This window comes from Sphingobium yanoikuyae (assembly GCF_034424525.1).
In the GTDB taxonomy this organism is placed as follows: Bacteria; Pseudomonadota; Alphaproteobacteria; order Sphingomonadales; family Sphingomonadaceae; genus Sphingobium; species Sphingobium yanoikuyae.
In genome coordinates, this window is the sequence record NZ_CP139980.1 from 170,232 (window position 1) to 226,778 (window position 56,547).

A 56,547-nucleotide genomic window follows, 5' to 3' on the forward strand; every position below is an offset into this window, starting at 1 on the left:
TGCCTGGCAAGACACGACGCACCGTATGCGAAAGTCGGACATCCGTCGCGGCCACAAGGGCAACGAACGAATTGTCGATATGCTTGAAGAGTTGCACAGAACGCTCTTCGCAGAGGATGACAAATCTTGGCGCGGCAAGCGCGCCACGAAGCGTTTCAACCTTATTCAGGCGTCTTGGGAAGAGGTCGAGGACAACGACAAGGAAACGGGCTGGATCGAGTGGCAGTTCACGCCTGACGCTCGCCGGCTTATCCAGGAGTCCGAAACCTATGCGGTGATGAACCGCCAGGCCGTGCTAGGGTTCAGGTCAGCCTATGCCCTGAAGCTGTACGAAGAGGGCGCTCTTCGCCTCCACAGACGGCAACCTGTGTGGAAAGTCGATATGGTGGGTTTGCGCGCGGCGCTGGGGATCGATCCCGACAAGTATGCCGACTTCGCTCAGCTACGCCGCAAGGTTCTGACGGTCGCCAAGGCAGAGATCGACCAGCTCGCCCACTTCACAGTCGAATGGCAAGAGATCCGGCGAGGCCGTGCCGTGATCGAGATCGAGTTCCGGTTCGTCTCGAAAGATGCGCCGGCGCAGATTGCAACGGTCGACGAACTCGAGCGTCATTCGAAGGGACGGAAAGCTAGGCGCGACGATACCGTCGAGAAGGTCGTGGCAAGCGATAGTCCCCTTCCCCACAGCCCGACCGTCGACGGCGTGGACGTGGCGAATGTCCTGAAGAAGGTAACTGCTGCGCTGGTAAGCTCGGACGCGGCGTCGTCGGGCGGAGTAGAATTGTGGGCAAGGTTCCCCCGGGGCCGGCTGCATTTCGGGGCTACCGAGGAGGCGGCTCGTGAGATTGGAGTTCGCTATGGCGGTGGCTGGGACGTCGACATGATCGCCGAGGCCTATCGCGACCATATGGGCGCTCGCTTGAACACCCTGTCCGGTACGAAACTCGAAAAGTCCTGGAAGGGCTGGTGCGAAGCCTTTTTCAATCGGCGAGGCCGGCCGTAACAGCACAAATTGCAGCCCTGCAATTTGTGCCACAAAGGGTCGTGCAGGCGGTCACACGCCCCTCACCGCATCGCCGAATATCACACGGTCCAATCCCAGCCACCGCGCCATTGACCGGAGGGCCTCGTCCAGCTCTTCGCCGGCATGAGCAGGCGCGTCGCTCTCGAACGTCTTTTGTTGAACGAGTAGCGCTTTCGCTTTCCGGTCTGCCTTCAGGTCGACCCGTGCGACGATCTGCTCATCAAGCAGGAACGGTAGAACATAATATCCATAGGTGCGCAGCGGAGCAGGGACGTATATTTCGATCCGATAGCGTATGCCAAAGAGGCGCTCGGCGCGGTCGCGTTCCCAGATCAATGGATCGAATGGCGCTAGCAAAGCGGCATGGCGTATTCGTCGTGGGCGCCTCGCCTCCCGGTGCAACCACGTTGACTGGTTCCACCCATCAATCTTCACGGGCTGAAGGACGCCCTCCTCCACGAGCTGCGCAATAGCTGGATGAGCCTCTGTTGGAGAAAGCCGGAAATAGTCACGCAGATCTTTTGCCGTTGCTACGCCAAGGGCGCGGGCGCTGTGCTCAATGAGTTGGCGTCTGGCTGCCGCAGGTTCCGGGGTGGGGAGAGCGAGGATCGTCTGTGGCAACACGCGCTCGGTGAGATCATACACTCGCTCGAAACTCGCACGTCGTGTCGCAGTGGTGATGTGGCCGGACCAGAAAAGCCACTCCAGCGCCATCTTGCTGTCGCCCCACTCCCACCAGCCTGCGCGTCGCTTCCCGCTTTCGATATCGGATGCAGCGAGGGGTCCGTCGTTGCGGATGCGCTCGAGGATCGAGATCGCGTCCGCCCGCCGATCGCGCGCGAATATGCGCAGACCCTTCCATCCAGTCTCGCCAGCGTCTGCCATTGCCTGTCGCCATCGCAGCAACGGCTGGAGGGGGAGGGGGATCAAAGACGCTTCGTGCGCCCAATATTCGAAGAGCCGACGCGATCGGAGTGGCCCCCAGGCGTCGGCCTCCAGCAACCTCGGATCATAAACACCAAGGCGCGAATAGGCCGGAAGGTAGTGAGCTCGCGTCAACACGTTGACGCTGTCGATCTGGTGGAGACCGAGCCGGGCGATAGTACGCCGCAAATGGTTAGCCCTGACAATAGAAGGCATGGCCTCACCAAAGCCTTGCGCGGCAAGGGCGATGCGTCGGGCAAGCGCGGGGTTGAGGCTCTCTGTCATGACGACACATATCAACGCGGTCACTTGCGACCCGCAAGGATGAACGTCGCGCTATCGTCAATCCTGTGCCCCCACCGAGTCAGGTTGCGAGCGGAAGGCGCGTCTGGCACAAATTGCAGGGCTGCAATTCCTGCCATGAAGGCGTCGATTAGCCCCCAAGAGGACAGGATAGAAGTACGGGCTGGCGATCCGACGGTCTCCATGGTCCAACTGTCAAATTTCGGGCGGATATTGACCAAAAAGTGAAAATCGAACATGGATGCTCCAGACTTTAACAGGAGCAGCTATGGCGTCCGCAATTGATGAAGTGCGGATGGGGGAAACACTCGATGTTGCGTCGCTCGCTGCTCGGTCTTCCTCTGTCCTTGAAAAGCTGCGCAACTCGGCCCGAAGCGCGCGCGCCGACGAGCGGCGAGAACCGACGTTTCAGATCGGAAAGGCCGCCGATCTGGTGGGGCGGACGACCGGAGCGATTCGCGAGGCCGAGAGCGATGGCCGTCTTGTGCCACCTCCGCGGACAGAAAGCGGTCGGCGCATGGGATACACGCTTGCTCAGTTGAATGACATGCGTGGCGCCTTTGGCACGCGCCCATGGCGCGATCCAAGCGACCCGTGTTCTGTCATCGCGGTCCAGAACTTCAAGGGTGGTGTCGGCAAGTCGACGGTGTCGGTCCATCTGGCGCAATATCTGGCGATCCGCGGCTATCGTGTCCTCCTGATTGATTGCGACAGCCAGGCGTCTGCTACGACCCTTTTCGGCTATGTGCCGGATCTCGATTTGAACGAGAACGACACGCTCTATCCGTACCTGCGAGAGGGTGAACGCAAGTCCCTCGATTATGCGATCCGCAAGACCCATTTCGATGGTCTTGACCTGATCCCGGCCAACCTGCGTCTCTTCCAGTCGGAATATGAACTCGCGGCGCGTATGGCGCGGGGGCAGGGGGCTCTGCTCGATCGAATGGCGCAGGGTATCGCCTCGGTGCAGGATCTCTACGATGTAGTGATCCTCGATCCGCCGCCAGCCTTGGGAGCAATCTCCCTATCCGTTCTCAGGGCAGCCAACGCACTGGTGGTGCCGGTTCCACCAACCGTGATGGACTTCTCCTCGACGGCTGCCTTTCTCGCCATGCTCGACGAGACCATTCAGGAACTCTCGACGCACGACCTCGCGCCGCAGCTGTCCTTCCTGCGCTTCGTGGCATCGAAGGTGGATGAGGGCAAATCGATGCAGAAGGGCCTGCTCGACCTGATGCGGCAGGTTTACGGAACCGCCATGGTACGCTCGCCGCTCAAGGACTCTGCCGAGATCGACAACGCTACCGCCCGTCTGATGACCGTTTACGAACTGGACGGCCCGATGACGAGCAAGACCGTGCGTGATCGCTGCCTGACCTATCTCGATGGCGTGAATGCCGAGATCGAGCTTGATATTCGTAAGACCTGGCCCAGCCATCTGAGCCGTTTGCGCAAGGATGGGCATGCGTGATGGACAAGAATTGCAGCCCTGCAATTTCGGCAAATAGGGGGGCAAAATGAGTTCGAAGAACAAGAGCTTTCTAGGCGATCTGGCGTCCTCTGTGGAGCCCAGCGCCGAAGGTCAGGAGCGTGGTCCGCGTTTGGGGGTAGGGGTCCTTGGCGGCCGTAACAATCGCTTGGCCGAACTAGCTTCCGGTGCGGTGGTGAATAACCCGCAGGAACTCGTTGATCCGGCGCGCTGCCGGATTTGGGAACGGCACAATCGGGACTACGGCGCACTGAGCCGTGAACGGTGTGACGATCTAATCGAGAGTATCCTCGCGCAGGGCAAGCAGGAGGTCCCCGCGATCGTTCGGCGCATTCATGAGCCGGACTATGATTTCGAGATCATCTGCGGGGCTCGCCGCCATTGGTCGGTATCTTGGCTACGGGCGAACAATCATCCCGAGGTGCGCTACCTCGTGGAAGTGCGCGATCTGACGGATGAGCAGGCGTTTCGCATTTCCGATCTGGAGAACCGGGCGCGCGAGGATCTCAGCGATCTGGAGCGAGCGCGAGACTATCTTAAGGCGCTCGATCTCTATTATGGCGGCAGCCAGAAGGAGATGGCGAGGCGGCTGAACCAGTCCGAGGCGTGGGTCAGCCGTTACCTTGATCTAGCCAGATTGCCTGAAGCCGTCGTCGCGGCTTTCCCAGATCCTTTCGAGCTGAAGATCTCGCATATCGGCAGTCTGAAGCCTGTGCTGAAATCCGACGATGATCGCTCGCGTGTGCTCGCCGAGGCGCGTCGTCTGTTTGAAGCGCGCGCGGCAGGCAATGAGGGGTTGCCCGCCAATGCTCCTGAGACGATTCGCGCCCTGTTAGCGGTGGTCGGGTCGGCCGCGCCGCGCAAGAAGGAGCCCAAGCCGGCAAAAGCCCCCAAGAGGACAGGATCGGATTCCGTGGTCGTGCATAGCCCCGGCGGCACGGCACTGCTTCGCGTCGACGGAAAGGACAGGCGTGGCGTGACGCTGACGCTCTTCCACAAAGGCGGCGGGAGTCGAGCGGAGGCCGAAGCAGCATTACGCGACCTTCTCGATTATCACTGGCCTCAATAAGGGTGGCCGCGTCTCTCTCTCGCCCGGCTGGCAAGCTTCGCCGCTCCTTGAGGAGAGATTTTAAGAAGCCGTGCGATCGCAGGGATGCGGATGCCCGGAAAGGCAGCCTCTAAGCGCATGAGGGCAGGGAGCTTACTGCGCCGGGTGACGCCGAGCTCCTTGGGAAGGTTGGCATCGAGCCTTTCAACGGCATCAAGTTCTTTCAGGCCAGTCAGCGCGGTGTCTCCAAGGCGCTTTTCGAGATCAACGGCAAGATCGCGCGCAGTGACGCCGAAGAACCTTGGAAGGCACACGAACGACGGGATGATCTGGGAGGTAAATCCTGCGGCGAGCAGCGCCATTGGAAGATGGCAGGCCAACAGCCAGATCGTGCCGAAGGTTCGGGGATCGACGGTGAGCTGGCGCCCGTCCAGCGTCGCTAGGGACCGACCGCCGACCGGCGCGATCTCGAGCTCCGCGTGGACCTCCAGGAGGCGCTCTGCGACCGCCAGAAGGGTAGGGGCTGGATATGGTTCGGCCAACCTCCGCTTGGCCGCTCGAAACGCCGATCCGAATAGAACGAGGTCGTGGCGGCCCCAGGTCTGCGCCTCCTCTCGATCGTCGAGCAGCAGGCGCAGCGCGTTGAGCGTCGCCTTGGCCACGGCATCACCTTCTGCTTCCTGTGCGAGCAGCACGAAGTGCGCGAGTGCTGCGACCGACATGGGGTCATTCAGGCCTTCACAGTGGCGAGGAGGAGGGCTCCGGCCTGTAATCCAGGCAAGCAGGTCGCTTGTGTCGACCGGTAGCCCCGCGAGCGCGGCAACTGTTGAGGTCGCTGACATTCGCGCTCTCCCAAGCCAAATGTCGCGTGCTGGACTACGAAAAAGACGACCGTCGAGCCGACCGATGAGCAGCAGTGGGGCAGGGGAGGGCGGCCTCGGCATCCGATATGGTTATCGGTGATCTCAACCAAAGTCACATGTTAGTTGAGGCAGCCGATACTGATGGGAAATCGACATGTGATAATTGCAGTTATCACATAAGCGGATTTGACCGTTCTTTATAAGGTGGGCTACAAGCGCGGCTGAGGAGCGAGGCGCGTCGTGAGCACCGAAACCGCCCGGGAAGGGCCAGAAATCCCCGTAGCGCCGCCTGAGGCTGTCCTGCCGGCCGTCAGGGCGCCGGCCGACCTTGCGTGGACGATCGTGCAGATGCGCGCCGGCGAGCGCATCACCGTCAACGAGGGCCTGATCGCCGCCTATCAGGCCGCTTCATCGCCCCATAGCATCCGTGCGCTCAAGTCCGACGTCGAGGCGTTCGATGCGTGGTGTAGGCGCAACAACCGGATTGCACTGCCGGCGACGGCCGAGACGGTGGCCGACTATCTCGACTCGCGGGCAGGCAAGGGGAGCCGCCCAGCCTCGCTATCCCGCTACAAGGCGTCGATCGCCAAGATCCATCAGTTGCTCGAACTCAAGGACCCAACCCCCGCGCCGCTGGTGAAGCTGCGGCTGCAAGCGGTGCGCCGTGAGAAGGGCGCAGCGCAGAAGCAGGCAAGGCCGCTGCGGTTCAAGGGGCCGGTGCGCGACGTGGAACGCGACAAGGCGCGTGGTCTCAACGTCCGGGCGCTGCTCGAGAGCTGCGGAAACGATCTGCCGGGGCTGCGCGATCGCGCGCTGCTGTCTGCCGCCTATGACACCGGCCTGCGTGCGTCCGAGTTGGTAGCCGTGGCCATCGAGCATATCGAAGAGGCGATCGATCCCGAGGCGCGGCTGCTGCAGATCCTGCGGAGCAAGGGCGATCAAGACGGGGAGGGGGCAACCGCCTATCTCAGCCCGCGTACCGTGTCGGCGATCGCGGCCTGGACCGAAGCGGCCGGGATCACGGCGGGGCCGCTGTTCCGGCGGGTGCAGGTGCGGCGCTACAAGGCGCGCGCCGCCGTGCGCGGTCGGCCGATCGACAGCATCTCGGGGCGGGAGACCTGGGATCTGCGCAAGACGCTGCCCAGGCCTGCGGTGAAGGCGCGGGTCGAATATGACATCGGCACCGTCGCGCTGCACCCGGGTTCGATCGGGCCGATCTTCCGCTCGATCATCCAGCGCGCGTTCGATCGTGGCGCTCTGCCCGACCTCACAGCCGAGGATCTGGCGCGGCTGCTCAAGGGCATCAGCGCGCACTCGACGCGGATCGGGCTGAACCAGGATCTGTTTGCGAGCGGAGAGGATCTGGCTGGGATCATGGATGCATTGCGGTGGAAGTCGCCGCGGATGCCGCTCGCTTATAATCGCAATCTCGCGGCAGAGCAGGGGGCGGCGGGGCGCCTTATGGCGAAGATTGGCTAGTCATGACGGCCTAAATAGGTCTTTGGATGATGCCGTGCGACCACACGACGGCGGCAGGTAGATCGAGGGATTTGCGCAGCGGCAAGAACCGGAGAAGGGAGGCTGAGCCCCCGGGGTCTTGAGCTACAACGTTAAGCCTAAGAAACGGGCAGGGGCCTGGTAGCGCGTAGTGTATGAGCGAAGCCACCATCGCTCAAACTCATCAGCACAGTCCAATTTCGAAGAGGAAACAAGAAAGTGGTTCCGGAAACGGTATGGATCTTATCCTGTGTAAACGCTCGCGCTAAATGGCGGCGTTCTGATCGCGCTATTTGTCAGTTGCCGGGTCCGATGACGAGGCAATCGCGCGCGGCCTGAACGATGTCAGCGGTGACCTCCTCGACGCGGTTGAGGGTCATGATCCGCCGCATCTGCGCGAACAGGCGCTCCATGAGCCGGAAGTTGCCGCGCGTGATGCGGATCACGGCTGCCTGCGCTTCGATCGCGTCGAGTTGGGCCGGGTCGAAGCTGATCCCGAAATCGCCGGCGTGGGTCGCGAGCAGCAGCCGCATTTCGGTCTCGGTAAGCGGTTTGAACTCGTGGACGAAGCCGATCCGCGAGTAGAGCTGGGCATAGCGGGCGAGGCGCTTCTCCAAGCCCGGCATACCCATCAGGATCAGCCCGAAGCCGTGGCGATCGGCCATGTCGCGGAGATGTTCGAGCGACTTTATGGTCAGGCGGTCGGCCTCGTCGACGATGACGAGGGGGCAGGCGATGCGGGCGGCGTCATGGGTGATTTCGTCCTGCGAGCCGCCCGCGACCGTCAGCCGGGCATAGCCCAGCTTAATGAGGTTGAGGCCCAACACCGCGTCGATCGTCTTGGGCGTGTTGCTGACCGACACGGTGTAGAAGACGGCGCGGCAGCGAGCGACCTTTTCGCCAAGGAGCGCGGCAATGGGACGGAGCGCGGCATATTCCCCCAGGTCGGGGAAGCTGGAAAACTCGCGCGCCGATCGCGTCTTTCCGACGCCCGGCCGGCCATGACACACGCCGATATAGCGGTAGTGCGCGCAGGCTTCGGCAAACTCGACGAACTGGGCATGTTCGCGGGTCGCCAGGAACGGCTGCTCGACCAGGAACTCAATCGTCAGCGGCGTAGAGCCGGAGCCCTCGGTAGGTGGTGGGCCGGGAAGCCGTATCCTCTTGGTCGCCATCGAAGGTCTCCGTGGGGGCAGGCACCTGCTTGTCGCGCTCCTTCGCGCCGCGCCGGGCGCGCTGGATCGCGCGCAACGACGGGTGCCCAGCGTGCTCGGAGCTGAGCGCACGGCAGACGAACCGGCCCTGGTGGTAGACGTGGATCTCGGTCAGGTCGCGGGGGTCATAGACCGCCTCGACCTGCTCGCCGACGAAGGCCGCGAGCGTGGGTTCGACATAGCGCCTGCCCATCAGACGGATGCCGTCGCGCAGCACTTTACGGGGCTTGGGCACGTGCACGAGCAGCATGTCGAGCTGTTCAAGGCTGTCGGGCATTGCGGGCAGGAACCCGCCCTTCTGCCAGCGCGTGATCGGCGGTTCGCCGGTGCTGCCATGCGGGCGACGATGATAGACGCCGCACACGAACGCCTCGAAGCGGGCGCGCAGCTCGTCGAGCGTGAGCACTGGCGCCGACAGCGGCTTGCCCGCGATCAGGTGGCCGGGCAGGTCGGGCAGGAACATGTCGTTGATGGTGCGGAACAGCCGCTCGATCTTGCCGCGCCCGCGAGGACGCCCCGGCAGCGAATGGATGAGGCGGATTTTGAGGGCGATGCACGCCTGCTCGATATGCTCGGAGATGAAATCCGAGCCGTTGTCGACGTAAAGCTGTTCGGGAATGCCGCTGACGATCCATTCGGGATTGGGCTTGCGCCAGATCGCCTGCCGCAAGGCGAGCGCCGTGTTGAGGGCACTGGGGGCATCGAGGCTGAGGAAGTAACCGGCGATGGCTCGGCTGTGATCGTCAACGATGACGGTCAGCCAAGGACGCACCGGGGTTCCGGCATCATCGAGCACGAGAATGTCGAGAACGGTATGATCGGCCTGCCACATCTCGTTCGAGGTCGCGGCTTCGCGCCGATGCACTAGCTCGTGCTGGTCGCGGTAGACGGCCGGATCGGAGGCTGCGGCGATCTGGCTTGCCGGTATCGCCCTGACGACACGCGCGACGGCCGCATAGCTGGGGGTTCGGTGTCCATGCGCGATGGCGAGTTCCTGCACCTTTCGGTGAATGGCGGCGACCGGGGGTCGCGGGCGCTTGGTGGCGAGAGTGCGGGTCAGTTCGACCAGATGTTCCGGCAGGTGCAGCCTGCCCCGATCGTTGCGCGGCAGACGCGCGAGACCGGCAAGTCCTTCGGCACGGTAGCGCCCGAGCCAGCGCTGCAACGTCCGCTCGCTCAGCGTGCCGGTGCGGGCGAGGTCCGCGAGCGGGATGCCATCGGCGAGGTGCGGTTCAAGGACGCGGTAGCGCTCGATCGCCAGCGGCGGGACAAGCGCCGGATGCGTCACCGCCGACGGTCCGTGTCGCAGGTAAGGAAAACGGAGATTTGCCTGCCCATCGCCATGCGAGTCCGCTCGCGTTGCCAAACCGGCCTGTTCGACGTAAATCTACCCGGTAAAGAAAACTAGGGCAACATAGACCTGCCGATGACGACTTTCTTCCCAAACCGCGCCCGATCGGGGCGCCACCGGCCCTACGCATGAAAATCGGTTACGCCCGCGTATCGACCGCCGAGCAGAACCTGGACCTCCAGCGTGATGCGCTGAAGGCTGCCGGCTGCGAGAAGGTCATCACCGACAAGGCCTCCGGGGCGACTGCCGCTCGCCCTGGATTGGAAAAGGTGAAGGAGCTGCTTCGCGCCGGCGACACACTGGTGGTCTGGCGCCTCGACAGGCTCGGCCGCTCGCTCCGTGATCTGATCGGATGGATGACCTACCTCGACGAGGAAAAGGTCGGGCTGCTGAGCCTGCACGAGGCGATCGACACGACCACCACGTCGGGCAAGCTTACCTTCCACCTGTTCGGGGCATTGGCGGAGTTCGAGCGCAACCTGATCCGCGAGCGGACCCAGGCCGGTCTCACCGCAGCCCGCGCTCGCGGCAAGAAGGGTGGCCGGCCGGCCGCACTCGGCAAGGAAAAGCGCGACCTGCCCGTCAGGCTCTACCACGAGAACACGATGCCGATCGCCAAGATTTGCTCGATGCTCGGCATCTCCCAGCCAAAACTCTACGCCTATGTGCGATCGGCCGAGACCAAGCCGGTAGCCGCGTAGCGACGCTCGCCGACAAATAGCGCGATCAGAATGCCGCCACTTAGCGCGAGCGTTTACACCGTTCGCGGTCCCGATCGGCCCAGCGTCCCCCGGAACCGTTCGTTATCGGGAAGGCATCTAAGCGGTCTGCACCATCCTTCATCTAAAGTTCTCCAAGCGCTTCTGAGGATTTTCGGGCGCACCAAAAGCACTTGCTCCTCCAGTGGCTGGAGCATGTAACCGCAATTTGCTCTCCTGCGGACGGGGGGCTGGAGGTGGCTTTTTGACGGCCCGTGTTGAAGCAATCGGTATGTCTCGACGCTCATTAGTGGCGCGGCTGGTGGCCTGTGGAACCGGCTTGGTGCTCGGTTCTCCAACGCTCGCGCGACAGACTTCCCGGTCTGCGGGCTCGTGGAACTTCGGTGCGGCTCACCTCGAATGGGAGCCGCTGGAAGTCGGCACGGGTGATACCCTCCTTGTTTCGGCACAAGTGCGCGGAGTGCCGGTGCGGGCGGTGCTCGACAGTGGCAGCGGCGCGTCGATCATGAGCACGGCGCTCGCGGCGAAGCTCGGCTTGAACGATGGTGAGCGGCGCATGATTAGCGGGCTGAGCGCCAAGGCCCCGGTGCTGCTGGTCCGCGACATCGACGTACAGCTCGCCCGCGAAACCCGTCGCTTACCCTTTGCCGTCGTTGGTGATCTGAGTTCAGTGTCGGCGGCCTTCGGACGACCGATCGATATCCTCCTCGGTGCCGATATGTTCACGGGTAGCTGCATCGCGCTCGATTTCGCGAAAAGGCGTATGGCGGTCGTCAAGTCAGGCACGTTTCTCGCCGGTCCCGACTGGCGCGCTGTCGCGCTCGGGCGCGGTGCCAAGCAGGAGCTGTTCATTCGAGCTTCCGTCTCGGGTTTGCCTCCCGTGCCCTTGATGATCGATCTTGGCAGCTCGGCCGCGCTGATGCTCTCGTCGGCCTATGCCCGCGATCAAGGGCTGTTGAACGGGAAGCTCGTCTCGACCGCGGCGATCGGCGGCGTCGATGGTGTGCGTATCAACGATGCTTTCACGATCCAGAACATCAACATCGAAGGGCTTGGCGTCTCGAACGTCCCCACACTCGGGATGAGAGCTTGGCTCTCCACCAGCACGGTTGGCAATGTCGGCCTACCGCTGATCGCTCAATTCGACGTGGTGTTCGACGTGACCGCCGGATTCGTGTGGCTCCGGCCACTCGGTCCTCGTCGTCGCCTGCCGATGCTGAAGGACCGTAGCGGCCTTGGCCTCGCAGCCTCACCAACGGCGCTCACCGTTGTTCATGTGGCGGCGAACAGTCCCGCGGAAAAGGCTGGCTGGGCGGTCGGCGACCGGATCGTGGCGGTGAACGGCCATTCGATCGATGCGAACTATACGCGTGGGGAGCTCTGGCAAGTGCGCTCCCGGCCTGCTGGCACCCTCGTAAAGCTGACGATGGCCTCGGGTGATGTGCGCGAGCTCAGGCTGGCCGATTATTATTGATCGGCTTGAGGGTGGCCTTTGCCGATCGCCTTCATGATCCGACAATCGGCCATGCGCGCCTTGGTGCAGCTCTGGCTGAGCATTGCCAACTCATCCCGCAACACCGCGAGTTGCGCCAGTCTCTCCTCCACATCCTTGAGGTGCTGAGCAGCGATAGCTGAGGCGGCACCACAATCCTGGTCCGGGTTCTGCGCCAGCCCCATCAACGAACGGATCTCGTCGACGGAGAAGCCAAGCCGGCGACCGTTGCGGATGAAGTGCAAACGCTCAATGTCACTGGCATCGTAGGTTCTGCGACCCGACGCCGTGCGAGGGGCGGATCGGAGCAACCCGATCGACTCATAAAAGCGGATCGTCGTCACCTTCGTCGAGGTCTCGCTGGCGAGCTGCCCAATCATCACCGGCTTCATCATGCCATCCTTGCTTATGCGAACGTGTCGCACATTTCGCTTGCTTCTACAGCGACTGGAGGTGGTAAGGAAGGCCGCATGAATGCTTCTACCGAAAGCTGCGGGTGCCACGGGGAGCCCGCGCGCGCGCAAACCGATCCGGCCTATCGCCGTGCGCTGCTGACCGTCGTGGTGCTCAACCTCGGCTTCGGAGTCGCCGAGCTGTTCGGCGGGTTCATCGCCGATAGCCAAGCGCTGAAAGCGGATTCCCTCGATTTTCTCGGGGACGGGTCGATCAGCCTTATCGGTCTTCTCGCGCTTGCCTGGTCCGCACGGGCGAGGGCAAAGGTCGCGCTGACGCAGGGGTTGTTTCTCGGTGCGCTTGGCGTGGGCGTAATCGGTTTCGCGATTTGGCGCGCCCTGAACGCAACCGCGCCCGATGCCGAACTGATGGGCACAATCGGCGTTGTCGCGCTCGCGATCAATGTCGTGTCCGCCTTGGTGCTTGCGCGTTTCCGGGAAGGGGACGCCAATGTTCGCGCGATCTGGCTGTTCAGCCGCAACGACGCGCTCGCCAACGTGGCGGTGATCGCCGCGGCCGGTCTGGTGGCGTGGACAGGAAGCGCCTGGCCGGACCTCGCCGTCGCCGGCCTCATCGCCCTCCTGTTCCTCCACTCCGCTTATGAAATCGTCACTGGCGCTCGGCGCGAATTGGGAGAGCGGTAGTGCGTCTGCTCGCGTTGATCCGGGCAATGCTCTCGTTGCGGCTGCTCTCCGCGCTCGCGGCGCTGCTGATCCCTGCTGCGGCAATCGCCGAACCCGGCGACGTGCAAACCGCATGGCGGCTGCTCGACTATATGGCCGTCGATTATGGCGGCGCGGTCGCCAACGGTCGGATCAAGAGCACGTCGGAATATGCCGAGATGACGGAGTTCGCCGCGTCGGTCTCGACACGGCTTCAGGGCCTGCCGGCGAAGCCGGAGCGTCAAGCCCTCATCCAGCGGGCTGCCAACCTCCAGGCGGTGATCGCGGAAAAGGGACCGACTGAACAGGTGGCAACATTGGCGCACGGGCTCGCGGCCGATCTGTTGCGCGCCTACCCGGTGCCGCTCGCGCCCGATAAGGCTCCGAACCTCGTCTCCAGCGATGCCCTGTTCCGACAATCCTGCGCGTCCTGCCACGGGATGACGGGCAACGGCCGTGGCCCTGACGCCGCCAAGCTCGCTACGCCCCCGATTGCTTTCACCGATGCCGAGCGCGCGCGCCAGCGCAGCGTGTTCGCGCTCTATCAGGTGGTGACGCAAGGCATCGACGGGACCGCGATGCAGAGCTTCGCCGATCTGCCCAACGATCAGCGCTGGGCGTTAGCATTCCGAGCCGGGAGCTTCGCCTTCACGGATGCGCAGGCGCGCGAAGGCGAGCGGCTTTGGAAATCCGACCCGACCCTTCGCCGGCGCATTCCGGACCTGAAAACCCTGGTCGCGCTCACCCCGGCCGCGCTCGGCGCGGCGATCGGCGACGCCAAGGCTGACCCAGTGCTCGCGTTCCTGCGTCGTCATCCCGAACAGGTGATACAACAGGCTCCCGGCTCGCTCGCGGTCGCCCGCGCCAAACTCGCCGAAAGCGTGGCGGCTGCGCGGCGCGGCGATGCGCGCATGGCGAAAGAGCTGGCGCTGTCGGCCTATCTCGATGGGTTCGAGCCGATCGAGCCAACACTCACCGCGCGCGACGCGACGCTGATGGGTCGAATCGAGGGCGCGATGGGGGAGTTCCGCGCCTCGATCGACCGGGGCGCGTCGCCCGATGATCTCGCGGAGAAGGTCGCAGTACTGGGCGGCCTTTTCGACGATGCGGAAGCGGCGCTCGCGCCTGATGCCGCCACCGAAGCGTCCACGTTCCTGGGCGCGTTCACGATCCTGCTGCGTGAAGGGCTCGAAGCCCTGCTCATCGTTGTCGCCATGATCGCGTTCCTGCGTAAAGCCGAGCGCGGCGAGGCGCTGCGGTACGTGCATGGCGGCTGGGTCAGCGCGATCATCGCGGGCGGGATCACCTGGGCGGTCGCCACCTATGCGATCGGGATCAGCGGTGCGAGCCGGGAGCTGACGGAAGGGTTTGGCTCGCTGTTCGCCGCGGTCGTGCTGCTCTCGGTCGGGATTTGGATGCACGGCAAGGCGCAGGCCGATCAGTGGCAGCGCTATATTCGCGAGAAGATGTCGCGGGCGCTCTCGGGCGGGTCGGGCTGGTTCCTGTTCGGGCTGGCGTTCGTCGTAGTTTATCGCGAGGTCTTCGAGACGATCCTGTTCTATGCCGCGCTTTCGGCGCAAGGTGACAACGGGATGCTTCTCGCGGGGGCCGGGTCGGCGATTGGACTGCTCAGCCTGATCGCTTGGGCCATGCTTCGCTACAGTCGCAAGCTGCCGATCGCGCAGTTCTTCCGCTATAGCTCCTGGCTCATGGCGGTCCTGACCGTCGTGCTGGCGGGTAAAGGCGTCGCCGCGCTCCAGGAAGCCGGCCTTATCAACATCGCACCGCTCGCGGACGTGCCACGGCTGTCGATGCTCGGCGTGTTTCCCACTTGGCAATCGGTGCTGGCGCAACTCCTGATGGCGGTCGCCATTGCGGTCGGGTTCGCCTGGAACGGGCGCGACCGATCCCGCTCGGGTTCCGGCTCAGTGACCCTTGGTTCGAATTAGTGCAATGACATGAAAACCCTTCCGTGATAGAGGCAAGCTAGTGCGAGCCTTTTTGCCTTTCCTGACATGCCTGATGCTGGTCCTGACCAGCTTCTCCGGCATGGCCCATGCCGCCGATCTGGCGGGGGGAAGCATCGCGGGCGTTGAGTTCACGGTCCATACCGCCGGTGACATCGATCAGGTGCCATCGGACTCGGACAAGAATGTCCCGCATCATCACAATTATTGTCACGGACACGACGTCGGCGCGCCTGCGCGCACGACGATGGAATATACCCCCGTCCTCACAGTGCCCAAGCCGACAATCTCCGCCTCTGCGTCGCTCGACGGCCGCACCGGCATGGTCCATTTGAGGCCCCCCCAAGCCTGACGTCCGATTTGGGCGTGCGTTGGCGCGCCCCTGTCGATCATCGTCAGGAGTCCTATTTTCATGAATCGTATCCTCGCGGCCATGCTGGCCGCAGCGTCTTGCGCCACGATGGCGCAGGCGCAGGTCGGACCGTCCGCGCCTGTTGCGCAGGATGCGCCGGTCTACACGCTTGACCAAGCGGTCAGTGCAGCGGGCGGTTCGGCCCCTGCTGCGGAAGCGGCGACAGCTGGAATCGACGCGGCCCGTGCAGGTCGCACAGTCGCCGGCTTGCGGCCCAATCCGGTGGTTCAAGGCCAAGTCGAGAATGTCATCGGCTCCGGGCCGTATCGGGGGGTCCGCAGCGCGGAAACCACGGTCGGCTTTGCGATCCCGATCGAGCTAGGCGGCAAGCGCGGCGCCCGCGTCGCGGTCGCCAATGCGCAATTGTCCCGGGCCGAGATCCAGGCCGCGATCATCGCGGCGGATGTCCGGCTTCAGGTAACGCAGCTCTATGTCGAAGCGGTCGCGGCCGATCGCCGGGTAATGACAGCCCGCGATCAGGCCCGGATCGCCAGCGATGCGCTGCGGGCCGCGAGCGTTCGCGTGCAGGCAGGGCGGGCATCGCCACTCGAGCAACAGCGCGCGGATGTCGCGCGTATCAATGCCGACGCCAATGTGGAGCGGCAGCTTCGCTTGGCCGAGGCGGCCCGCGCCAATCTGGCGCGTCGGATCGGACGGCCGATCGACGGCCTGCTCGATGACACGCTGCTCGATCGCCTTCCCGGTGTGAACGTCTATGGGCCGTTGGCACCGGTCAACACGACCGGCACACTCGCGCTGGCGGCAGCCAACGCGGATTTCTCCATTGCCGAAGCCGGCGTGCGGCTCGCGCGCGCCAATCGCGTGCCTGACCTGAACGTCGGGCCGTCGATCCGCCGCCTGGAAGCGACCAACGACATGGCGGCGGTGTTCAGCGTGTCGATCCCGATCCCGGTGTTCAACAATGGTCGCGCCGCGATTGCGCAGGCGACCGCGCAGCGGACCCAGGCGGATGCGCAGCGCCGCGTGACCGCGCTCGACATCGAACAGGCGATCACGGACGCGCAGGCGCAGGCGGCCAATGCCGCAACGACGGCTCGTGCGGCGTCGGGGCCGGCGCTGGCGGCTGCACAGGAGGCCGCCCGCATCGCGCGGATCGGCTATCGCGAGGGCAAGTTCGGCCAGCTCGAATTGCTCGATGCTGAACGCACGCTCGCCGAAACGCGGGTCGCCGCGATCGACGCGCTTGCCAATTACCAGAATGCCCGCGCGCAAGTGGAGCGACTGACCGCTCGTGCGCCCAATGGGGGGAATCAGTGATGAAGAGCTTTTATCTCGCGGGCGCGGCGTCGCTCGCCCTGCTCTTGGCTGCCTGCGGCGGCAAGGATGGCGGAAACGAGGCAACTGCCGAAGGCGCAGCTGCCAATGAGACGGCAGCGGGCACGGAAAAGGGCGGTGCTGAAGGCGGTCATGCCGGTGAAGGCGTCGTCACATTGGGTGCCGACCAGATCGCCACAGCGGGCGTCCAGGTCGGACGGCCGATCATCGGCGGGGCCGGGACGATCGAGCTGCCCGCGATCATCGAGGGCGACCCACAGGGAACGCAGGTCGTCTCGGCCGCAATTGCGGGACGCGTGGTCGCGCTCACCCGTAACCTCGGCCAATCGGTCGGACGCGGCCAGACCATTGCGGTCATCGAAAGCCGCGAGGCGGCGCAGATCAAGGGCGAGGTCGAGGCGGCGCGGGCGCGGCTTCAGCTCGCTAATTCGAACCTCGCGCGCGAACAGCGGCTGTTCGCGCAGAGAGTCTCCCCTGAACAGGATCTGATCGCCGCCCGCACAGCGGCGACGGAGGCGCGGATCGCCCTGACGCAGGCGCAGAGCATGGTTTCGGCGGCGGGTGTCGGCGGCGGCGGGCTCAACCGGCTCGGCATTGCCGCGCCGATCTCGGGCCAGATCATTGCGCGCCCCGTGACGCTGGGACAAACGGTCGCGGCGGATGCCGAACTCTATCGCATCGCCAACCTGAGCCAGGTGTCGATCGCGCTTAATCTCAAGCCCGAGGATGCGGGCCGGGTGCGTCCCGGCAATACGGTGCTGGTGAAGGCGGCAGGCCGTCAGGCGACCGCCCGCGTGACCTTCGTGTCGCCGGCGCTTGATCCGCAGACGCGGCTCGTGCCTGCGCTCGCCACCCTCGACAATCGCGGTGGCGAATGGCGGGTCGGCGAGCCTGTGACGGCAGCCGTGCAGCTCACGGGCAGCGGCGGGAGCGGGGCGGTCCGCGTGCCGACGACGGCGGTCCAGAGTTTCGAGGGCAAGTCGGTCGTGTTCGTGCGCACGCCCACCGGCTTCAAGGCGACCCCGGTCCAGCTCGGCGATGCGTCGGGCGACACGGTGATCGTCCGGTCGGGCCTGACCGGCAACGAACAGATCGCCACCACCGGAAGTTTCACGCTCAAGGCCGAGATCGGCAAGGGCGAAGCGAGCCACGAGGATTAAGCCATGATCGCCCGTATCGTAACCTGGGCGGTCGAGAAGCGCTGGCTAGTCCTGCTCCTCACCGTCATCGTCGCCGCCATCGGCGCCTTTTCCCTCTACCGGCTACCGATCGACGCGGTGCCGGACATCACCAACAATCAGGTCCAGATCAACGTCCGCGCGCCTGCCCTCTCGCCCGAGCTGGTCGAGAAGCAGGTGTCGTTTCCAATCGAAACCGCGCTCGCCGGCACCCCCGGCCTGGAATATACGCGCTCGTTGAGCCGCAACGGCTTCGCGCAGATCACGGCGGTCTTTTCGGACGCGACGGACATCTATTTCGCCCGCCAGCAGGTGGGCGAGCGTCTGCGGGGCGTGCAAGAGAATCTGCCCGACGGCGTGAACCCTGAAATGGGTCCGATCGCGACAGGCCTGGGCGAGGTGTACATGTACACCGTTCGTCTCGATCATCGCGAGGACGACAAGCACAAGCCCGGTGAACCGGGCCAACAGCCCGATGGCAGCTACATCACGCCAGAGGGCGAGCGACTGACGACCGAAGAGGACAAGGCGACCTACCTGCGCACCGCGCAGGACTGGATCGTGACGCCGCTTCTGAAGACCACACCGGGCCTCGCCGGTGTCGACTCGATTGGCGGTTACGCCAAGCAGTTCCTCGTCGTGCCCGACGTGCAGAAGCTGGCCTCGCTCGGCATCACGCTGACGGACCTGGGAAATGCGCTGGAGCGCAATAACACCAGCGTCGGCGGTGGCTTCGTCAATCGCAATGGCGAAGGTCTGGCTGTTCGCTCGGATGCGCTCGTTCGCAATGCCAGCGAGTTGGCCAGGACCGTGATCGCGACACGTAACGGCGTGCCGATCACGGTCGAACAAGTTGCGACTGTGAAGACGGGTCAGGCGATCCGCATGGGTTCGGCATCGGAGAACGGTACCGAAGTCGTCGTCGGCACGGCGATCATGCGGATCGGCGAGAACAGCCGCATCGTGTCGACCGCGGTCGCTGAGAAACTGAAGACGATCAACGCTTCGCTGCCTCCTGACGTCGTAATTCAGCCGGTGCTGAACCGCACCGAGCTGGTCAATTCGACGATCAAGACGGTCGCGAAAAACCTGTCCGAAGGCGCGGTGCTGGTCATCGTCGTGCTCTTCCTGCTGCTCGGCAACTTCCGTGCGGCCCTGATCGCGGCGTTGGTCATCCCGATCACCATGATGCTGACAGGCTTTGGTATGCTGCGCGCTGGGGTCTCGGCCAATCTGATGAGCCTTGGGGCTTTGGACTTCGGTCTGATCGTCGACGGCGCCGTCATCATTGTCGAAAACGCGCTGCGCCGGCTTGCCGAGCAACAGCATCATGAAGGCCGATTGCTCAGCGTCAAGGAACGGCTCGCGACCGTGGCAGCCGCTGCGCGTGAGATGATCCGTCCCTCTGTGTACGGGCAGGCAATCATCATCCTCGTCTACGTACCGCTGCTCACGCTGACCGGCGTGGAGGGTAAAACGTTCGGACCGATGGCGCTGACCGTCATCATCGCGCTCGCCTTCGCCTTCATCCTCTCTCTCACCTTCGTGCCGGCGATGATTGCGATCTGGCTGTCGAAGAAGGTCGAGGAGAAGGACGGCCGCATCATCACGTGGCTGAAGAAGCGCTACGAACCCGGTCTCGACCGGGCCATGAAGCGCCCGACGCTGACGATCGGTGCGGGTGTGGGAAGCCTTGTGGTGGCGGCGCTTGCTTTCACTACGCTCGGCTCGGTGTTCCTGCCGCAGCTCGACGAAGGCGATTTGCTGATCCAGTCGCTCCGCATTCCGGCAACGTCGGTCCAGCAGAGCCAGGCGATGCAGGTGCCGATCGAGCGGATGATGTCGAAGCAGCCGGAGGTGCAATTCGTCTATTCCAAAACGGGCACCGCCGAGCTGGCGGCCGACCCGATGCCGCCGAACGCGACCGACATGTTCGTCATCCTGAAGCCGCGCAAGGATTGGCCGGATCCTGAGCTTCCCAAGGAGGAGCTGGTCAGCCGGATCGAGGGTAATCTCGCGAAGATTCCGGGAAATGCCTACGAGATCACCCAGCCCATCCAGATGCGCTTCAACGAGCTGATCGCCGGCGTGCGCGGCGACATCGCGGTGAAGGTGTTCGGGGACGACTTCAACCAGATGAACCGGACGGCCGAGCAAATCGCGGCGGTGCTGCGCAGAACGCAAGGCGCAGCGGACGTGAAGGTGGAGCAGACGACCGGTCTTCCCATGCTCGACATTCGCGTCAACCGCGACGCGATGGCGCGGTTGGGCGTTACGGCTCAGGATGTGCAGGACACCGTGACTGCGACGATCGGCGGGCGAACATCGGGCCAGATCTTCGAGGGCGACCGTCGCTTCCCCGTGGTGATCCGCCTGTCGGAGGCGCAGCGTGCCGACATCGGCCTGCTCCAACAGGTGCAGGTGCCGGTGGCAGGCGGCGGCTATGTACCGCTGTCCAGCGTCGCCGAGATCAAGGTGGTCGATGGTCCGAACCAGATCAGCCGCGAGAACGGCAAGCGGCGCGTGGTGGTGCAAGCCAACGTGCGTGGCCGCGACGTCGGATCCGTCGTGGCGGATGCGCAGGCGGCGATCGGCAGCCAACTCCGGCTGCCTGCCGGCACCTATCTCGAATGGGGCGGCCAGTTCGAGAACCTCCAATCGGCAAGCGAACGGCTGAAGCTGGTCATTCCGGCTTGCTTCATCTTGATCCTGCTGCTCCTCTACGGGGCGTTGGGATCGGTCCGCGACGCCGCGATCGTGTTCACCGGCGTGCCTTTCGCGCTGGTGGGCGGCGTCCTGTTGCTGTTCCTGCGGGGCATGGACTTCTCGATCTCGGCGGCAGTGGGCTTCATCGCCCTCTCGGGCATCGCGGTCCTCAACGGCCTCGTCATGGTCAGCTCGATCCAAGATCTGATCCGATCAGGGATGAGCCGCGAGGAAGCCGCGCATGTTGGCGCGATGCAGCGTCTGCGACCCGTCATCATGACCGCGCTAGTCGCCAGCCTCGGCTTCGTGCCGATGGCGCTGGGCGAAGGCGCCGGCGCAGAGGTTCAAAAGCCTTTGGCGACGGTCGTCATCGGCGGTCTGATCTCGGCGACGCTTCTTACGCTGTTCGTGCTGCCGACACTCTATGCCCGGTTCGGGCAGAAAGTGATCGAGAAACCCGAGCACTACAATGAGGAGCATGAAGGGGACGACCACGGTCAGACCTTCGTGAACAACTTGGCCTGATGGATGGGCGGGGCGATCCGCGATCGCCCCGCCCATCTCTGGGAGATGGGGATATGCCTCGCACCATAACCAGCTCGATGCTTCACGGCGGGCCACTGCGCATCTGGTCGGCACTCACCGATCCGGATCATCGCCGGGCGTGGAGTCCGCTCGTATTTCTCGATGATCCGTCCCGGCTCGGCGACACAGAATGCACCTTTGCGATCCAGGGCATCACCCGGCCAATTCGGACGCCAGCACGGATTGATCGATTCGATAAACCGCACGCCTTCGCTTGGTCCTGCGGCATCCCCTATCTGTTCACGCTCGAAGAGCGGTACGAGCTGGCGGGGGACGATGGCGGCACCAGGCTAACGCATAGCTGCACGCTGCGCGGGGCGCTCTCCCTGCCGTTCGCGGCGATGATGTTGCGCCGCCTGCGATCCCTGATGGTCGAATCTGACGATCGCCTCGCAACCTATCTCCGCTGGCGGGTAGGTCAGCCTGCCCGGGCTATCAATCGTCAGCGCGTCCCCTTCCGCTACAGGAGGAAGGCGCGATGATGATGCACTGTAAGCGGGTGCTGCCCGCCGTCATCCTCGTTGTCGGGCTCGCGGCGTGCTCGGAAAGAAAGCCGCCAGCCCCGCCAACGGAGCAGCAGATCCATTCGTCCGACAGCGCCGTGGCGACCGGGGAAATGGGGCGGCATAGATATCGCTGTTCCGACGGGGAACCGCTGTTCGTCGATTACAAGGACAACGGCCTGCAGATCGATTTGCGGCGCTCCAACGGGGGACCGCCGATGATGCTGACCGCGCCAGCGCAGGGCCTGCAATATGTCGGCGAAACAGCCACCGCGACCTTCAAGGGGTCGCAGCTCACCATCGTGGAAGGCGATGGCCGTACCCGGATCTGCGAGCGGGAAGGCACGCGATGAACTGCCCTGCCTTCGAACGCCACAGGGCGCTTCGTCGGAAGAGACCGATGTCTGACACGTCGATTTCAAATGTGACAACCTTGTGCGGCCTGAATCGGGCCGGTCTGGCGATCGCGCGCCTCGGCGTCGTTCTCGTCTCCGGGGCGGTTATAGGGGCGTGTAATCCAGCGCCGACCCAGCCTACCGAGCCGGCGCATGAAAAGCATCTGACGTCGAAACTAATCGCGCAGCGCATCATGTACTGCGACGACGGCACACGCGCCGATGTCGACTTCATCGATGACGGCTTGAAAATGGCCGTCACCTGGCTGCCGAAGGGCAGGACCGAGATCCTGCGCGCGCAGCGAACCGGTGACGAGTTTCGCGGCGACCATTCGCGGGCTGTCGTGGCGGGCGGATCGATCGCGTTCACGCGACGCGGGAAGATCCGCGTCTGCCACCGAACCCCGGAGGAGTCCTAGGAAATGCAGGCACTGCTCTATACGCTTGCGCCTGTGCTGGCGGTCGTGCTCGGCGCGATTGTCGCGAGCCGCACCAAGTTGAAACCTGGCCTCGTGGCGGGCCTACAGCATCTCGCTGCCGGCGTCGTGTTCGCGGCGGCAGCGACCGAAATCCTGCCGCAGGTCAAGCATGAGGCATCGCCCAGCGCGACGTTGATCGGCGGGGCGGCGGGCGTCGCGACCATGCTGGGGCTCAAGGCTCTTGAGGCCCGCTTCAAGGGGCCGATGGCGCTACTCGCCGCGATCGGCATCGACATTCTGGTCGACGGCCTGGTGCTCGGCCTCGCTTTCGTGGCGGGCGAGAAGGCAGGTCTCCTGCTGACGATCGCGCTCACTCTGGAAGTGTTATTTCTGGGACTGACGCTGACCGACGAGCTGGCGGAAACCTATCGCTCGCGCTTGCGCATCATCGTGATCGTCTCGGCATTGGCCCTGCTGCTGCCGATCGGCGCGCTCGCTGCCGTGCCGGTCGCCGCGCTGTCGCCGGTGATGATCGCCGGCTTCCTCAGCTTCGGGCTGATGGCGCTGCTCTACCTCGTCACGGAGGAGTTGCTGGTCGAGGCGCACGAGAAACCCGACACCCCGCTCATCAGCTCGATGTTTTTCGTCGGCTTCCTGGCCCTGCTGACACTTGAGGAGATGATGGGATGATCCCGGGCAACGACAACAATGGCGGGCAGGAGCGCCGCACACTGTGGATCGTCCTGCTGCTGAACGCGGCGATCGCTGCGGGCTTCTTCGTTTCCGGCTTCTTCGCGGACTCGAGCGCGCTGATCGCCAACGGCGTCGACAACCTGTCCGATACGGCTGTGTATGCGCTGAGCCTTGTGGCGCTCACCCGGGGCCAGACATGGAAGACACGCGCCGCGGTCGCTTCGGGCGTCATGCTGCTGATCTTCGCGGGCGGCATCTTGATCGATGTCGGACGGCGCTACGTGCAGGGCAGCGAGCCCATCGGACCTACCATGATGGTCATGTCCGCGATCGCCGGCGTCGTGAATTACCTCTGCCTGCGGCTGCTCCAGCGCCTCAAGGATCCGGACGTCAATCTCCGGGCCGCAACCACCTTCAGCTTCAACGACTTCATTTCCAACGGCGGCATCCTGATCGCCGGCGTGCTGGTGCTGTGGTTGGGTACCAATTGGCCGGACCTGCTGGTCGGCTTCGCCACCGCCATCATCGCCATCAAGGGCGGTGTCGAAATCCTGCGCGACGCGCGCGCCGAAACCAAGAAAAGCGAAAGGAGGTCGTCATGAACGACAAGCTCGAACTCGACATTCCAGTGTTGTTGCCGGACCTTCCTGACGCGGCCGATGCCTGCCTGGACCGTCTCGTATCAACCCTGTCAAAGCGCGAAGGTGTCGAGCGGGCGCATGTGATCTGTCTCGACGGCAACACGCCAGCGGCGCTGTGCATCCATTTCGATGCCGCCAAGCTGCCGCTGCCACGGTTGCGCGAAATGGTGCGCGCCGCAGGTGCCGAAATCACCGAGCGCTACGGCCATGCGATCTGGCAGGTGACGGGGATCAACCACGAACGTCGGGCGCGCACGGTCAGCGATGCGCTGTGCGCCTTGCCCGGCGTGGTCCAGGCAAGCGCCAGCACCAGCGGGTCTGTCCGGGTCGAATATGATCGCCGCGAAACCACCGAAGAGGAGGTGCGCGCTGCGCTTCGCAAGCTGAAGGTGAGGGTGGGCAAGCGGGTCGCTGCCGATGAACATGCCGGCCACGACCACGGCCCCGGGGGCCACGGCGCGGGCGAAGAGAAGCACGGCCCCGGCGATGGCCACGACCATAGCCACGCCGAATTTCTCGGCCCCAATACCGAGCTGATCTTCGCGCTCGCCTGTGGCGCGCTGCTGGGGATCGGCTACGCGATCGAGAGGCTGGTCGCTGGCGCGCCCGAATGGCTGCCGACCGCCTGCTATATCGCAGCCTATTTCTTCGGCGGATTCTTCACGCTGCGCGAGGCGATCGACAACCTCCGGATGAAGAAGTTCGAGATCGACACGCTGATGTTGGTCGCTGCGGCCGGCGCCGCTGCGCTGGGCGCATGGGCCGAAGGTGCGCTGCTGCTGTTCCTGTTCAGCCTCGGCCATGCGCTTGAGCATTATGCAATGGGCCGCGCCAAGAAGGCGATCGAGGCGCTGGCGAAGCTCGCGCCCGAAACCGCGACCGTGCGACGCGGCGGGCAGACCAGCGAAATCCCGGTCGAGCAGATGGTCGTCGGGGACATTGCCATCGTCCGCCCGAACGAGCGCCTGCCTGCCGACGGCTTCGTCATCAAGGGCACCAGCGCGATCAACCAGGCCCCGGTCACGGGTGAAAGCATCCCGGTCGACAAGGTGCCGGTCGCAGATGCCGCAGCGGCACGCGCCAAGCCCGATGCAGTCGACGCGGAAAGCCGGGTTTTTGCTGGTACGATCAACGGCGGCGGCGCGATCGAGATCGAGGTGACACGCCGTTCCAATGAAAGCGCGCTTGCCAAGGTCGTGAAGATGGTGAGCGAAGCGGAGACGCAGAAGTCGCCGACGCAGCGCTTCACCGACCGGTTCGAACGGATCTTCGTGCCCGCCGTCCTGGTCCTGTCAGTGCTCCTGCTGTTCGCATGGGTGGTCGTCGACGAGCCGTTCCGCGACAGCTTCTATCGCGCGATGGCGGTGCTGGTGGCGGCAAGCCCGTGCGCGCTCGCGATCGCAACGCCGAGCGCGGTCCTGTCGGGCGTTGCCCGTGCAGCGCGGGGCGGCGTGCTCGTGAAGGGCGGTGCACCGCTCGAAAACCTCGGGTCGCTCAAAGCGATCGCTTTCGACAAGACGGGCACGCTGACCGAAGGTCGTCCGCGCATCACTGATGTCGTGCCCGTCGATGGCGCCGATGAAGGCGAGTTGCTGGCGCTGGCTGTCGCCGTCGAAGCGTTGAGCGACCATCCCCTGGCCCAAGCGATCGTCAAGGACGGCCGCGAACGTCTGAACGATCGTGCGGTGCCGACTGCCGGCGACCTCAAGAGCCTGACCGGTCGGGGCGTCACCGCGAGCGTGGATGGCGAGACGGTGTGGATCGGCAAGGCCGAGATGTTCGGAAGTGAGGGCATTCCGGCGCTGGGGCAGGGCGCGCAGGACGCAATCGCGAAGCTGCGCGAGAACGGCCGCACGACAATGGTGGTCCGCAAGGGGGACCGCGACCTGGGCGCGATCGGCCTGATGGACACGCCTCGCGAAGCTGCCAAGACCGCGTTGCGTCGGCTGCACGAGATGGGCGTGTCGCGGATGATAATGATCTCCGGCGATCACCAGAAAGTCGCCGAAGCGATCGCCGACGAAGTCGGGATCGACGAAGCGTGGGGCGACCTCATGCCCGAAGACAAGGTTGCCGCGATCAAGAAGCTCGCCGGCGAAGACAAGGTCGCGATGGTGGGCGACGGCGTGAACGATGCGCCGGCGATGGCAAGCGCCACGGTCGGCATCGCGATGGGCGCGGCGGGGTCGGACGTTGCGCTGGAGACAGCCGACGTGGCGCTGATGGCCGACGATCTGGCGCACCTGCCATTCGCAGTCGGTCTTAGCCGCCATACCCGTGGAATCATCCGGCAGAACGTCTTCGTCAGCCTGGGTGTCGTCGCCTTCCTGGTGCCTGCTACCATCCTCGGCCTCGGCATTGGGCCAGCGGTGGCGGTTCATGAGGGATCGACGCTGCTCGTCGTCATCAATGCGCTCAGGCTGCTCGCCTACCGCGATCCGGCAGGGAAGGCGGCATGAAGTGGCTGATCGCCTTCGACCTCGACGGCACGCTTGCCGAGAGCAAGCGGCCGTTATCGGAGGATATGGCCGCAATCCTCGCCCGATTGCTCGCCATCACGGATGTGGCGGTGATCTCGGGCGGGGACTGGCCGCAGTTCGAAAAGCAGATCGCCTCGCGCCTTCCTGCCGGCGTCGCGCTCGACCGTCTCTGGTTGATGCCGACCACAGGCACGAAACTCTATCGGTTCATCAATGGCGCTTGGCGCGCGGTCTATGCCGAACTGTTCGACGACGCGGAGAAGGCGAAGATCCGCACGGCCTTCGATCAGGCGCTGACCGATGCCGGTCTCGCCGACGAACGTATCTGGGGCGAACGGATCGAGGACCGGGGCAGCCAGATCACCTTTTCGGGCCTGGGGCAGGCAGCGCCGCTGAAGGAAAAGGAAGCGTGGGATCCTGACCGAAAGAAGAGGACCGCGTTGCAGGCCACGTTGCGCGCGAAGCTGCCGGAGCTCTCGATCAATCTCGGTGGCACGACATCGATCGACGTGACCAGAGCAGGGATCGACAAGGGCTATGGCCTGAAGCGCCTGAGTGCCGAGAGCGGTGTCCCGCTCGACGGGATGCTGTTCATTGGGGATGCGATATTCCCCGGTGGGAATGACTATCCCGCTGCTGAAATCGGCCTCGACACAGTGAGGGTGCGCGACGTCGCGGAAACCACCGCCGTCGTGACCGCCATCATCGCGTGTCTGCACCGATAGGATCAAGATACATGGTCGGCTCCATCGCGGAATGCCGCATTGTCAAAGCTCTGGCTTCTGTCGCTTAGGACAGCGCTTCCTAAAACGAAAAGAAGGCAATGTGCGCGTCTCCGCGAACAAAGCCTCCAGCGATCAATCTAAGAGATTCCGCCGCGCTTCTCAATCGTAGGGGGCGTTTGCGGGAGGGGGCGGAATCCTACGCTAAGGATTTGGGCCAGCGATATTCCCCGGTTGGATTGATGTGTTCCCATCCCAACGGCGAGACGTGGGCGAGTAGATCAGGCGCGATATGGGTACCGCTGGCGGCCCGGGTATTGACGACCTCGCCGAGCTTCATGGTGTTCCAGAATATGATGATGGCGGCGAGCAGGTTCATTCCGGCGATGCGATAGTGCTGGCCTTCGCCGGATCGATCCCGGATTTCACCTCGGCGGTGGAAGCTGATGGCGCGCTTTAGGGCGTGGTGGGCCTCACCCTTGTTGAGGCCGATCTGAGCCTGGCGCTGGAGGCCGGCATCAAGAATCCAGTCGATCATGAACAGGGTTCGCTCGATGCGGCCCACCTCTCGCAATGCGAGGGCCAGCTCATTCTGGCGCGGGTAAGAGGCGAGCTTGCGAAGAATCTGGCTGGGGGCGACGATCCCCGCTGCGATCGTCGCCATGATGCGCAGGATGTCGGGCCAGTTGCGCTCGATGAGCGGTTCATTGATCTTACCTCCGACCAGCGCTCGCACATTGGCCGGCGTCGCGTTGGGCGTGAAGGCATAGAGTCTTTTCTGAGGGAGATCGCGGATACGGGGGGCGAACCTGTAGCCGAGCAAGGCGCAGGCGGCGAACACATGATCGGTGAAGCCGCCCGTGTCGGCAAAATGCTGGCGAACGCGGCGGCCCGCGTCATTCATGAGCAGCCCGTCCAGGATATAGGGAGCCTCGCTGACCGTTGCCGGGATCACCTGGGTTGCGAACGGCGCATATTGATCGGACACATGGCTGTATCCCTTGAGGCCCGGGACGTTGCCATATTTCGCGTTGATCAGATTCATCGCCTCGCCCTGCTCGGTAGCAAGGAAGAACTGCCCGTCGCTGGATGCCGATTGCCCTTGTCCCCAGAAGGCGGCCATGGGCAGGGCGGCGTGGGCCTCCACGATCATGGCGAGCGCCCGATCATAGGCGCTGCCTTCGACATGCCAGCGCGCGATCCGCAGCAATTCCCAGAAGCTGTGCGTGTTGGTCGCCGCCGCCATCTTGCGCAAACCGAGATTGACGCCTTCCGCCAGCAACACGTTCATCAGGCCGATCCGGTCGCTGCAGGGCGCGCCGGTGCGCAGATGCGTGAACGCCTCGGAAAATCCGGTTCGCTCATCGACTTCCAGCAACAGATCGGTGATCCTCGCGGGCGGGAGCTGTTGATAGAGATCGAGCACGAGATCCTCGGCCCCTTCGGGCGTGTCGGCCCTCAGCTTGTCGATGTGCAGCTTGCCGTTCTCGATGATGCCGCCTGGGATCGTGCCGGTTCGCGCCGCGCGGCCAAACTCCTTCAGCCGTGTATCCAGTCGAGCCCTGCGCTCGGCCAGCCATTCGCCGGGTCGCAGCGGCACGGCGAGCCGCGCGGTCTGCTCTATCGCCTGTGGCGGGACCAGAAGCTGCTTGAGGTCGCCATAGCGGCGCGATCCCGCCAACCATATGTCACCGGACCGGAAGGCGTCGCGGATGTGGAACAGCACCGCGATTTCCCAAAGCCGGTGGTCGCCGCTGGGCTCAGCGCGAAGATGACGATGCCATTTCGAGTTGGGACGTAGAAAATCCACCGGCGGATCGACCTTGATCCCGTTACGCAGCATCGCAACGGCCGCCAGAAGAGGCGTGGCGATCGGCGCCGCCTGCATGTCGAGCAGGCGCAGCATCCTGGGCGCGTAGAGGCGGAAACGGTGATAGCCGTCCAGCACACGGCTGAGCGGGTCGGCCGCGAGCACGTTGGTCAGCGCGGAGGCCGTGGCGACAAGGGTTCTGAACCGTTCCCAGCCAGGCCCGGTGGCGATTATCCCGTCCAGGGCCGTGCCATCGTCCTGCGCTCCAAGCAAAGCACCACCGATTTCGGCAAAGGACTTCAGCGTGTCCCGAACGGCCGCCTTTTCGTCGGCGATCCTGGTGTTGCAAAGGCGTTCGGAGGCCCGATAGAGACGGCCTACGATGCGATCGTGGGTCTCCACGATGACATCGGCCAGCGATGACCGCCATTCCAGGGTGCAGACAGCGAGGATCGCAAGCCGCCTGTCTTCGGGCAGATCACGCATGCCGTCGGCGTAATAGCGCTCGCCCTGCCGGCGAAGCCGGGTCACACGATGCGCCGGCACGCCGTCCAGCAAATCCGCCGGAAGATCGAACCTTTGAAGATATTCCAGTCGATCCATCAGCCGGTTAGCGGCTGCTGAATTTGCGCCAACCTCGAACTGTCGCAGCCATACGAAGCGCGTGACGCGACCATCCACCGTATCCTCCAACAGGTGAGCCAAATTCTCGCTCAGGGTTGGCGTGATGCGATGGGCGATAAGATCCTCGATCCGGCGCTCGGCCTCAACCAGCGCATCGGCGCAAAGGCGCTCGATCGTCGAGGAGCCGGGAAGGATCGTGCGGGTGCGGCGACACTCCGCAACGAAGCGACGGGCAAGATCCTCATTCGATGTCGCTGCCTCGGCTTCCCGAGCGATCCATTCGCGCAAATCCCGTGCGCCCCGCCCCGAAAAGGAGCGGGGCTGTTGAAAAATGCGCCGCTGGTGGCCGGGTCCGGTTGGGGGCGGAATGACACCCCAACGCATAGCGATCCCGTCTCGCATGGGATCGAGTTTCGGGAATGTCCGCGCCGGGGAGGAAAGCAGTCAGGCGGCTTTCTCGCCAGGAATCGATTTCAGGATAGCGGGTGCCTTTCCGAATTGAATTTAGGCGGGAGATAAAGCTTCAAGAATGCCGCACTCGGCAACGGTGCCGTGACCGCATCGCTCGATAATGCGTGCCAACTCCACATCTAGGGCTGACAGGTCGGCGATCTTGCGCTCGATCGCCGCCCGGTGCTCGCGCGCGATCGTCTCGACCGCGTTGCAGGACCAATCGCTATGGTCTGCCAAAGCTAGCAGCTCGCGCACCCGGTCGAGGCTGAATCCGAGGTCGCGCGAGCGGCGAATGAACGACAGCCGGCGCAGCGTGCCTGCATCATAGGTTCGGTAGTTTCCCTCCGTGCGCGCCGGCGCGGGCAGCATACCGATTTCTTCATAATAGCGGATCGTCTGCACCTTGGTGCCTGTCGCCTTGGCAAGATCGCCGATTTTCAGAGCCATGCCCTTGACCCTACAGTTACTGGAGGGTGCATATGGCGCAGTGACAACAAGCTTGTCGAGAAGCCAAGGCGAGCGCGGTGAGTTGCTTCGGCGGAATGGGTGAAAGGAACGGCTGTGCCTACAGGAGACTCTCTAGCGCGAACGGCTGATAAAACCGGCGTAGTCGGCGCGATCATCGCATCCCTTGGCTGTGCGGCGTGCTTTCCGGCTCTTGGCAGCCTCGGTGCCGGAATCGGTTTAAGCTTCCTGACCCGGTATGAAGGCCCCTTCATTCGATACATACTGCCGCTTTCCGCTCTCATCGTGTTGGCGGCGAACCTCAGTAGCGGACTTCGTCACAAAGCTTGGCCTCGCCTGTTTCTGGGTATTACTGGACCGGTCCTTGTCCTCATTGCCGCCCTGCTAATGTCGCTTCACGGCATTCGAGCGGAGTGGGTGCTCTATGCAGGACTGGTGCTCATGATCGGAGTTTCGATCCTTGATCTGGTTTCCCCACCAGGGCGACGGTTTAGCAATCCGGCCCCGTCGAGAAACGGATAATGACGGATACCGCCACCACAAGGCGAGCCTCAACACCGGGTAAGCCGCCCGTCAAAGGAGCCGCATCAATCGCGGCTGCGTTGGGTCTAGGCGCGGTTACGGCAGCAGCGGCCTGCTGCGTCCTGCCGCTCGCGCTTGCCTCGATCGGCGTGGGGGCTGGGCTTGCCGGAAGCCTCGCCGAACTGGCAAGCATCCGCACGCCGCTTCTGGTGCTTAGCGTCGTCGCGCTCGTGGTCGCGTGGATCATGTGGTGGCGTAAGCGCGAGACAGCTTGCGCGCCGGGGGAGACCTGCACGACGGACGCCAGCCCGCCCCGCGCTGTTGGCCTTCTCATCGCGGCAACAGTGCTGGTCGGATTGACCGTTATCTGGGACTCGATCGAACCAACTCTGATGGATTGGATTTTGTGATGTTGCTTTCTTCCACTTTGACGTGCCCCAAGTGTGGTCATCAATCGACCGACGTAATGCCGACCGATGCATGCCAGTTCTTTTACGACTGTAAGGGCTGCGCTGCGGTGCTACGCCCCAATGCCGGCGATTGCTGCGTTTATTGCTCGTTCGGAGACGTGCCTTGTCCTCCGATTCAGGAAGCACGCGCATCTGGATCAACGGCAAGCTGCTGCGCTTGAGAGCACCCCTCGAAGGGCAACTACCTGACACTGGACAGAAGAGAAGCTCATGCCCGAAAGCTATGACCTAGTCATCGGTTGTGCGCCTGAGCGCTTTCCCGATTAGGAACCTCCAACGGGAAGACCGGCACCGGCACAAAAACACGCCCTATCCCCGCTGGGGCTTTCCCAAAATATGTTCCCGAAATATAAGTCCCGAAATTCGCTGTTTGAGATGGGATAACGGGACTCATGCTGGTTGGTTATGCGCGTGTCTCGACTTCCGATCAGGACCTGACGCTACAAACCGATGCGCTGACCAAGGCTGGCTGTGAAAAGCTGTTCACCGACAAGGTGAGCGGCGCGAAGCTGAACCGTCCCGGCCTGACCGAAGCTCTCAATTTCGTGCGGGCGGGCGATACGCTGGTGATATGGAAGCTCGATCGCCTTGGCCGTTCGATTGGGGGCCTGATCGAACTGGCGGCGGACCTGTCCGCTCGCAAGATTGATTTCCGATCCCTGACGGACGGGTTCGACACGGCCACCCCATCGGGCCGGCTGCTGTTCCATATCCTCGCTTCCGTCGCGGAGATGGAGCGAGAACTGATAAAGGAACGGACGATTGCTGGTTTGGCAGCGGCACGGGCCAAGGGCGGCACGGGCGGGGGCCGCAAGTCCGTCATGACGCCCGACATGCTCGATACCGCCCGCAAGCTGCTCAAGGCCGGCGATAAACCAGCGAAGGTCGCGAAGCTGCTACAGGTCGGCCGTTCCACCTTCTATCGCCACTTCCCTGCGGCCGAGCGCGAACCTGGCTAATTGGTGTCAGAAGATCGTCGCGTAGTAAGATTGCTCGAACCGGCCCCGGCTGATCCGGGCCATGTGATCGATCCGTTCCGGCACCGGGGGCGGGCGGCGGGTCCGTGCCGGTCGTGCGGCGGGGCGGGCCAGCAGTACGAGATTGGCAATGGCCGCGCCCAACAGAAACTCTTCCTCGGCACCGCGCAGGCCGCGAAGGTGCAAACGGGTTAGCCCCCGCTTACCCTTGGCATCGGCAAACACCCGCTCGACGCCCCGACGCAGTCGCATCGACCGCTTGAATAGGGGCGTCTGCATCTCGCCGCGCACCAGCTCGCGCACGTCCTCATGTTCGCTGTGCGTCACCGACCTGTTGCTGCCTGCGGTGCATTTCCGTTTGAGGTGACAGGCGCGGCAGTCGGAGGGACTGGCGCTGTATCGGAGAAAGCCCGCCCGACGATCGGCACCACGAAAGGGCAGTATCTTGCCAGCAGGACAGACATAGCGGTCCTGCTCCCGTTCATAGCGGAAGGCTTCGCGGGGGAATTTGCCCTTGGTCTGTTCGGATCGTTCCAGCACCGGGATATGCGGGATGGTGCCGCGATCGGTGACAAACGCCAGGAACGCGGCGCTGCCGTAGGCGGTGTCAGCCGCGACGCGCTTTGGCCGGTAGCCGAACCGATCATCGGCCCGTGCCAGCATGGTCCGCCCCGCATCGACTTCCGCCGCGAAGCGGGCGGGACTGGCCTCCACGTCGATCGTCACCCCTCCCGGCGTGTCGATCAGGATATTCAGGGCATAGCCGAACCGGCCCCGCGCCGTGCGCGCAGACCAAGCCGACGCCGGATCGGTGCGTGACACCTCGGCCGGCTTGCCACGCGGCACGCCATGTTCCTGCGGTGGAGCATTGGCCTGATCCGCCAGCCATTCGCAAACCGGGCGGGGAAGCCGGGGCGCGGCTATGTCGGCGTCCCGCATCTTGCGCTGCCAGCTTGCGTCGGCCGCGACAAACGATGCGTCGATTGCGGCATCCTTGTGGGCGATCAGCCGCGCGTCGGCGCAGCGCCGAACAGTCTGCTCGAACAGGATGCGGAAGATGCCGGCATCGCGGAAGCGGCCATGCCGGTTCTTGCTAAACGTCGAGTGGTGCGGCACCCGCGCGTCGGGCGGCAATCGGCAGAACCAGCGATAAGCGAGATTGAAGCGGACTTCCTCGCACAGCCGGCGTTCCGACGTGATGCCATAGAGGCGAGCGATAAGCGCCATGCGGACCAGCAATTCAGGCGCTATCGAGGGACGCCCACGGCGACTATAATGCGGCGCGAGCGCATCGCGCAGTTCACCCAGGTCGATCAGTCCGTCTATCCTGCGTAGGATGTGATCGGCGGGGATCATCGCTCCTAGCGCCCGCCAACTTGCGCCCTTGCCGCCTCGCTGTTGCTCACCCATCATGGCCGCTGCTCCCGATGTGTCGAAGCAGGGAACCCGTTAGGAACGCGATCGGCTCACCCGGCCTTTTTCAACAGCCCCGGTGGGTTTGCGCTCAATGTGACGATACACTGCAAGAGCCACCCTAATGTGACGGATTTTGCACTTGGCTCGTATCGGATATGCCCGCGTCAGCACCACGGACCAGGATCTGGATATCCAGATTGGCCGCCTCAAGAATGCAGGTTGCGAAATTATCCGTTCCGAGACCGGATCGGGGGCCTCGCGGAGCGGGCGCACGGAACTGGAAACGATCATGCAGTTTATGCACACCGGCGACGAGCTGGTCGTGCTGCGGCTCGACCGGCTCGGCCGCTCCACGCGCGATGTCCTGAACCTGGTGCATGAGCTTGATGAAAAGGGAGCTTCGCTGCGCATCCTTGAGCCAGAGGTGACGACGGCGGGCGACATGGGGCGAATGGTCATCACCATACTCGGCATGGTCGCCGATATGGAGCTGAAGTTCATCAAGGATCGTCAGCGCGCCGGGATCGAAGCGGCGCGCGCCGAAGGCGTTTACAAAGGCCGGAAGAAGAACGTCGATGACGATGAAATCCGCCGTCGCCTTGCCGCCGGCGCCAGCAAGGCCCGCGTTGCCCGCGACCTGAAGGTCTCACGAATGACCGTCTATCGGGCGCTCGACATTATTCCGTCAAAGACCAAACTGCCGGAAAAGCCGCCCACTGCCAGCATCGCCCTGCATCTGATTATCGAGAACTTCAACAAGCGTGGAAGAGGTAGAAAACCCGCTCGGGAGCGGATTGAGGCGATGCTGGAACGCGACTACGCCATGGTAAAAAACGGCAATTGTGATTACAAACTGACCGTCGCCTATGACCCCGATCCGGATGGCATTTCCCTTGATGAGGAAATCCAAAGCCTCCTCTCCGAGATGTTCAACATCGCAGAGAGCTACAATTGCTCCATGGAAGCCGATATCTACGAGGTCGGTGGTCAGCAACGGTCCTGGTAGAATCAATCAAGCGTTCAGTGTTCGTTCTTCAACCTGGCCAAAATCGCAGCTTCGGGCCGACTGGGCCAAGTTCCACTGGAAGCCCCGACTTGGGATTCAGTCTACCATTTGGGACGAAGCGCTGAAGCTCCAGGCGGCGGACAATGACTATCAGCGCCGCGACCTGTTCGAGGCGATCGACGCCGGCGATTTCCCGCAATGGGATCTGGGTATCCAATTGTTCGACGAGGCGTTTGCCGAGGCGCAACCCTATGACGTGCTCGACGCGACCAAGCTCATCCCGGAAGAGGATGTGCCCGTGCGCCTGATCGGCACACTGACGCTCAACCGCAATGTCGACAATTTCTTCGCCGAAACCGAGCAGGTCGCATTCCTGCCCTCGAATGTTCCGCCAGGCATCGATTTTTCGAATGATCCGCTGCTTCAGGGCCGGCTCTTCTCCTATCTGGATACGCAAAATTCACGTCTCGGCACCACCAACTTCCATCAGATCCCGGTAAACGCACCGCGCTGTCCGTTCGGCAATTTCCAGCGGGACGGAAAAATGCAGACGATGGTGCCCAAGGGCCGTGCCAATTATGAACCCAACAGCCTGGCGGCGCATGGCGAGGAAGGTGGACCGCGCGAAAGCCCGGACGTCGGCTTTGTAACGGCAAACGCCGCCACTGGCCCTGAAGAGAGCGGCGACAAGCTGCGCGTGCGGGCGGAAACCTTCGCCGATCATTACAGTCAGGCGCGTTTATTCTACCGTTCACAGACGATCAGTGAACAAGCCCATATCGCCTCGTCCTTCGTGTTCGAACTCTCGAAGGTGGCACAGCTCGATCAGGTGCCCGGCCGGATGGTGGCCAATCTACGCAATGTGGACGAAGACCTGGCGAGCCGGGTTGCGGACGGCTTAGCGATCGATCTGCCGAAAAAGACGCCCGCCGCCAAGGAGCCGATCGACATGCCGCCTTCGGACGCACTTTCGATCCATAAGAATATGCTGGCGACGCTTGAGGGGCGCAAAGTCGGCATTCTGATCGCGGACGGCAGCGATGCGGACGAACTGGCAGCAATCGTCACGGCAGTAGAAAAAGCCAAGGGCAAGGCTGTGATCGTCGCGCCCAAAGTCGGTGGCGCAAAGCTCTCCAACGGCAAGCAGCAGAAGGCCGATGGTCAGCTGGCAGGATCGCCGAGTCAGATTTTCGATGCCGTGGCGATCATAGTGTCGCAGGAGGGCTGCGCGACGCTGCTGAACGAAGGCGCGGCGGTCGAATTTGTGATGAACGCCTTTGGCCATCTCAAGGCGATTGGCGCGAATGAGACAGCGCAGCCCTTGCTCGACAAGGCCGGCGTGGTGCCCGACGCGGGCGTCACGGGGGTCGATGCAGCGTTCGTCAAGGCGGCGGCTCTCCGCTTCTATGACCGCGAACCATCGCTGCGTATGCTGGCTTGAGAGAAGACATGATGAGCGATCAGTTTAACGCCTGGTCGCTCATGTCTTTTAGCCGGGCTAAATGCAGTTGTCGCCTACCTGATATCCTGTTCCACCTGTTGCAGGATCTTGGGCTTTGCCCGGGCCGATTTCAGATTCAGTGCACGAAATTGTGCCACTAGTCGCGTCGGTTCGATCTCGATGCGGACGTAGCCGCTATGGTTCAGGTCATGAAAGCGGATGTGGGGGTTATTTGCGCGAACCTCGCCGAAGCGGCCGGCTGGCGGCGATTGGGCAGCAAGGGCGGAGGTGACGATTTCGGTCGCCACTGGCGGGGTGCCATCCGCCCGATGCAGATCATTCAGCCAAAAACTGTGGACGTCGCCGCTTAGAATTAGGGGATTGCGGACATTGGGGCGGGCGAGCTGATCCAGCAGCCGTGAGCGGCCTGCGACATAGCCGTCCCACTGGTCGCTATAGACAGCGTCACCCCCGCCATCGAGCGCCAGCGGCGCAAAAAACACGCCCTGCGCCAATAAAGTCCAAGGGCGCCGCTCTTGGGAAAGGCGCTGAGCCAGCCATGCCTCCTGCGCCTGTCCCAGCATGGTCCGATCGGGCGCCAACCGTTCGGCGCAATGATCGAGCCGGACGTTGCGGGCTACCGACGGCGCCGCGCATGGCGGGTTGGACCGGAATTGGCGCGTGTCGAGCATGGAAAGCGATGCCAGTTCGCCCCAGTCCACCCCACGATAGAGGCGCGGGCTGGCCATGGAGCGCCACAGGCTGGGGCGGATCGGCATATGTTCGAAATAGGCCTGATAGGCCGCCGCTCGCCGCGCCGCGAAAATTTCGGGAGGTAGCCCCTCTCGATTGGCGAGCGCGGCATAATCGTTCAGCACCTCATGATCGTCCCATGTGACGAGCCAGGGCACGCGCCGGTGCGCTTCCTGCAAATCCGGATCGGTGCGATAGAGGGCGTAGCGGGCGCGGTACCCATCCAGATCGCGTGGTTCGGGCGCGCCGAAATCGCGGACCTTGGGCTGGTCGGGATAGGATGTTTCGTAAATATAGTCGCCGACCTGCACGATCAGGTCGGGATCGCCCGCCAGCATGTCGCGATAGGCGCCGAACCATCCCAATTCCCAATGCTGGCAGGATGTGAGCGCCAGCCGCAACCGGTTGGTGCGGTCCGGCACGGTTGCGGTACGCCCGACCGGGCTGGTCGCGCCAAGCGCATGGAAGCGATAATGATAGGGGCGCCCCGGTCGTAGTCCGGTCAGTTCGAGATGGATGCTGTGCGCCGCCTCGGGATGCGCGTTCAATGCGCCGGTCCGGACGATGTTGCGAAATCCTTCATCCTCGGCGACCTCGTAACGGACCGGGATCGATCCGGCCCGAACAGGGTGGGCGTCGGGGCCGACGAGGCGCGTCCACAAAACGAAGCCGTCGCGGGATGGATCGCCGCTGGCGACGCCGAGCGCAAAGGGGTCGGCCTGCGCAGTGAAGGGTGCGGCGAGCACCCGGAGCGGCGTGGCGCCAAGCGCGACCATGGCGCCCAGCACGGCGCGGCGATGCCAGGGAGAGGCTTGCATCGGGCGGCCCTATCGGCGGCGTTTGACAGTAATGCGACAGCGACCCCCGACGAATGTGGATATTGTCCCGATATTGTCATGCCGACTGACTAACCGCCCCGCTCATCTGAAGGGGGAAGCCGCCGTGACCTGGTTGAGGGATGTAGACCGCTGGTTCATTGATGAGATATTGCCGCACCGGGTCGCTTTCCGGCGGCAGGCGGCTCGGCTGGTCCCCACGGCCGAGGCCGAGGATCTGGTGCAGGAGGCCTATGCCCGCGCGATCAATGCGTCGCATCATCGCGAGATCGTCAATCCCCGCAGCTTCGTCCTCACCATCATCCGCAATCTGGCGCATGAACGTCATCGTCGCGCCACCGTCGTGCGGTTCGAGCATCTGGCCGATATGGAAGCGATGGAAATTGCCGATAGCGCGCCGGATCAATTTGCAGTGCTATCGGGCAATATGGAGCTGGCACGGCTGATCGCGCTGATGGAGCAATTGCCGCCACAGGCGCGCGCGGTGGTGAAGATGCGGCGGATCGAAGGATTATTGCCGGGCGATATAGCGGTGCGGATGGGTTTGTCGGTCTCTACTGTAGAGAAGCATCTTGCCAAAGGGCTGGCCATTCTTGCCTATGCGATGCAGGAAGCGCCACCGCAGGAAGAAAGGGCCCCGTTTTCGCGCTTATGGCAACGCCACCGACACCAGAGAAAATGATGGAGGAAGCCGCCGGCTGGCTGGCGGCGCTCGATGCAGGCTCGGTCACGCCGCAGGCTTTCGAACAATGGCGTGCGGCCGATCCCCGCCATGCCATCGCCTTTGCCCAGGTGGCTCATGCCTTCGAGCAGGTGGAGCGTCTACGCGCGGTCGAGGACCGTCCGGCCGAACCGGCGCCCACCGCCATCAACCGCCGTGGGATGTTGCGTGCCGGCGTCTTGGCCGGTGGTGCGTCGGTCGCCGGCGCGCTGCTGGCGGTACGCGCCACTGCGCGCGAACATGCCAAAACGGCGATAGGTGAACGGCGCGCGCTGGTGCTGGACGATGGCACCCGGATCGAACTTAATACAGGCACGCGGATCAGTTGGCGGATCGACAAGGGGGAAAGCCGCATCTGGTTGGAGCGTGGCGAGATCGGCCTTACGGTTCCGGCTTCGCTGCGCGGCAAGCTGACATTGGAGGCAGGAAGCGCACGATTCACACTCGGCACCGGCAGCTTCAATGCGCGACAGCAACCTGAATCCTTCGACTTTCTCGTGCTGAATGGCATGGCCGATAGCGTACGGGGCGATGGGCTTACAGCAGGGGCGATGGCGCGCGTGATCGGCCAGAACGTGGCTATCGGACCGGCCGACCCGGTAACGCTGGACCGGGCGCGCAGCTGGAAAGATGGTCAACTGGTGTTCGAAGGCGAGAGCCTCGACTTCGTCGTGGCCGAATTTAATCGCTATCTCGACCCCAGGATCGTCATCGCCGATCCGGCGCTGTCGCGCATTCGGCTGGGGGGGCGTTTTACGACCACCAACCCCAATGATCTGCTGACCGCATTGCATGCGTCGTTCGGCATCCGATCGCAGCGCAGCGAAAATGGAGCCATTACCCTCACGGCCGGCTGATAATTTTTTTGCAGCTGCGATAGAGGTCGTGCCGCGCCCACCCATCCCATCCTCCGAGAGACGCTTCCATCGGAGGGCAATAATGAGTTTTCATGTCGTCGCACTACCCTTGATCCTCGCCGCGGCGCCCGCCAGTGCCGCGAGCGATCGCGCTATCGCCTTCAACATCCCGGCGCAGAATATGGCGACGTCGCTGAACGAGTTCGGTCGGCAGGCCGGCGTGCAGATGGTCTTCCCCTATGACGCCATCGCCGGTCGCCGCTCGATCGCGCTCAAGGGGCGCTTTTCCCGTGCCGAGGCGCTGCGCCGCCTGATCGCCGGACGAGGCGTGGCCATTTCCTACGAGGGCGCGGCGATGATCTCGCTCGCCGTCGCCAAGGCGCCGACCGAATTGTCGGCTGCCGAAGCGGGGGCGGGCGTTGCGGGTGGCGGTGACATCATCGTCACCGCGCAAAAGCGGGTCGAAGACCTGTCGAAAGTACCGCAGGCGATCACCGTCGTTTCGGGCGTGGAAGCGGCAGAACGCAAGATTACCGATTTCGCCAGTCTGGTCGATGAAGTACCGGGCCTGTCGATCAACTACAGCACGGGCGGCGAAAGCTATGGCCTGCTGACCATCCGCGGGATCGGCGGCGCCGACGACTACAAGCCCAATGGCAGCCCGTCGGTCGCCCTTCATGTGGACGGCGTCTATCAAAGCTCCAACGCCTATCTCGGCATGCCTCTGTTCGATCTGGAGCGGATCGAGGTGCTGCGTGGGCCGCAGGGCACTCTCTATGGCCGCAACACCACGGCCGGCGTCGTCAACGCGATCACGCGCGGCGGCCGCGACACGTTCGACGGCTATGCCGATGTGCGTTATGGCAGCTATGACAGCCTGCGCGCGGAAGCGGCGATCGGCGGTCCGGTCAGCGACAATATGCGCGTGCGACTGGCAGTGATGACCGATCAGGGCGGCGGCTTCATGAACGGGAAGGGCGCGGGCGATCTGGCGGGCGCGCAACTGAGCGTCGGCGGCGTGGTCCAGAGACAGGTGCCTGCGATCAACGATCCGGGCGCACGCAAGGGCTTTGGCGACAAGGATCTGTTTGCCGCGCGCGGTACGGTGGATATCGATTTCGGTCCAGATACCAGTCTGACGCTGAAGGCCTTTGCCAGTCGCGACCGTGGCGATGCCCGTCAATATGACCGCATCAGCGCAGCGGAGGACAGCAGTGTTCTCAATGCCGGCGAAGATAAAGACCCCTACAGCTTCTATTCGCGGGCCTATTTTCAGCAACGGATCGACATCAAAGGCGCGTCCGCACAATTTTCGCACCTGCTGAACGATGCCACCCGCTTCGACATGGTCGCCGGCTGGCAGTCGAGCCAGCGCAATATCGGCGGCAATGGCGATGGCACGCCCTATCCCCAATATGAATATCTGTTCGATGAAGATCTGAGCCAGGCATCGCTCGAAATGCGCCTGCGCAACGAGCAGCAGGGGCGTTTCAACTGGTTGATCGGCGGCTTCTACATGAGCGACAAGATCGACTATCAGAGCCAATGGACCAGCTGGGCCGCGCGGACCATATATCATAATGTCCATAATCAGCGCCGCCGTAGCGCCGCGCTGTTCGGTCAGGCTGATTATGAGTTGTTGCCCAAGATCAAGCTGACGCTGGGCCTGCGCTATACCAAGGACGATGTGGATTCGCAGGGCCGCAACATCGACGATAACCCTTGGGGCATATCCAATTACGCCACATTTTTCGCGACGACGCCCAATTTTCAGTGGGACAAGCAGTTCAAGGATGACGACCTGTCCGGCCGTGCTGCCGCGCAGTGGTTCATCACCGACGATTTGAATGTCTTCGCGTCGGTCGCGCGCGGCTATCGTTCGGGCGGCTTTGATGGCACGTCGATCATGACGCTGGCCGAGACGGAGCCGTTCCAGTCCGAGACGGTCTGGGCTTATGAAGCGGGCGTGCGTTATTATAAAGGGCCGATCCGTCTGTCGCTTGACGCCTTCGCCAATGATTTCGACAATCTTCAGGCGACGACGCGCCTCGACAATGACACCAACGGCCGCACTAATGTCGGTAAGGCCAAGACCCGCGGCTTCGAAGCCGCACTGGACGTCAACCTGCTGAACAGCGGCGGGCACAAACTCGATTTCGACGCATCGGGCACCTATCTCTATTCGAAGATCACCGAGTTTAATTCCAACCGCATCGCCGATGTGACCGCGACTGTCGGCGATCCGCTGCCCGGTGCGCCGAAATGGACCGGTCGGGTCGGCCTCGTCCACAGCTACAGATTCGGTGATGGCTGGGTGCTAAAGAGCCGCGCCAACATCTTCCATCATGGCAAGGAATCGAACCGCCTGAACGCGGTCGTCGGCAACACCTCGCCGGCTTACACGCTGCTCAATGCCCGGATCGAGCTGGAATCGCCGCATGGCTGGTCGATCTATGCCATGGGCCGAAACATCACGGACGAAGTCTATTATCCCGAAATGAACGGCGCGTCGCGTATGGTCGGTGCGCCCGCCACCTATGCGATGGGCGTTCGCATGAGCTTCTAAAAACCGGCCGAAGGTGGCTCCGCTTATGCGGGGCCTCCAGCCTTCGGGTCGCCCGGTGAGGCGCCATCTGCCAATGCCTTGGCAGGTGGCGCCTTGTCATTATGGCGCATTTGTCCTGACGGGTAGAAGAGATCGGTCGATATCGGCAGCCAAACGGGCCGGAGGTAGCGCTAGGTGACGAGGCGGCTTCATTGCCGACGCCTATCCATCACCGTGGCAGCTTCAGATGGCATGGATCACCGCAGGCTGAAAGCGACGAGGATCGTCAGCTCGACGACATCAGGCTCTCGGCGGGAATTGCCGGCAGGGGCTGGGCACGTATGAGCATATCGAGTGCGGCCTGATCCAGGTCGAAAGATCACGATTCCCCGACGATAGCAGAGGATGGCACCATGCGGACGCGGTTCACGCCGAAGCATATATGGGCGGTGCCCTGCTGACGAATTGCACGGGCGCGGGCCGGGTTCCAGATGCACTAGGATCAGGCTTTCCCAATCAGGCCTGACGTGACTGGAAAGCCGATCGACGTTGGGAGCAACTGCGCGCGCCGGCTCGGGTGGCGCAACCAACGGCTGCAATTCGACCACAAGCGGCGCGAAGATCCGAAACTGCGATCGGGCTTGCAGATGGTCAAGAGAAGTGGACTTGCTGTGGCTGGCCAGTCCAGATGGCGATCAAATGACCGGTAGAGGTGAATTTGGAATAGGCAGTTTTTATTCTCTCTATCCTAGGAAATCGCACGCCGTCCCAAAGCCGGATCGTCTGTGAAGATCGCATCGACACCCGTTGCAAGATAGCGCTGCATCTCTGCAATGCTGCCTTCTTCGTTGCGCGCGGAAACGCCTTTGTCGCTGCGAAAATCGGCGGCCAGGAACTGATTTTCCGGGCGGAAGGTCCAGATGCTGACGAGAAGGCCCGCCGCATGTGCGGCATCGACGAGCCCCGTGGGTTTTGTCAGGCGCTGATCCTCGTCCACAGGAATGATCATCCGGACATGGGGCGCAAGATAATCTGCATAGCTGGCGATTTCGGAAAGACCTGCGGGCGTCAGCATATCGCGATAGAAGCGCTTGTTGCCCGCCGCCTGCACATCGGCCGGCATCTGGGCCGGGTCGCCGATCAACTGGGCCAGCTGGATGTTGGGATAGGCGCCGATCCTGCCGCGCAACGCGCGTAGATTAGCGACCTCGAACGACTGGATGGCGAACGGCGCGCGTTGCAGATAGGCGCTCTTGCCGATGATATCGATCAGCCGCTGCTCCTGTTGCAGGCCGATGCCTGCGAAATAGGTGGAATGCTTGATCTCCGGGATCAGGCCGATGGTCCGGCCGCGCGCGGCGGATTCGGCCGCCACGAAATCGGCGATTTCCTCCATCGACACGATCTGGAATGCGCCGTCATAGGATTGGCTTTCGGGCCGTATGGCGCCCAGCCGCTCTTTCGCGCGTAACGTCTTGAGTTCCGCGAAGGTGAAATCCTCCGTGAACCAACCTTCCTGTCGCTCGCCGTCGATCGTTTTGACCGTCTTGCGCGCGGCAAAATCGGCCCGGGCGGCAACGTCGCTGGTTTCCGCGATATTATTCTCGTGCCGCGCGACCAGCACGCCGTCCTTCGTAGCGACCAGGTCAGGCTCGACATAGTCGGCCCCGTCTTGGATCGCCTTGGCATAGGCGGCAAGCGTATGTTCTGGGCGCAGCGCCGATGCGCCGCGATGGGCGATGAGCAGCGGCGGACCCTTGCGACGGGCAGGGGCGGCGATCGCTGCCCCCACATCCGTCGCAAATGCGGCGGTCAGGCCGGCACCCGCCTGAAGCAGCGAACGGCGGGATACCGACCTGTCCTGCATCAGTAGTTCACCGACAATGTGGCGAACCACTGGCGCGGCGGGATTGGGTAGACATTGTAATTGTTGGTGTTCGCACTCGCCTGCACCGTCGATGCACCCGTCGTGTCGAACAGGTTGGTGACGTTCAGGCTGATCTCCGCCTTTTGCAGGCCGACCATGCTGGCGGGCAGGCGATAAGCGATCCGGGCGCTGGCCTGGAACACCGACTTGACCGATGCATCGTTGGTGAAGGTGGTGACACGGCGGCCGACATAGTCGCCGATCATCTGGGCATCGAAATCGCCGAGCGTCAGCGTCGCAACCGTCTTGTTCATCCACTTCGGGCTGACAGGGATCAGCTTGCCGCCGGTGGGCACGACGCCGCCCACGGTCGCGATGCCGCCGATCCGCGTGCCAGTCGCGGCGCCAGTGATAGTGCTATAGTCGCTGTCGTAGATGGAGCGGTTGTAGGACACGGCGTTGTAGAGCGAGAAGACCTGCCCGAAGCGCAGCGTCAGCGCCGCGTCGATACCGTCCGTCTTCACGCCGCCGACGTTGAACACGGCGGGTGTGCCGCCGCTGATGCCACTGCCGCCGATGCCGCCGATCGCGCCGGGAGGCGTGATGCCAAGCAGGCGATCGCTGAAATCGACATGATAATAGTTCACCTGCGCTTCGATCCCGGTCAGGAACGAACTGTCGATGGTCCGGCGGCTGCGTAGGCCGATTTCATAGACCCAGGAGGTTTCGGGGCGGCCATTGAACTTCAGATTGTCGAATGCCGCCTGGCTGCCGCTGCTCCACGGCGTGACGCCGCCGCCGCCATAAGGCTGGAAGTGGCGCAGGTTCTTCTGCACGTTGACATAGACCTGCTCGCTGTCGGTGAAGTCCCACTTCGCGCCGATCGCGGGCAGGAACCAGCGCTTGGTGTTGATCTCGCCTTCGGGCAGGGCGCTTGCCGAACCAGGCAGCGATCCGATGATCGGCTGGACCGGGAAGGTGCCGCTGGCAAATTGCAGGCTGGACTTGAAACCGCCCTGGACCAGCAGGCTGGGCGTGACCTGCCAGCTGTCCTGCACATGAAGTTGCAGAACATTGGTGCGCATCTCGCTGGCATATTGGGTGAACAGCGGATCATGCGGCGGCAGCGAATAGGGGTTGTAGTCCTGCGGCCGGGTCACATTGAGCGCATACCAGTTCCGATAGGCGGCCGAGCTGTTATATTCGTACCACGCACCAAGCTGAATCTGATGGTTGCCCAACGTCGCGTCGATCGAGGACAGGATGCCGCCGCGATCGATGCGATATTCGGTGGTACGGATCGCATAGCCCGAATTGCCGGTGGCCGTCTTCAGATTCTGGCCGGGGAAATAGAGCGAGAACAGGTTGGGCAGGCCCGCGACCGTGATCGGTCCGGCGACGATGCCCGCGCCGTCATTATTATGATAATATACCTGGTTCGACCAGTCGACTTGGTCGGACAGATGGGCCTGATATTTGATGTAGCCCAGATAATCGGTCCGGATCGCGGCGCTGTAATAGTTGCGATAATTCTGCGCCTCGGCGGCCGGCACATTGCCGCTGGCGTTCAGATAAGCGACCGCGCCGGCGAAATCGGGGTAGAAGAAGGGGCGGGTATAGGGCTGATAGGCCTGCGCCGCATTGGTAGGGTTCTTGAAGACGGTGGTCGCGTCCTCATTGGGTTCCTGCTTGTCGGAATAGCTGAAATAGGCGGTCAGCTTGCCATTGCTGTCGTCATGGACGAATTTGGCGTTGGCGGCCCAGCCCTTCTGCTTGCCGCGGAAATCCCAGGCGCGCGCACGATGGCGCAGGACCGAGACATAGCCGCTATTGCCGTCGCCAAACTCGCCGCTGTCGAGGCGAACGAATGTGCGGGCCGTCCCGTAGCTGCCGAAAGTGTGGTTCAACTGTGCGCCCATCTGCTGGCGCGGATCGCTGGAGAAATTCTCGATCCCGCCGCCCAGGTTGCTGGTCGACGCGATGCCCAGTTCCGCGGTGCCGGTGGCGACAACGACGCTGCCGACATTTTCGGAGATGATAGCGCGCTGCGGAGAGAGGCCGTTGAAATTGCCGTAGCTCTGATCGCCCAGCGGCACGCCGTCCAGGGTATGGCCCAACTGCTGAGCGCTGAAGCCATGGATGAAGAGCGAGGCGTTCTGCTCGTTGTTGCCCCACGGATCGGCAGTCACATACATGACACCCGGCAGGGTCTGGATCGCCTTGAACGGCGCAACGCCCGGCAGGATCTTCTGGATTTCGGTTGTGGTAATGGCGGTCGCAGAGCGTGTAGCCTTAACACCGGTCACGACGATGGACGTTGCCTCGCCATCGACCTGCGCCGCTTGGTCTGCTGCGGGCGTGGGCGTCTGCGAAAAAGCGGGCGCGCTTACTACCAGAGCGAGCAGGCCGGCACTGCCTAGCAGGCAGGCGCGCGAACGCGTGTGCAAAATATTCATGACCCAATATCCCCAAAGCAGCGCGCAATTTCGCACTTGCAGCATCGCGTTAAATGGAGCGAGTTGCGATTTCCGGTCCGTTTCGGGTCGATTTGATGACATTTGGGCGGCGGACATGTTGCATTGCGTCCTGACGCTTATGATGCGGTCAAGGTGCGGTGTAGGTCCGAATTTCGGCGAGAGATATCAGGCGTGGCTGTGTATTGGTCCGTCTGCGCTCAGTAAGTAGCCCAAGCTTTTCGGTAAGGGGAAAGTTCGCAGGCGAGCATCGGGCATTGTGCAGCAAATGACGATAGTGGGTTGGGCTCAGAGACTATTTTCTCCCGAGCCGATAGTTGTTGTGCCCGGTTGCTATGCCGTGAGTCAGTTTTACGGATAGAATCTCTCGTACAAAAAAGTCCGCGTCGTAATTTGTAACTCAATCATCATCAGATCCTGCAAGGCGGTCGTTCCATGTCAGCGACAAGCCGTTCATGAAAGGAGCAAGAAAAGCGCCTTTGAGCGCCAGCGACCTCGCGGTCTTTTCCTCGTCGATGTGGATGTACCAAGGCAATCGAGACTCCTTGGTCCCGATACTGCTGCGCCGGGAACTGGTGCTCATCCTGTTGCTCTATGCGGGCGCTCGGCGCCGCCGACGCGGCAGAAGGGGCGGTGACGCTCTTCTTCATAGAGGAGGCACTGGGGATTCACGGGTGGACCGGGGCGCTGCTGCTGGCCCATCTGCTCATCCGCAGTTTCGCATGGGGTGCGGACTATATAGCTGCTGCGGGCGATGGTGTCGGATCTGGTGCGATCGGGCGGCAATGGCTTTGCTGCCACGCACTATGCGCCGTTCAATGTCGCGAACAAGCTCGCCGCCGCGCTGGGCGTTTTCGGGGCGCTCACGGCGCTCGCCTTTATCGGCTTCCTGCCGGGTGCCGCGCATGGGCTAGGCGAAACCACCTTGCGGGCGATCTACGCGCTGCCCTCATGCCTGGCTGGCCTCATCGGCCTGCTGGCACTGCGCCGGATCGCTCCGACGCAGTGCCGTTCGGTCAGCTGATCTCCCAGCCGCTCAACCCATCTTCGGCGATCCGTGCGCTGGCATGGCGCGCGATGTCGAGCTTTCCGATCGCCTGGCGCGGCGTTAGGACGCGGACGAAGTCGGCCTCCACCCGGTCGCGTGTCAGCGATACCGTTACGAAACCAACGGCATTGGTGTCGCACCAGCGTATATCGCGATTGTCGTGGACAAAGGCGTCGCCGACCGGCCCCGACGGCAGGAGCAGTTCCCCGATCGAAGGACCGGTCAGCGTGGAGGCGGAAAGCTCGAGACCAATCCGGCGGTCCCCGCGATGGGGTTCGTTGATCCAGGCCATGTGACTGTCGCCCGACAGCACGAGCAGGTTCGCGCCGCTTTTCTCGAACTGGTCGTACAGCTTGTCCCGCTCGCCGGCATAGCCGTCCCAGGAATCGACATTGAGAAGCGGCAGGCCATAGCGCGTCAGGGCGTACATCGGCGCCAGCGCTACCTTGCCATCGGGAAACTTCGTCAGATCGGGATAGACGTAGCTGGACAGGATGGTCGCGCTGCCGAACAGGAACCACGGGCGGCGAGCATCCTTATGGGCCTTCAGTTCGTCCGCCAGCCATGCGCATTGTTCCGCGCCGATCATTTCGCGCGCGGGATCGGCAAGTTTCTCGCGGAAGGCTGCGACATCGGGTTCGCGCGTGACGCCTTGCGGCAGGGCCTTGAGGTCGAGTGTCTTGAGTTCCGCCGGGTCGGATATCACCCGCTCCCCACTGCCGCGCCGGTCGACAACATGCCAGTCGAGATCCTTGGCCAGCGACAATTGCTGCTGGCGGGCCTTGAGCCGGGTTTCGGGCAGGGCCAGCGTCGCGAGATCGCCGAACGCGAAGCTGCGGGTGATGCCATAGGGATCGGAAGTGACAGGATCGCGGATCGGCATCCATTCCAGATAGGCATGAACCGCCGCAGCCTTGCGCTCCTCCCAGTCGCCGTTGGCCGCCGGATCGTGATGCTGGGCACCATGCATCCAGTCGTCGTTCGCGATTTCATGGTCGTCCCACATGCAAATCCACGACGCGCGGGCATGGGCGTCGCGCAGGGCCGGATCACGACGCCACTGTGCATAGCGTGCGCGATAGTCGGCGAGCGTGACCGTGTCGTGCGTTGGCTCGATCGCCCGAACATCCATGAGTGCGGGCATCGAGTTGGCGCCATATTCGTAAATATAGTCGCCCACGAAGAGGATGAGGTCCACCGCTTCCCGATCGGCAATGGCCCGGTAGGCGTGAAATTCGCCGAACATATACATGGCGCAGCAGGCGAGCACGATATCGAGACGATCGATGCGTCCCGTTGGCAGGGTTTTTGCCCGCCCGATCGCCGATACCGTGTCCATGGCACGGAAGCGGTAGAAATATTCGCGGCCCGCCTTCAGGCCGGAGGCGATCACCTTGACCGTATGGTCCCGCGCCGCCGATGTGCTGAACGATCCGCGCGCAGCGATGCGCGTGAACAGTTCATCCTCGGCCATTTCCCATGTGCCGCTGACCGGCCCATGGGCAGGATCGGTCACGCGGGTCCACAGCAGGACGCTGTCGGCATGCGGATCGCCGCTCGCCACGCCATGCGCGAAGACCATGTTCGTTTTTGCCCCGGCGGGACCGGCGGCGAGCAAAAGCCCGCCCGCCGCCGATCCCGCAAGAACGCCGCGCCGCGTCAGCGCCATCAGAAACGCGCCCCGAGCGAAACGCCCCAGGTGCGCGGCGTGCCGCTGAATGCCTGCGTCGCCGATCCGCCGGTCGTGTAATCGACATCGGCGATGTTGCGCACGAAGCCGGCCACGGTCCAGCGCTGGTCGATCTTGAGATCGATGCGCGCATTGACGAGCGCGAAGTCCCCGACCGGCGCCGTATTGTCGAGATCGCCATAATAGGCATCGACGTAGCGGGCATCGACCTGAGGCGTCAGCGTCATGCGATCGTTCAGCGCGAACTCGTAGCGGATCGAGCCGTTCAGCGTCATGTTCGGCGCGAACGGCAAGTCGTTGCCCAGGCGCGCCTTTTCGGCAGCGGTGATCGCCTCGATCGCGGTGACCTTCGTGTCGAGCAGCGCGACGCCGAAATTGATGGTCATCGGGCGCACCGGGCGGATCGTGAAGCTGGCCTCGCCGCCATAGCTGCGCGCCTTGCCCACATTGGTGCGTACGCTGGTGGTGGCGCCATCATAGGTGCGGAAGGAACCGGCCTGAATGTTCGAGAAATCATAATAGAAGCCCGCAACTTCGAACTGCACAGGGCCGCGCGCAGGCATGAACTTCACCCCGCCTTCATAGGCCCATACGCTTTCCGACTTGAATGCATCGGCTTCGGGGGTCGACCAGATCGTGCTGCCGTCGAAACCGCCGGCACGGAAGCCGCGTCCGACCGAGCCATAGACCCGTGCATCCTCGCTCAGTTCATACGTGACCGTGGCGCGACCCGAAGGGCTCGTCTCACTGAGCTTGTTGTCGAATTCGGCGGGCAGGGCGAACACCAGCGATCCGATCGACACGCCATAGGGGTTGAGATCATGCGTGTAGCCGCTGAAGCGGTTCTTTTCGTTGCTGATGCGCACGCCCAGATCGGCACGAAGGCGCGGCGCGACCTTGAAATCGACGTCTGCGAAGGCCGCGAGGCTTTCGCGCCGCTGCAGATAGTTCGCTTCGAACACGGTACGGAAGGTGTCGGCGCCGTCCAGCGTGCTGAACAGGCTGATCTTGTCCTTGAACCAGGCACCGCCGACCGTCCAGTTGATGTTGCCCTTGTCGCGATTCTGCAGCCGTGCCTCGATTGTCAACGGCGGAGCAAAAGTCGGCCATTCGGCGGCGTAAAACCAGGCCATCGTGTTACATGCCGGGGGGAGTGGCGTGAGGGCGTAGCCCGAGGGCCACTCCCCCCGGCATTGGTGTAATTTTCAGGGTCTGGTTTTGGCCTTGCGGGCCCGGCTGTGCGCGAGGCGATAGCTTTCGCCGTTCATCTCGAGGATGCTGACGTGATGGGTCAGGCGATCGAGGAGCGCGCCTGTGAGACGCTCAGATCCGAAGGTTTCGGTCCATTCGTCGAAGGGCAGGTTGCTGGTGATGAAGGTGGAGCCGCGTTCGTAACGCTGGGAGATCAGCTCGAACAACAGTTCGGCGCCGGTCTTGGAGAGCGGCACAAAGCCCAGTTCGTCGATGATGAGCAGCTTGTATCCGGCCATCTGCTTCTGGAAGCGCAGAAGACGGCGCTCGTCGCGGGCCTCCATCATTTCGCTGCAGTCGGGGGATCAATTCTCATCGCTCGATGTCACCAGCGCCGCGCTGGAGCCGGAGAGGTTCGACAATTACGAGCTTGGCCTCAAATGGGATATCCGCCCGACGCTGAACCTGACCGCCGCCATCTACCAGCTTGACCGCACCAACACCCGCGCGGCCGACCCCAATGACCCCGCACGGACGGTGCTCACGGGCGCGCAGCGCAGCAAAGGGCTCGAACTCGGCCTTAGCGGCGCGATCACACCCCAGTGGCAGATCAGCGCGGGCTATGCGCTGCAGGACGCGACAATTCGCAAAACGACGAGTGCCGCCCCGGCCGGGCGCGAGGTTCCGCTGGTTCCAAAACAACAGGCTTCGCTCTGGACGCGTTACGACCTCACCCCACGCTTGGGGGCCGGCGCCGGTGTCTACCACCAGTCGAAAAGCTTCACGTCCATCAGCAACACCGCCATCCTGCCCGCCTTCACCCGCGTCGATGCCGCCGCATTCTTCAAGCTCACCCCCCAGATCGAGGCGCAAATCAACGTCGAGAATCTGCTTAACAGCGATTATTTCTCGTCCGCCTACAACGACAACAACATCATGCCCGGCGCGCCGACGACGGTGCGCGCAACGGTTAGAATGAGATTATAACGGTGTTGGCCAACTTGGTCGGGTGCGGATCAAGCCGCCCTCGCAAAAGTCGGTGAGACGCCGCTGGCCGGTTTAGAAACCAGTCTTCGCCGATGGATCACAGGACTGGCGCATGAACTCCAGGGCATCACCGACGCGGCGCACCGCGTCGTTGTCCCCGACGAATATATCGAGACCCTCGTAGGGCTGCGCGCCCCCTTTGATCTCCACCGACGCCTGGGGCGCGTTGGCCGAGTAAAGCGGTCGGATCGCAACCACCTGATCTAGTTTCACGCTGAGGGCGCTTTTGTCGGCGAGCGTGAGCGTAACGAGGCAACCACCTTTCACTCCTACGCTCGTGATCCTGCTGTTCCGCACGAAACCCGGCCAAGGCTTTGCGACGGCTGTGCCGCGGGTCAGCATGTCCTGGACGAACTTCGACGCACCCGCGGCGGTTCGTGGTTTGGCGGGCACCACCTGCTGAGCCGCCACGGGCGCTGCGCTTCCGAGCGAAAGTGCGTAGATCAATAGGTCAGGACGATGGGGCATCAGTGAACTTTAGCCGACCTTAGTCCTGCGTGGCGATAGGCGGAGGCGGCGCGGGCGCCTGATGCCGGGCGGGAAACAACGGCACGCCACCCCTATGATGGCCGTAGCCGTAATCACCTACGTCGAGCTGGAGAAGGCAATTCGCATAGCTCTCCGTTCCAGGCTGGAAGCCGTAGCTCGCACACGCCGCCCGATGGCGAGCGGCCATTTCTCGCGGACTGACGCAGCCAGAAAGCACGAGCGACGTCGAGATGGCGAGAAGCTTGAAAGCGTCACGCACCATTGTCCTGGTCCAAACAAGGGCGGAACCCAAGGGGAAGAGCGCCGCGCTGGACGCAGAATGAACCAGTCCTCGTCAAAAGCCAAATGCCATTGTGGCCGGGACTCGCGATGGGAAAGCGGTCGACGACAACGCCACATTAACCTTCTTCCTTCACGGTGGAAGCCGGACCAACCCCGACGCGAGCGTGCATGTCGCTTTTCCTCGATCAAACGTTTGCGAGCACCGGGTTAGCTGCGATCCTATTCGGGGCTGTTGGTCTCGGCTGCGTGGTGAGCTGGCCGCTCCTACCCTCGCGCCGGGGAGCGCTCATGGTGCAGGGCGCGGGCGCGGGCGCATTCGCGCTTCACTTCGCGCTGATCGGCGCGCCTACCGCTTCGGCCGCATGCCTTCTTTCCCTGATGCAGCTCACCGTCGCGCTGGTGGTTCGTGACCGGGTTGCCAAGCTCGCGCTCGACGGCGCGACGTTGCTCGCGCTGCTGTTGCTCACCGTGGCGACCTGGCATGGAATCCTGTCCGGCCTTGCCGCTTGCGGCGGTGCATCTTCTTTCATTGCGCGGACCCAGCGATCAACGACGCGGATGAAGATCGTCTTTCTCGTGGCCGCGCCCTTCTGGCTGGCCCACAATCTTCTCATTGGCGCACCGTTCGCCTTGGCCGTTGATCTTGTATCGGTCGCGGGGAATCTGCTCGGGCTTTTTGCCTTTTGGAAGCGGGAACAGCGTCAAGCGGACGGGCCGCGCAGCCTCAGCTATCCGGCGCGGCTTTCCCCACGTCACGCTTTCCGCTCTGGTCACCTTTCCCTCGGCAAACTCGCGATCTCAAAGCGCGCGCGCGCGTTACAGGGAGTCCAGATCCTCACATGACACAGGTAATATACGCGCGCCCACTCCCGCCGGCGCGTTCGATAGCTCAAGTAGGCGGAAAGCAGAGCTGGAGCGAGCTACGGCCGGCGAACCTTGACGACGCTAAAGCTTTGGTACGCTTGAAGATCGCCCTCGCTCGCGAAGCGGAACATATGATCTTCGATGTCCGGGATCGAGGGGAACTCCTGCGCCGCACAACTGCCGAACTAAACGCCGCCGTAGCCGGCGAGCGAGGCATCTTCGTCCTGCAACGCATAGGCGACCTCGTCGGCTACATAGATGTACGGAGCGTGTGCATCGAAGGCGCTGCAGAATTTGCCTCTTTTAATCTGGCTATCCGGACACGGTGGCAGGGACGTGGGCTTGGAGCAAGCCTGGTGAAGTCCGCCGAGGAATGGGTACGTCGCCGTGGCTTGCTCTTCCTGATCTTCCACGTCGCTGTTCGCAACGACCGGGCGTTCGCATTTTATGAACGGCTTGGCTATACCGTGTGCGGAGATGTTGTGGCAGCCAATAAAGAATCAGGCGTTATTGGCGATTACTACGCGATGGGCCGAATGCTCGATGCTGATGCTGAGGAGGATGCGTTAGCGTGATGCATAACTATCATCCCGCCTTTCCAGACTGACTGGCCCCTGTACATTATCGGGACACGGATTCACGGTAGCGGCTCGACAGCGTGGTCGTGGCGTCGGACGCTCAATTTACTCGACGGTCGAAAGCTGGGCCGCTGCGAGAGGTGCCACAGAGATTCGGTTGGCCGTGCTGGAAGCGAATGAAGCGGCAGAGCGATTTTGGCGTTCTCTCGGCTTCATTGAGTATCGGCGCGTTGGGCCAGACACCTTCAAAATGCGTAGCCATCGCCGGATAGAACTGAGCCGTCGCCTTTCTGGCGCGACCGTAGAAGGCAGCAACAAGTAAGATCTCGCGCCGGCTATCTGGGCGAGCTTGGCGTAGGATTCCGCCCCCTCCCGCAAACGCCCCCAGTGTCGTGGCGTTAACTGCCATGTTTGCATGTGAACATGACGACATTGAGTTTAACTTCGGCCCAGGCTCCTTCCGATCAACCAAAGCTGGAAAACATGGGCCGCCACGAACGCGCCTCCAATAAAGATCGGGGACGGTAACAGCATCCCCTCCTGCCCTGGCCTCGGCGTTAGGGTCATCGCGGTAACATTGAACAGCCCCAGCACACAGATCGCAAGGAAGGGCGTGAAGCTGAGAGCTAGAACGCGAGGTGCGGACCAATTCACCAAATTGGAAAGCGGCTCTGATCGTGATTGTGTTGAAAAAGTCGGTGCTGAGGTGCGTCCCGCCGATTTTCGGTAACAATGATGCAGACGGCCCGCGCCCTGCGAATCATTGATGCGCCTGCCACTGCGCCTGAATTCGAATATTACCCAAGGAAATGCCTCTGAGAGTTTTTCAACACAATCATCGTGAAAGCCGCCATTGCATCGGCAGTTTCCTTTCCTGCCGGAAACGGGCGTTTGCCCGGATGGACAATCCGATCATCACCAGTGCGAAGATGGCGGACACGATTAGCACGGCCATGAGTTTTCCCCTAAGCTATATGTTTGCATGTGAACATGCTCACTTGCCTACAGGACTTTCCCCCATCTTTCGGAGCCAGTCGTTGAACGCCTCGGCCATCGCGTCCTGCAAGCTCATGCCGTGCTTGCGGGCGGTCATGTGCATGGCGAACGACATTTCCGGGCTGAAATAGCCCGTCATCGCCTTCTTGCCCTGACGGCTCGGCGCAACCGGGCTGCTGCTCGAACTGCTGCCGGTGCCTACGCCAGTGCTGCGGGCGCTCGGCGCGGCCGCCCTTCCCTCCGGCTCGGCCGTCGCCGGCGTCGGCGCTGCGTCCCGATCCCGCAATGCAAGCAATGATCCCTTCCGGCTCATGCGCTGGCCCTCCGCTTCCTATCTGCTGGCATGTTTACATGTTCACATGCCCACTTGTAAAGCTGACGCACCTCATCGGCCGCCTTGCCATTCGGTTCGATCTCCATCACGGTTTTTCCCTCGGTCGCCGCATGGCGGAACGCGGCGCGATCCGCGACACGCAGCGGGCAGGCGTCCAGCCCGTAACCCTGCACGAGCTGCGCCGCCTCGTCATACATGCGTGGCGCGGTCGGGCTTCCCGCCGTGAAGATCACGAAAGCGGGCTTGCCGCGCATCTTCACAAGGCTGGCCGTGGTCTTGATCGCGGCCAGGTCGAACGCGCTCGGCCGACAAGGTATCAACACCAGGTCGGCCGCCTCGACGGCGGCGCTGGCGGCGCTGTCGGCATGGGGCGGGGTGTCGATCACGATGAACTCCGCGCCCTGCGCCGTCGCTTGCTCGATCTTGGCGGCAAGGCGAGGGGGGGCGCTGTCGATCACGACCGGGGGCGCGTCCTGCCGCCATGCCGCCCATTGGCTCGCCGTCGCCTGCGGGTCGAGATCGATCACCAGCGCGGTATGCCCGGAATCCTCGGCGGCTGCGGCCAGGTGCAAGGCGAGGGTGGTCTTGCCCGCGCCCCCCTTCTGGCTGATGATCGCGATTGTTGGCATGTGAATATCCTTACATGAACTCATGTTTGCATGTGGTCATAGCGCAAGCGGCTATCGGATGAAAGGGCAGGGCGTCTAGCCGTCCTCGCCGCCCTCATCCTCGCTGTCATCGTCCAGCGCCTCATGGCTCATCTGGCCGTGATCCTCGATCGGGCAAAGCGGCGCTCCGGCCTGCTCAAGCCATTTGCGCGCGGTCCTCGCGGTATAGCCGCACGTCGCGCACTCGCATTTCAGCATCCGGGTTTTCTGCTCCTTGGGCGCGGTCGACTCCCCGTCCGTGTCGAGACGGGCATGGGGGAGGGGGCCAGCGGCATCGAGGATCGGTGCGACGGCCGCAAGGAACGCCTCGCCGGGGGTGGTGGCGCGCATAGGCCCGACCAACCCCAGCCCCAGCGCGACCCGTTTAAACGCCTTCCCATGCCCTGCCGGGATGCCGACGGCGGCATGGACCAGCTCATGCGCGAGGATGGCCGCGATCTGCGCCGGCATCGCATCGGGCGCGTGCGCTAGGTCCGGGCGAATGAAGATTTCAAAATGCCCGTCCGCGCTAAGTCGGTTGTCCCAGCACTCACCGATCGCCTTGCCCTTCGCGCCTCTGCTGGTGAAGCCGATCGCCACGCGTAAGCGGTCGGGCAGGGGGCGTCCAGCGCCTCGAACAGCAGAGCCATGCCCTGCGCCACGGCATTGAGCCAGCTTTCGCGGGTTTCGTGGGTCATCGTCTTTACTCCCTTCAAATCGCCTGTCCGGCGATGGCCATGCCATCGGCCGGAACACGGACGCCCAAGAACGCCGGCGAGAGAGGGGGGCAGCGGGAATCTGCGGGAGTGGTGCGCGGCGCAGGGAGGCGCAGCCGAGTGAGCCACGGTCCCGCTGATTGCCGTTGCGGGGGAGAGGCGGCCGGGACCGCCTTTCCCCCGGCACTGCTGCGCGAGATCCGCGCAGCGATCTCGCTTCCGCCATGTGGATCGTTACCTTGGGCCAAGACCGCTTGCGGGCTTGGGGAGCGTGAGCGACTAGAGCCACGGTGCCGCGCCAGCGGCAGGCGCATAATCACCGCACCCATTGCCAAAATCAGATTTTGTGACTACATTGGGACTACGTTTTCAGAAGGAAATCCCAATGGCTG

The 56,547-nt window shown here is 63.2% G+C and carries 50 protein-coding genes and 4 pseudogenes (2 of these 54 running past the window's edge); 34 read left to right on the plus strand and 20 right to left on the minus strand.

Translation table 11 applies throughout. The annotated features are described in order from the left end of the window. Positions 1–1,003: the 3' portion of a replication initiation protein gene (locus U0025_RS24895; RefSeq protein WP_037492281.1), read on the plus strand. It extends 149 nt beyond the left edge of the window; 1,003 of the gene's 1,152 nt are visible here — the last part of the coding sequence; the start codon falls outside the window, past its left edge; its stop codon occupies positions 1,001–1,003. Between the two features lie 51 nt (positions 1,004–1,054). Here the strand turns inward: U0025_RS24895 and U0025_RS24900 are convergent, their stop codons facing one another. Both U0025_RS24900 and U0025_RS24905 read right to left on the minus strand, forming a co-directional pair. After that, a complete protein-coding gene (locus tag U0025_RS24900; protein WP_004212855.1) occupies positions 1,055–2,233 on the minus strand; it encodes a winged helix-turn-helix domain-containing protein in 1,179 nt (392 codons plus the stop codon). Between the two features lie 20 nt (positions 2,234–2,253). Continuing rightward, complete coding sequence (locus tag U0025_RS24905) at positions 2,254–2,490, minus strand: hypothetical protein (protein ID WP_004212856.1); 237 nt, start codon at positions 2,488–2,490, stop codon at positions 2,254–2,256. A gap of 29 nt (positions 2,491–2,519) precedes the next feature. Between U0025_RS24905 and U0025_RS24910 the strand changes: the two genes are divergently transcribed. Further along, positions 2,520–3,722: an AAA family ATPase gene (locus U0025_RS24910; protein ID WP_004212858.1), complete on the plus strand. Its 1,203-nt coding sequence runs from the start codon at positions 2,520–2,522 to the stop codon at positions 3,720–3,722. A 46-nt stretch (positions 3,723–3,768) separates the two neighbouring features. Next, positions 3,769–4,809: a ParB/RepB/Spo0J family partition protein gene (locus U0025_RS24915; RefSeq protein ID WP_004212859.1), complete on the plus strand. Its 1,041-nt coding sequence runs from the start codon at positions 3,769–3,771 to the stop codon at positions 4,807–4,809. Here the strand turns inward: U0025_RS24915 and U0025_RS24920 are convergent. Next, entirely contained in the window at positions 4,803–5,510 is a 708-nt protein-coding gene (locus tag U0025_RS24920) for a hypothetical protein (protein WP_157225235.1), read from the minus strand. The genes U0025_RS24915 and U0025_RS24920 overlap by 7 nt on opposite strands. Positions 5,511–5,891: 381 nt before the next feature. Here U0025_RS24920 and U0025_RS24925 point away from each other — a divergent pair, with 381 nt between their 5' ends. Then, the gene (locus U0025_RS24925; protein WP_004212862.1) at positions 5,892–7,130 is read left to right on the plus strand and encodes a hypothetical protein; all 1,239 of its coding nucleotides are present in this window, start codon (positions 5,892–5,894) and stop codon (positions 7,128–7,130) included. Positions 7,131–7,444: 314 nt separating this feature from the next. On the opposite strand, the gene U0025_RS24930 is transcribed toward U0025_RS24925, so the two are convergent. Together U0025_RS24930 and U0025_RS24935 are read right to left on the minus strand one after the other, a co-directional pair. Beyond that, positions 7,445–8,323 (minus strand): AAA family ATPase, encoded by an 879-nt coding sequence (locus U0025_RS24930; RefSeq protein WP_080604533.1) that lies wholly within the window; start codon positions 8,321–8,323, stop codon positions 7,445–7,447. Continuing rightward, positions 8,250–9,650, minus strand: a complete 1,401-nt coding sequence (locus U0025_RS24935; protein WP_004212864.1) for a Mu transposase C-terminal domain-containing protein — start codon at positions 9,648–9,650, stop codon at positions 8,250–8,252. Before U0025_RS24935 ends, U0025_RS24930 begins: the two co-directional genes overlap by 74 nt. A gap of 191 nt (positions 9,651–9,841) precedes the next feature. Here U0025_RS24935 and U0025_RS24940 point away from each other — a divergent pair, with 191 nt between their 5' ends. Further along, complete coding sequence (locus tag U0025_RS24940) at positions 9,842–10,414, plus strand: recombinase family protein (RefSeq protein WP_004212865.1); 573 nt, start codon at positions 9,842–9,844, stop codon at positions 10,412–10,414. A 478-nt stretch (positions 10,415–10,892) separates the two neighbouring features. After that, a complete protein-coding gene (locus tag U0025_RS24945) occupies positions 10,893–11,906 on the plus strand; it encodes an aspartyl protease family protein (RefSeq protein ID WP_009824026.1) in 1,014 nt (337 codons plus the stop codon). On the opposite strand, the gene U0025_RS24950 is transcribed toward U0025_RS24945, so the two are convergent. Beyond that, the gene (locus U0025_RS24950) at positions 11,900–12,319 is read right to left on the minus strand and encodes a MerR family transcriptional regulator (RefSeq protein WP_007406847.1); all 420 of its coding nucleotides are present in this window, start codon (positions 12,317–12,319) and stop codon (positions 11,900–11,902) included. The two genes, U0025_RS24945 and U0025_RS24950, sit on opposite strands and share 7 nt — an antisense overlap. A gap of 75 nt (positions 12,320–12,394) precedes the next feature. Between U0025_RS24950 and U0025_RS24955 the strand changes: the two genes are divergently transcribed. The 13 genes from U0025_RS24955 (at position 12,395) to U0025_RS25015 (ending at position 27,039) form a co-directional block, all read left to right on the plus strand. Then, complete coding sequence (locus U0025_RS24955; RefSeq protein ID WP_004212870.1) at positions 12,395–13,021, plus strand: cation transporter; 627 nt, start codon at positions 12,395–12,397, stop codon at positions 13,019–13,021. Beyond that, a complete protein-coding gene (locus U0025_RS24960; protein WP_004212871.1) occupies positions 13,021–14,988 on the plus strand; it encodes a cytochrome c/FTR1 family iron permease in 1,968 nt (655 codons plus the stop codon). Before U0025_RS24955 ends, U0025_RS24960 begins: the two co-directional genes overlap by 1 nt. Before the next feature lie 73 nt (positions 14,989–15,061). Beyond that, the gene (locus U0025_RS24965) at positions 15,062–15,358 is read left to right on the plus strand and encodes a hypothetical protein (RefSeq protein ID WP_007406840.1); all 297 of its coding nucleotides are present in this window, start codon (positions 15,062–15,064) and stop codon (positions 15,356–15,358) included. Positions 15,359–15,418: 60 nt separating this feature from the next. After that, a complete protein-coding gene (locus U0025_RS24970) occupies positions 15,419–16,696 on the plus strand; it encodes a TolC family protein (protein ID WP_004212875.1) in 1,278 nt (425 codons plus the stop codon). Further along, positions 16,696–17,874: an efflux RND transporter periplasmic adaptor subunit gene (locus U0025_RS24975; protein ID WP_004212877.1), complete on the plus strand. Its 1,179-nt coding sequence runs from the start codon at positions 16,696–16,698 to the stop codon at positions 17,872–17,874. Before U0025_RS24970 ends, U0025_RS24975 begins: the two co-directional genes overlap by 1 nt. A 3-nt stretch (positions 17,875–17,877) precedes the next feature. Then, positions 17,878–21,123, plus strand: a complete 3,246-nt coding sequence (locus tag U0025_RS24980; RefSeq protein WP_004212878.1) for an efflux RND transporter permease subunit — start codon at positions 17,878–17,880, stop codon at positions 21,121–21,123. A gap of 53 nt (positions 21,124–21,176) precedes the next feature. Further along, complete coding sequence (locus tag U0025_RS24985; RefSeq protein ID WP_004212879.1) at positions 21,177–21,665, plus strand: SRPBCC domain-containing protein; 489 nt, start codon at positions 21,177–21,179, stop codon at positions 21,663–21,665. Beyond that, positions 21,662–22,039, plus strand: a complete 378-nt coding sequence (locus tag U0025_RS24990; RefSeq protein WP_004212880.1) for a hypothetical protein — start codon at positions 21,662–21,664, stop codon at positions 22,037–22,039. The genes U0025_RS24985 and U0025_RS24990 overlap by 4 nt, the downstream gene beginning before the upstream one ends. A 47-nt stretch (positions 22,040–22,086) precedes the next feature. Further along, a complete protein-coding gene (locus U0025_RS24995) occupies positions 22,087–22,500 on the plus strand; it encodes a hypothetical protein (RefSeq protein WP_004212881.1) in 414 nt (137 codons plus the stop codon). 3 nt (positions 22,501–22,503) lie between these two features. Next, positions 22,504–23,190: a ZIP family metal transporter gene (locus U0025_RS25000; protein WP_004212882.1), complete on the plus strand. Its 687-nt coding sequence runs from the start codon at positions 22,504–22,506 to the stop codon at positions 23,188–23,190. Then, complete coding sequence (locus U0025_RS25005; protein ID WP_004212885.1) at positions 23,187–23,795, plus strand: cation transporter; 609 nt, start codon at positions 23,187–23,189, stop codon at positions 23,793–23,795. The genes U0025_RS25000 and U0025_RS25005 overlap by 4 nt, the downstream gene beginning before the upstream one ends. Beyond that, on the plus strand, positions 23,792–26,293 hold the full coding sequence (locus U0025_RS25010) for a heavy metal translocating P-type ATPase (protein WP_004212886.1): 2,502 nt from the start codon (positions 23,792–23,794) through the stop codon (positions 26,291–26,293). Before U0025_RS25005 ends, U0025_RS25010 begins: the two co-directional genes overlap by 4 nt. Continuing rightward, positions 26,290–27,039 (plus strand): HAD-IIB family hydrolase, encoded by a 750-nt coding sequence (locus tag U0025_RS25015; RefSeq protein ID WP_004212890.1) that lies wholly within the window; start codon positions 26,290–26,292, stop codon positions 27,037–27,039. Before U0025_RS25010 ends, U0025_RS25015 begins: the two co-directional genes overlap by 4 nt. Positions 27,040–27,235: 196 nt before the next feature. Here U0025_RS25015 and U0025_RS25020 read toward each other — a convergent pair. Then, a pseudogene (locus U0025_RS25020) lies at positions 27,236–29,788 on the minus strand (Tn3 family transposase); the annotation flags it as partial. Positions 29,789–29,974: 186 nt separating this feature from the next. Further along, entirely contained in the window at positions 29,975–30,370 is a 396-nt protein-coding gene (locus U0025_RS25025) for a MerR family transcriptional regulator (protein ID WP_004212893.1), read from the minus strand. A gap of 114 nt (positions 30,371–30,484) precedes the next feature. Between U0025_RS25025 and merC the strand changes: the two genes are divergently transcribed. The 4 genes from merC to U0025_RS25045 all read left to right on the plus strand — a co-directional run bounded on the left by merC (position 30,485) and on the right by U0025_RS25045 (position 32,339). After that, a complete protein-coding gene (merC, locus tag U0025_RS25030; protein WP_080604534.1) occupies positions 30,485–30,910 on the plus strand; it encodes an organomercurial transporter MerC in 426 nt (141 codons plus the stop codon). Beyond that, positions 30,910–31,320, plus strand: a complete 411-nt coding sequence (locus U0025_RS25035; RefSeq protein ID WP_080604535.1) for a hypothetical protein — start codon at positions 30,910–30,912, stop codon at positions 31,318–31,320. The genes merC and U0025_RS25035 overlap by 1 nt, the downstream gene beginning before the upstream one ends. Further along, entirely contained in the window at positions 31,320–31,541 is a 222-nt protein-coding gene (locus U0025_RS25040; RefSeq protein WP_080604536.1) for a GDCCVxC domain-containing (seleno)protein, read from the plus strand. The genes U0025_RS25035 and U0025_RS25040 overlap by 1 nt, the downstream gene beginning before the upstream one ends. Positions 31,542–31,772: 231 nt before the next feature. Then, positions 31,773–32,339, plus strand: coding sequence for a recombinase family protein (locus tag U0025_RS25045; RefSeq protein ID WP_004212894.1), 567 nt, complete (start codon positions 31,773–31,775; stop codon positions 32,337–32,339). A 6-nt stretch (positions 32,340–32,345) separates the two neighbouring features. On the opposite strand, the gene U0025_RS25050 is transcribed toward U0025_RS25045, so the two are convergent. Next, positions 32,346–33,770: a transposase gene (locus U0025_RS25050; protein WP_004212896.1), complete on the minus strand. Its 1,425-nt coding sequence runs from the start codon at positions 33,768–33,770 to the stop codon at positions 32,346–32,348. Positions 33,771–33,912: 142 nt separating this feature from the next. Here U0025_RS25050 and U0025_RS25055 point away from each other — a divergent pair, with 142 nt between their 5' ends. Next, positions 33,913–34,779 (plus strand): recombinase family protein, encoded by an 867-nt coding sequence (locus U0025_RS25055; RefSeq protein WP_004212898.1) that lies wholly within the window; start codon positions 33,913–33,915, stop codon positions 34,777–34,779. Then, positions 34,778–36,220, plus strand: a pseudogene (locus U0025_RS25060) (catalase); the annotation flags it as partial. The gene U0025_RS25055 and the pseudogene U0025_RS25060, both read left to right, overlap by 2 nt. 74 nt (positions 36,221–36,294) lie before the next feature. On the opposite strand, the gene U0025_RS25065 reads toward U0025_RS25060, so the two are convergent. Continuing rightward, complete coding sequence (locus U0025_RS25065) at positions 36,295–37,791, minus strand: alkaline phosphatase D family protein (RefSeq protein ID WP_004212902.1); 1,497 nt, start codon at positions 37,789–37,791, stop codon at positions 36,295–36,297. Between U0025_RS25065 and U0025_RS25070 the strand changes: the two genes are divergently transcribed. The 3 genes from U0025_RS25070 (at position 37,748) to U0025_RS25080 (ending at position 41,953) form a co-directional block, all read left to right on the plus strand. After that, entirely contained in the window at positions 37,748–38,491 is a 744-nt protein-coding gene (locus U0025_RS25070) for an RNA polymerase sigma factor (protein WP_122129196.1), read from the plus strand. The two genes, U0025_RS25065 and U0025_RS25070, sit on opposite strands and share 44 nt — an antisense overlap. Beyond that, positions 38,491–39,387, plus strand: a complete 897-nt coding sequence (locus tag U0025_RS25075) for a FecR family protein (RefSeq protein ID WP_004212906.1) — start codon at positions 38,491–38,493, stop codon at positions 39,385–39,387. Before U0025_RS25070 ends, U0025_RS25075 begins: the two co-directional genes overlap by 1 nt. Before the next feature lie 82 nt (positions 39,388–39,469). Beyond that, positions 39,470–41,953, plus strand: coding sequence for a TonB-dependent receptor domain-containing protein (locus U0025_RS25080; protein WP_004212907.1), 2,484 nt, complete (start codon positions 39,470–39,472; stop codon positions 41,951–41,953). Positions 41,954–42,680: 727 nt separating this feature from the next. Here the strand turns inward: U0025_RS25080 and U0025_RS25085 are convergent. The 3 genes from U0025_RS25085 to U0025_RS25095 form a co-directional block, all read right to left on the minus strand. Next, positions 42,681–43,799 (minus strand): glycerophosphodiester phosphodiesterase, encoded by a 1,119-nt coding sequence (locus U0025_RS25085; RefSeq protein WP_004212909.1) that lies wholly within the window; start codon positions 43,797–43,799, stop codon positions 42,681–42,683. Continuing rightward, on the minus strand, positions 43,799–46,255 hold the full coding sequence (locus tag U0025_RS25090; protein ID WP_004212911.1) for a TonB-dependent receptor: 2,457 nt from the start codon (positions 46,253–46,255) through the stop codon (positions 43,799–43,801). Before U0025_RS25090 ends, U0025_RS25085 begins: the two co-directional genes overlap by 1 nt. A 418-nt stretch (positions 46,256–46,673) precedes the next feature. After that, complete coding sequence (locus U0025_RS25095; RefSeq protein ID WP_143058613.1) at positions 46,674–46,856, minus strand: hypothetical protein; 183 nt, start codon at positions 46,854–46,856, stop codon at positions 46,674–46,676. Positions 46,857–47,027: 171 nt separating this feature from the next. Here U0025_RS25095 and U0025_RS25100 point away from each other — a divergent pair, with 171 nt between their 5' ends. Continuing rightward, positions 47,028–47,297, plus strand: a complete 270-nt coding sequence (locus tag U0025_RS25100) for a hypothetical protein (protein ID WP_004212913.1) — start codon at positions 47,028–47,030, stop codon at positions 47,295–47,297. On the opposite strand, the gene U0025_RS25105 is transcribed toward U0025_RS25100, so the two are convergent. The 3 genes and pseudogenes from U0025_RS25105 to istB all read right to left on the minus strand — a co-directional run. After that, positions 47,290–48,990 (minus strand): alkaline phosphatase D family protein, encoded by a 1,701-nt coding sequence (locus tag U0025_RS25105; protein WP_004212915.1) that lies wholly within the window; start codon positions 48,988–48,990, stop codon positions 47,290–47,292. The two genes, U0025_RS25100 and U0025_RS25105, sit on opposite strands and share 8 nt — an antisense overlap. Beyond that, positions 48,990–50,144 carry a TonB-dependent receptor gene (locus U0025_RS25110; protein WP_004212916.1) on the minus strand — a complete coding sequence of 385 codons (1,155 nt, stop codon included), beginning with the start codon at positions 50,142–50,144 and terminating at the stop codon, positions 48,990–48,992. Before U0025_RS25110 ends, U0025_RS25105 begins: the two co-directional genes overlap by 1 nt. 72 nt (positions 50,145–50,216) lie before the next feature. Continuing rightward, positions 50,217–50,555, minus strand: a pseudogene (istB, locus tag U0025_RS25115) (IS21-like element ISSsp5 family helper ATPase IstB); the annotation flags it as partial. Between istB and U0025_RS25120 the strand changes: the two are divergent. Continuing rightward, a complete protein-coding gene (locus U0025_RS25120; protein ID WP_231472229.1) occupies positions 50,479–51,189 on the plus strand; it encodes a TonB-dependent receptor in 711 nt (236 codons plus the stop codon). The pseudogene istB and the gene U0025_RS25120 sit on opposite strands and share 77 nt — an antisense overlap. A 72-nt stretch (positions 51,190–51,261) precedes the next feature. Here U0025_RS25120 and U0025_RS25125 read toward each other — a convergent pair whose 3' ends face one another. Further along, positions 51,262–51,660: a hypothetical protein gene (locus U0025_RS25125; RefSeq protein ID WP_004212919.1), complete on the minus strand. Its 399-nt coding sequence runs from the start codon at positions 51,658–51,660 to the stop codon at positions 51,262–51,264. A 528-nt stretch (positions 51,661–52,188) separates the two neighbouring features. On the opposite strand from U0025_RS25125, the gene U0025_RS25130 reads away from it, so the two are divergent. The 3 genes from U0025_RS25130 (at position 52,189) to U0025_RS25140 (ending at position 53,784) form a co-directional block, all read left to right on the plus strand. Further along, entirely contained in the window at positions 52,189–52,863 is a 675-nt protein-coding gene (locus U0025_RS25130) for a YgjV family protein (protein WP_080604539.1), read from the plus strand. Positions 52,864–52,982: 119 nt separating this feature from the next. Further along, a complete protein-coding gene (locus tag U0025_RS25135) occupies positions 52,983–53,459 on the plus strand; it encodes a GNAT family N-acetyltransferase (RefSeq protein ID WP_161735127.1) in 477 nt (158 codons plus the stop codon). 106 nt (positions 53,460–53,565) lie between these two features. Further along, entirely contained in the window at positions 53,566–53,784 is a 219-nt protein-coding gene (locus tag U0025_RS25140; protein ID WP_231725741.1) for a GNAT family N-acetyltransferase, read from the plus strand. A gap of 672 nt (positions 53,785–54,456) precedes the next feature. On the opposite strand, the gene U0025_RS25145 is transcribed toward U0025_RS25140, so the two are convergent. From U0025_RS25145 to U0025_RS25155, 3 genes and pseudogenes are all read right to left on the minus strand, one after another. Next, on the minus strand, positions 54,457–54,771 hold the full coding sequence (locus U0025_RS25145; RefSeq protein WP_004212926.1) for a ribbon-helix-helix domain-containing protein: 315 nt from the start codon (positions 54,769–54,771) through the stop codon (positions 54,457–54,459). Beyond that, positions 54,768–55,421: a ParA family partition ATPase gene (parA, locus tag U0025_RS25150; protein ID WP_004212927.1), complete on the minus strand. Its 654-nt coding sequence runs from the start codon at positions 55,419–55,421 to the stop codon at positions 54,768–54,770. The genes U0025_RS25145 and parA overlap by 4 nt, the downstream gene beginning before the upstream one ends. A 75-nt stretch (positions 55,422–55,496) precedes the next feature. Beyond that, positions 55,497–56,137: pseudogene (locus tag U0025_RS25155) on the minus strand (transcription elongation protein SprT). A gap of 403 nt (positions 56,138–56,540) precedes the next feature. Between U0025_RS25155 and U0025_RS25160 the strand changes: the two are divergent. Further along, positions 56,541–56,547, plus strand: the beginning of a protein-coding gene (locus U0025_RS25160) for a type II toxin-antitoxin system RelB/DinJ family antitoxin (protein WP_004212930.1). 260 nt of this gene lie beyond the right edge of the window; the window shows 7 of its 267 coding nt (coding positions 1–7); it begins with the start codon at positions 56,541–56,543; its stop codon lies off the right edge, out of view.

Excerpts from the sequence above, each read along its gene's own strand:
- U0025_RS24900 (WP_004212855.1), bottom strand. The coding sequence starts at position 2,233 with ATGACAGAGAGCCTCAACCCCGCGCTTGCCCGACGCATCGCCCTTGCC.
- U0025_RS24905 (WP_004212856.1), bottom strand. The coding sequence starts at position 2,490 with ATGTTCGATTTTCACTTTTTGGTCAATATCCGCCCGAAATTTGACAGT.
- U0025_RS24910 (WP_004212858.1), top strand. The coding sequence starts at position 2,520 with ATGGCGTCCGCAATTGATGAAGTGCGGATGGGGGAAACACTCGATGTT.
- U0025_RS24915 (WP_004212859.1), top strand. The coding sequence starts at position 3,769 with ATGAGTTCGAAGAACAAGAGCTTTCTAGGCGATCTGGCGTCCTCTGTG.
- U0025_RS24920 (WP_157225235.1), bottom strand. The coding sequence starts at position 5,510 with ATGTCGGTCGCAGCACTCGCGCACTTCGTGCTGCTCGCACAGGAAGCA.
- U0025_RS24930 (WP_080604533.1), bottom strand. The coding sequence starts at position 8,323 with ATGGCGACCAAGAGGATACGGCTTCCCGGCCCACCACCTACCGAGGGC.
- U0025_RS24940 (WP_004212865.1), top strand. The coding sequence starts at position 9,842 with ATGAAAATCGGTTACGCCCGCGTATCGACCGCCGAGCAGAACCTGGAC.
- U0025_RS24950 (WP_007406847.1), bottom strand. The coding sequence starts at position 12,319 with ATGATGAAGCCGGTGATGATTGGGCAGCTCGCCAGCGAGACCTCGACG.
- U0025_RS24955 (WP_004212870.1), top strand. The coding sequence starts at position 12,395 with ATGAATGCTTCTACCGAAAGCTGCGGGTGCCACGGGGAGCCCGCGCGC.
- U0025_RS24965 (WP_007406840.1), top strand. The coding sequence starts at position 15,062 with ATGCTGGTCCTGACCAGCTTCTCCGGCATGGCCCATGCCGCCGATCTG.
- U0025_RS24970 (WP_004212875.1), top strand. The coding sequence starts at position 15,419 with ATGAATCGTATCCTCGCGGCCATGCTGGCCGCAGCGTCTTGCGCCACG.
- U0025_RS24975 (WP_004212877.1), top strand. The coding sequence starts at position 16,696 with ATGAAGAGCTTTTATCTCGCGGGCGCGGCGTCGCTCGCCCTGCTCTTG.
- U0025_RS24980 (WP_004212878.1), top strand. The coding sequence starts at position 17,878 with ATGATCGCCCGTATCGTAACCTGGGCGGTCGAGAAGCGCTGGCTAGTC.
- U0025_RS24985 (WP_004212879.1), top strand. The coding sequence starts at position 21,177 with ATGCCTCGCACCATAACCAGCTCGATGCTTCACGGCGGGCCACTGCGC.
- U0025_RS24990 (WP_004212880.1), top strand. The coding sequence starts at position 21,662 with ATGATGATGCACTGTAAGCGGGTGCTGCCCGCCGTCATCCTCGTTGTC.
- U0025_RS24995 (WP_004212881.1), top strand. The coding sequence starts at position 22,087 with ATGTCTGACACGTCGATTTCAAATGTGACAACCTTGTGCGGCCTGAAT.
- U0025_RS25000 (WP_004212882.1), top strand. The coding sequence starts at position 22,504 with ATGCAGGCACTGCTCTATACGCTTGCGCCTGTGCTGGCGGTCGTGCTC.
- U0025_RS25005 (WP_004212885.1), top strand. The coding sequence starts at position 23,187 with ATGATCCCGGGCAACGACAACAATGGCGGGCAGGAGCGCCGCACACTG.
- U0025_RS25010 (WP_004212886.1), top strand. The coding sequence starts at position 23,792 with ATGAACGACAAGCTCGAACTCGACATTCCAGTGTTGTTGCCGGACCTT.
- U0025_RS25015 (WP_004212890.1), top strand. The coding sequence starts at position 26,290 with ATGAAGTGGCTGATCGCCTTCGACCTCGACGGCACGCTTGCCGAGAGC.
- U0025_RS25025 (WP_004212893.1), bottom strand. The coding sequence starts at position 30,370 with ATGGCTCTGAAAATCGGCGATCTTGCCAAGGCGACAGGCACCAAGGTG.
- U0025_RS25035 (WP_080604535.1), top strand. The coding sequence starts at position 30,910 with ATGACGGATACCGCCACCACAAGGCGAGCCTCAACACCGGGTAAGCCG.
- U0025_RS25040 (WP_080604536.1), top strand. The coding sequence starts at position 31,320 with ATGTTGCTTTCTTCCACTTTGACGTGCCCCAAGTGTGGTCATCAATCG.
- U0025_RS25045 (WP_004212894.1), top strand. The coding sequence starts at position 31,773 with ATGCTGGTTGGTTATGCGCGTGTCTCGACTTCCGATCAGGACCTGACG.
- U0025_RS25050 (WP_004212896.1), bottom strand. The coding sequence starts at position 33,770 with ATGATGGGTGAGCAACAGCGAGGCGGCAAGGGCGCAAGTTGGCGGGCG.
- U0025_RS25070 (WP_122129196.1), top strand. The coding sequence starts at position 37,748 with ATGGCGCCCAGCACGGCGCGGCGATGCCAGGGAGAGGCTTGCATCGGG.
- U0025_RS25065 (WP_004212902.1), bottom strand. The coding sequence starts at position 37,791 with ATGCAAGCCTCTCCCTGGCATCGCCGCGCCGTGCTGGGCGCCATGGTC.
- U0025_RS25075 (WP_004212906.1), top strand. The coding sequence starts at position 38,491 with ATGGAGGAAGCCGCCGGCTGGCTGGCGGCGCTCGATGCAGGCTCGGTC.
- U0025_RS25080 (WP_004212907.1), top strand. The coding sequence starts at position 39,470 with ATGAGTTTTCATGTCGTCGCACTACCCTTGATCCTCGCCGCGGCGCCC.
- U0025_RS25085 (WP_004212909.1), bottom strand. The coding sequence starts at position 43,799 with ATGCAGGACAGGTCGGTATCCCGCCGTTCGCTGCTTCAGGCGGGTGCC.
- U0025_RS25090 (WP_004212911.1), bottom strand. The coding sequence starts at position 46,255 with ATGAATATTTTGCACACGCGTTCGCGCGCCTGCCTGCTAGGCAGTGCC.
- U0025_RS25095 (WP_143058613.1), bottom strand. The coding sequence starts at position 46,856 with ATGAGCACCAGTTCCCGGCGCAGCAGTATCGGGACCAAGGAGTCTCGA.
- U0025_RS25100 (WP_004212913.1), top strand. The coding sequence starts at position 47,028 with ATGGTGTCGGATCTGGTGCGATCGGGCGGCAATGGCTTTGCTGCCACG.
- U0025_RS25105 (WP_004212915.1), bottom strand. The coding sequence starts at position 48,990 with ATGGCGCTGACGCGGCGCGGCGTTCTTGCGGGATCGGCGGCGGGCGGG.
- U0025_RS25110 (WP_004212916.1), bottom strand. The coding sequence starts at position 50,144 with ATGGCCTGGTTTTACGCCGCCGAATGGCCGACTTTTGCTCCGCCGTTG.
- U0025_RS25120 (WP_231472229.1), top strand. The coding sequence starts at position 50,479 with ATGAGCAGCTTGTATCCGGCCATCTGCTTCTGGAAGCGCAGAAGACGG.
- U0025_RS25130 (WP_080604539.1), top strand. The coding sequence starts at position 52,189 with ATGTCGCTTTTCCTCGATCAAACGTTTGCGAGCACCGGGTTAGCTGCG.
- U0025_RS25145 (WP_004212926.1), bottom strand. The coding sequence starts at position 54,771 with ATGAGCCGGAAGGGATCATTGCTTGCATTGCGGGATCGGGACGCAGCG.
- parA (WP_004212927.1), bottom strand. The coding sequence starts at position 55,421 with ATGCCAACAATCGCGATCATCAGCCAGAAGGGGGGCGCGGGCAAGACC.